The organism is Thermus sp. FJN-A (assembly GCF_054655095.1).
Genome location: NZ_BAAHSC010000212.1, coordinates 103,506 through 156,429 on the forward strand (window position 1 = coordinate 103,506; position 52,924 = coordinate 156,429).

General features: G+C 69.0%; 60 protein-coding genes and 1 tRNA gene (2 of these 61 only partly in view). 44 read left to right on the forward strand and 17 right to left on the reverse strand.

Annotated elements, in window-relative coordinates:
• Together ACYQ0J_RS10955 and ACYQ0J_RS10960 are read right to left on the reverse strand one after the other, a co-directional pair.
• Positions 1-249, reverse strand: partial view of an MFS transporter gene (locus ACYQ0J_RS10955; RefSeq protein ID WP_460172145.1) — the start only. Its footprint begins 957 nt before the window's first position; 249 of the gene's 1,206 nt are visible here — the first part of the coding sequence; it begins with the start codon at positions 247-249; the stop codon falls past the left edge of the window.
• 42 nt (positions 250-291) lie between these two features.
• The gene (locus ACYQ0J_RS10960; RefSeq protein ID WP_460172146.1) at positions 292-2,007 is read right to left on the reverse strand and encodes a hypothetical protein; all 1,716 of its coding nucleotides are present in this window, start codon (positions 2,005-2,007) and stop codon (positions 292-294) included.
• 25 nt (positions 2,008-2,032) lie between these two features.
• Here ACYQ0J_RS10960 and ACYQ0J_RS10965 point away from each other — a divergent pair, with 25 nt between their 5' ends.
• The 8 genes from ACYQ0J_RS10965 to ACYQ0J_RS11000 all read left to right on the forward strand — a co-directional run bounded on the left by ACYQ0J_RS10965 (position 2,033) and on the right by ACYQ0J_RS11000 (position 12,664).
• Positions 2,033-2,788: a PP2C family protein-serine/threonine phosphatase gene (locus ACYQ0J_RS10965; protein WP_460172147.1), complete on the forward strand. Its 756-nt coding sequence runs from the start codon at positions 2,033-2,035 to the stop codon at positions 2,786-2,788.
• Entirely contained in the window at positions 2,788-4,740 is a 1,953-nt protein-coding gene (locus tag ACYQ0J_RS10970; protein WP_460172148.1) for a protein kinase domain-containing protein, read from the forward strand. Before ACYQ0J_RS10965 ends, ACYQ0J_RS10970 begins: the two co-directional genes overlap by 1 nt.
• The gene (locus tag ACYQ0J_RS10975) at positions 4,737-5,381 is read left to right on the forward strand and encodes a response regulator transcription factor (protein ID WP_460172149.1); all 645 of its coding nucleotides are present in this window, start codon (positions 4,737-4,739) and stop codon (positions 5,379-5,381) included. The genes ACYQ0J_RS10970 and ACYQ0J_RS10975 overlap by 4 nt, the downstream gene beginning before the upstream one ends.
• Positions 5,356-6,666: a sensor histidine kinase gene (locus ACYQ0J_RS10980; RefSeq protein WP_460172150.1), complete on the forward strand. Its 1,311-nt coding sequence runs from the start codon at positions 5,356-5,358 to the stop codon at positions 6,664-6,666. Before ACYQ0J_RS10975 ends, ACYQ0J_RS10980 begins: the two co-directional genes overlap by 26 nt.
• A gap of 23 nt (positions 6,667-6,689) precedes the next feature.
• Positions 6,690-7,244 (forward strand): hypothetical protein, encoded by a 555-nt coding sequence (locus ACYQ0J_RS10985; RefSeq protein WP_460172151.1) that lies wholly within the window; start codon positions 6,690-6,692, stop codon positions 7,242-7,244.
• A gap of 5 nt (positions 7,245-7,249) precedes the next feature.
• Complete coding sequence (locus ACYQ0J_RS10990) at positions 7,250-7,687, forward strand: hypothetical protein (protein ID WP_460172152.1); 438 nt, start codon at positions 7,250-7,252, stop codon at positions 7,685-7,687.
• A gap of 130 nt (positions 7,688-7,817) precedes the next feature.
• A complete protein-coding gene (locus ACYQ0J_RS10995) occupies positions 7,818-10,052 on the forward strand; it encodes a hypothetical protein (RefSeq protein WP_460172153.1) in 2,235 nt (744 codons plus the stop codon).
• On the forward strand, positions 10,049-12,664 hold the full coding sequence (locus tag ACYQ0J_RS11000) for a UvrD-helicase domain-containing protein (RefSeq protein ID WP_460172154.1): 2,616 nt from the start codon (positions 10,049-10,051) through the stop codon (positions 12,662-12,664). Before ACYQ0J_RS10995 ends, ACYQ0J_RS11000 begins: the two co-directional genes overlap by 4 nt.
• 10 nt (positions 12,665-12,674) lie before the next feature.
• Here the strand turns inward: ACYQ0J_RS11000 and rpsI are convergent, their stop codons facing one another.
• Positions 12,675-13,061, reverse strand: coding sequence for a 30S ribosomal protein S9 (gene rpsI, locus ACYQ0J_RS11005; protein WP_460172155.1), 387 nt, complete (start codon positions 13,059-13,061; stop codon positions 12,675-12,677).
• On the reverse strand, positions 13,061-13,492 hold the full coding sequence (gene rplM, locus ACYQ0J_RS11010; RefSeq protein ID WP_460172156.1) for a 50S ribosomal protein L13: 432 nt from the start codon (positions 13,490-13,492) through the stop codon (positions 13,061-13,063). The genes rpsI and rplM overlap by 1 nt, the downstream gene beginning before the upstream one ends.
• Before the next feature lie 134 nt (positions 13,493-13,626).
• On the opposite strand from rplM, the gene ACYQ0J_RS11015 reads away from it, so the two are divergent.
• Entirely contained in the window at positions 13,627-15,273 is a 1,647-nt protein-coding gene (locus tag ACYQ0J_RS11015) for a CTP synthase (protein ID WP_460172157.1), read from the forward strand.
• On the opposite strand, the gene ACYQ0J_RS11020 is transcribed toward ACYQ0J_RS11015, so the two are convergent.
• From ACYQ0J_RS11020 to cycA, 5 genes are all read right to left on the reverse strand, one after another.
• On the reverse strand, positions 15,270-16,295 hold the full coding sequence (locus tag ACYQ0J_RS11020) for a DUF815 domain-containing protein (RefSeq protein ID WP_460172158.1): 1,026 nt from the start codon (positions 16,293-16,295) through the stop codon (positions 15,270-15,272). The two genes, ACYQ0J_RS11015 and ACYQ0J_RS11020, sit on opposite strands and share 4 nt — an antisense overlap.
• A 44-nt stretch (positions 16,296-16,339) precedes the next feature.
• Positions 16,340-16,415: transfer RNA gene (locus ACYQ0J_RS11025), tRNA-Lys, on the reverse strand.
• A 92-nt stretch (positions 16,416-16,507) separates the two neighbouring features.
• Positions 16,508-17,119 carry a thiamine diphosphokinase gene (locus ACYQ0J_RS11030; protein ID WP_460172159.1) on the reverse strand — a complete coding sequence of 204 codons (612 nt, stop codon included), beginning with the start codon at positions 17,117-17,119 and terminating at the stop codon, positions 16,508-16,510.
• Entirely contained in the window at positions 17,116-18,066 is a 951-nt protein-coding gene (locus tag ACYQ0J_RS11035) for an ABC transporter ATP-binding protein (RefSeq protein WP_460172160.1), read from the reverse strand. Before ACYQ0J_RS11035 ends, ACYQ0J_RS11030 begins: the two co-directional genes overlap by 4 nt.
• Positions 18,067-18,181: 115 nt before the next feature.
• Positions 18,182-18,628 carry a cytochrome C-552 gene (gene cycA / locus ACYQ0J_RS11040; protein ID WP_460172161.1) on the reverse strand — a complete coding sequence of 149 codons (447 nt, stop codon included), beginning with the start codon at positions 18,626-18,628 and terminating at the stop codon, positions 18,182-18,184.
• A gap of 246 nt (positions 18,629-18,874) precedes the next feature.
• Here cycA and ACYQ0J_RS11045 point away from each other — a divergent pair, with 246 nt between their 5' ends.
• From ACYQ0J_RS11045 to ACYQ0J_RS11155, 23 genes are all read left to right on the forward strand, one after another.
• The gene (locus ACYQ0J_RS11045) at positions 18,875-19,303 is read left to right on the forward strand and encodes a thioredoxin fold domain-containing protein (protein WP_460172162.1); all 429 of its coding nucleotides are present in this window, start codon (positions 18,875-18,877) and stop codon (positions 19,301-19,303) included.
• The gene (gene soxY / locus ACYQ0J_RS11050) at positions 19,296-19,748 is read left to right on the forward strand and encodes a thiosulfate oxidation carrier protein SoxY (RefSeq protein WP_460172163.1); all 453 of its coding nucleotides are present in this window, start codon (positions 19,296-19,298) and stop codon (positions 19,746-19,748) included. Before ACYQ0J_RS11045 ends, soxY begins: the two co-directional genes overlap by 8 nt.
• A gap of 16 nt (positions 19,749-19,764) precedes the next feature.
• Positions 19,765-20,091, forward strand: a complete 327-nt coding sequence (soxZ, locus tag ACYQ0J_RS11055) for a thiosulfate oxidation carrier complex protein SoxZ (RefSeq protein ID WP_460172164.1) — start codon at positions 19,765-19,767, stop codon at positions 20,089-20,091.
• A gap of 45 nt (positions 20,092-20,136) precedes the next feature.
• On the forward strand, positions 20,137-20,916 hold the full coding sequence (soxA, locus tag ACYQ0J_RS11060) for a sulfur oxidation c-type cytochrome SoxA (RefSeq protein WP_460172165.1): 780 nt from the start codon (positions 20,137-20,139) through the stop codon (positions 20,914-20,916).
• Positions 20,917-20,925: 9 nt separating this feature from the next.
• A complete protein-coding gene (gene soxX / locus ACYQ0J_RS11065; RefSeq protein ID WP_460172166.1) occupies positions 20,926-21,501 on the forward strand; it encodes a sulfur oxidation c-type cytochrome SoxX in 576 nt (191 codons plus the stop codon).
• Positions 21,498-23,219 carry a thiosulfohydrolase SoxB gene (gene soxB / locus ACYQ0J_RS11070; RefSeq protein ID WP_460172167.1) on the forward strand — a complete coding sequence of 574 codons (1,722 nt, stop codon included), beginning with the start codon at positions 21,498-21,500 and terminating at the stop codon, positions 23,217-23,219. The genes soxX (ACYQ0J_RS11065) and soxB overlap by 4 nt, the downstream gene beginning before the upstream one ends.
• Entirely contained in the window at positions 23,216-23,776 is a 561-nt protein-coding gene (gene soxX, locus ACYQ0J_RS11075) for a sulfur oxidation c-type cytochrome SoxX (protein ID WP_460172168.1), read from the forward strand. The genes soxB and soxX (ACYQ0J_RS11075) overlap by 4 nt, the downstream gene beginning before the upstream one ends.
• 3 nt (positions 23,777-23,779) lie before the next feature.
• Positions 23,780-24,586: a sulfur oxidation c-type cytochrome SoxA gene (gene soxA / locus ACYQ0J_RS11080; RefSeq protein WP_460172169.1), complete on the forward strand. Its 807-nt coding sequence runs from the start codon at positions 23,780-23,782 to the stop codon at positions 24,584-24,586.
• 2 nt (positions 24,587-24,588) lie between these two features.
• Positions 24,589-25,035 (forward strand): rhodanese-like domain-containing protein, encoded by a 447-nt coding sequence (locus ACYQ0J_RS11085; RefSeq protein ID WP_460172170.1) that lies wholly within the window; start codon positions 24,589-24,591, stop codon positions 25,033-25,035.
• Positions 25,032-25,883, forward strand: coding sequence for a translation initiation factor 2 (locus ACYQ0J_RS11090; protein WP_015717971.1), 852 nt, complete (start codon positions 25,032-25,034; stop codon positions 25,881-25,883). The genes ACYQ0J_RS11085 and ACYQ0J_RS11090 overlap by 4 nt, the downstream gene beginning before the upstream one ends.
• 27 nt (positions 25,884-25,910) lie before the next feature.
• Entirely contained in the window at positions 25,911-27,200 is a 1,290-nt protein-coding gene (locus ACYQ0J_RS11095) for an FCSD flavin-binding domain-containing protein (RefSeq protein ID WP_460172171.1), read from the forward strand.
• 69 nt (positions 27,201-27,269) lie between these two features.
• A complete protein-coding gene (gene soxC, locus ACYQ0J_RS11100; RefSeq protein ID WP_460172172.1) occupies positions 27,270-28,553 on the forward strand; it encodes a sulfite dehydrogenase in 1,284 nt (427 codons plus the stop codon).
• Entirely contained in the window at positions 28,546-29,094 is a 549-nt protein-coding gene (locus ACYQ0J_RS11105; protein ID WP_460172173.1) for a c-type cytochrome, read from the forward strand. The genes soxC and ACYQ0J_RS11105 overlap by 8 nt, the downstream gene beginning before the upstream one ends.
• A gap of 9 nt (positions 29,095-29,103) precedes the next feature.
• On the forward strand, positions 29,104-29,772 hold the full coding sequence (gene ccdA, locus ACYQ0J_RS11110; RefSeq protein WP_460172174.1) for a cytochrome c biogenesis protein CcdA: 669 nt from the start codon (positions 29,104-29,106) through the stop codon (positions 29,770-29,772).
• Between the two features lie 63 nt (positions 29,773-29,835).
• A complete protein-coding gene (locus tag ACYQ0J_RS11115; protein WP_460172175.1) occupies positions 29,836-30,405 on the forward strand; it encodes an ABC transporter ATP-binding protein in 570 nt (189 codons plus the stop codon).
• 41 nt (positions 30,406-30,446) lie between these two features.
• A complete protein-coding gene (locus tag ACYQ0J_RS11120) occupies positions 30,447-31,112 on the forward strand; it encodes a heme exporter protein CcmB (RefSeq protein WP_460172284.1) in 666 nt (221 codons plus the stop codon).
• Between the two features lie 65 nt (positions 31,113-31,177).
• Complete coding sequence (gene ccsA / locus ACYQ0J_RS11125; RefSeq protein WP_460172176.1) at positions 31,178-31,864, forward strand: cytochrome c biogenesis protein CcsA; 687 nt, start codon at positions 31,178-31,180, stop codon at positions 31,862-31,864.
• A 91-nt stretch (positions 31,865-31,955) separates the two neighbouring features.
• Complete coding sequence (gene ccmE, locus ACYQ0J_RS11130) at positions 31,956-32,384, forward strand: cytochrome c maturation protein CcmE (RefSeq protein ID WP_460172177.1); 429 nt, start codon at positions 31,956-31,958, stop codon at positions 32,382-32,384.
• Positions 32,381-34,312 carry a heme lyase CcmF/NrfE family subunit gene (locus tag ACYQ0J_RS11135; RefSeq protein ID WP_460172178.1) on the forward strand — a complete coding sequence of 644 codons (1,932 nt, stop codon included), beginning with the start codon at positions 32,381-32,383 and terminating at the stop codon, positions 34,310-34,312. Before ccmE ends, ACYQ0J_RS11135 begins: the two co-directional genes overlap by 4 nt.
• On the forward strand, positions 34,309-34,845 hold the full coding sequence (locus tag ACYQ0J_RS11140; protein ID WP_460172179.1) for a TlpA family protein disulfide reductase: 537 nt from the start codon (positions 34,309-34,311) through the stop codon (positions 34,843-34,845). The genes ACYQ0J_RS11135 and ACYQ0J_RS11140 overlap by 4 nt, the downstream gene beginning before the upstream one ends.
• Positions 34,842-35,261: a cytochrome c-type biogenesis protein gene (locus tag ACYQ0J_RS11145; protein WP_460172180.1), complete on the forward strand. Its 420-nt coding sequence runs from the start codon at positions 34,842-34,844 to the stop codon at positions 35,259-35,261. The genes ACYQ0J_RS11140 and ACYQ0J_RS11145 overlap by 4 nt, the downstream gene beginning before the upstream one ends.
• Positions 35,258-36,238: a c-type cytochrome gene (locus ACYQ0J_RS11150; RefSeq protein WP_460172181.1), complete on the forward strand. Its 981-nt coding sequence runs from the start codon at positions 35,258-35,260 to the stop codon at positions 36,236-36,238. Before ACYQ0J_RS11145 ends, ACYQ0J_RS11150 begins: the two co-directional genes overlap by 4 nt.
• Before the next feature lie 2 nt (positions 36,239-36,240).
• On the forward strand, positions 36,241-36,795 hold the full coding sequence (locus ACYQ0J_RS11155; protein ID WP_460172182.1) for a Rieske 2Fe-2S domain-containing protein: 555 nt from the start codon (positions 36,241-36,243) through the stop codon (positions 36,793-36,795).
• A 35-nt stretch (positions 36,796-36,830) separates the two neighbouring features.
• On the opposite strand, the gene tyrS is transcribed toward ACYQ0J_RS11155, so the two are convergent.
• The gene (gene tyrS, locus ACYQ0J_RS11160; RefSeq protein ID WP_460172183.1) at positions 36,831-38,129 is read right to left on the reverse strand and encodes a tyrosine--tRNA ligase; all 1,299 of its coding nucleotides are present in this window, start codon (positions 38,127-38,129) and stop codon (positions 36,831-36,833) included.
• Between the two features lie 22 nt (positions 38,130-38,151).
• Here tyrS and ACYQ0J_RS11165 point away from each other — a divergent pair, with 22 nt between their 5' ends.
• The 3 genes from ACYQ0J_RS11165 to ACYQ0J_RS11175 are packed head-to-tail and all read left to right on the forward strand — an operon-like array spanning position 38,152 to position 38,976.
• A complete protein-coding gene (locus ACYQ0J_RS11165) occupies positions 38,152-38,529 on the forward strand; it encodes a hypothetical protein (RefSeq protein WP_460172184.1) in 378 nt (125 codons plus the stop codon).
• 59 nt (positions 38,530-38,588) lie between these two features.
• On the forward strand, positions 38,589-38,882 hold the full coding sequence (rpsT, locus tag ACYQ0J_RS11170; RefSeq protein ID WP_460172185.1) for a 30S ribosomal protein S20: 294 nt from the start codon (positions 38,589-38,591) through the stop codon (positions 38,880-38,882).
• Positions 38,883-38,892: 10 nt separating this feature from the next.
• Positions 38,893-38,976, forward strand: a complete 84-nt coding sequence (locus ACYQ0J_RS11175; RefSeq protein ID WP_008632889.1) for a 30S ribosomal protein THX — start codon at positions 38,893-38,895, stop codon at positions 38,974-38,976.
• A gap of 32 nt (positions 38,977-39,008) precedes the next feature.
• On the opposite strand, the gene ACYQ0J_RS11180 is transcribed toward ACYQ0J_RS11175, so the two are convergent.
• Positions 39,009-39,752, reverse strand: coding sequence for a DUF4388 domain-containing protein (locus ACYQ0J_RS11180; RefSeq protein WP_460172285.1), 744 nt, complete (start codon positions 39,750-39,752; stop codon positions 39,009-39,011).
• Complete coding sequence (thrB, locus tag ACYQ0J_RS11185) at positions 39,737-40,615, reverse strand: homoserine kinase (protein WP_460172186.1); 879 nt, start codon at positions 40,613-40,615, stop codon at positions 39,737-39,739. Before thrB ends, ACYQ0J_RS11180 begins: the two co-directional genes overlap by 16 nt.
• 304 nt (positions 40,616-40,919) lie before the next feature.
• Here thrB and ACYQ0J_RS11190 point away from each other — a divergent pair, with 304 nt between their 5' ends.
• A complete protein-coding gene (locus ACYQ0J_RS11190) occupies positions 40,920-41,627 on the forward strand; it encodes an MBL fold metallo-hydrolase (RefSeq protein WP_460172187.1) in 708 nt (235 codons plus the stop codon).
• Positions 41,624-42,751 (forward strand): MFS transporter, encoded by a 1,128-nt coding sequence (locus ACYQ0J_RS11195; RefSeq protein WP_460172188.1) that lies wholly within the window; start codon positions 41,624-41,626, stop codon positions 42,749-42,751. Before ACYQ0J_RS11190 ends, ACYQ0J_RS11195 begins: the two co-directional genes overlap by 4 nt.
• Positions 42,752-42,847: 96 nt before the next feature.
• On the opposite strand, the gene ACYQ0J_RS11200 is transcribed toward ACYQ0J_RS11195, so the two are convergent.
• Complete coding sequence (locus ACYQ0J_RS11200; protein WP_460172189.1) at positions 42,848-44,296, reverse strand: NAD(P)H-hydrate dehydratase; 1,449 nt, start codon at positions 44,294-44,296, stop codon at positions 42,848-42,850.
• A 92-nt stretch (positions 44,297-44,388) separates the two neighbouring features.
• Here ACYQ0J_RS11200 and ACYQ0J_RS11205 point away from each other — a divergent pair, with 92 nt between their 5' ends.
• A complete protein-coding gene (locus tag ACYQ0J_RS11205; protein WP_460172190.1) occupies positions 44,389-45,162 on the forward strand; it encodes an SIR2 family NAD-dependent protein deacylase in 774 nt (257 codons plus the stop codon).
• Here ACYQ0J_RS11205 and der read toward each other — a convergent pair.
• Positions 45,112-46,407 carry a ribosome biogenesis GTPase Der gene (gene der, locus ACYQ0J_RS11210; protein WP_460172191.1) on the reverse strand — a complete coding sequence of 432 codons (1,296 nt, stop codon included), beginning with the start codon at positions 46,405-46,407 and terminating at the stop codon, positions 45,112-45,114. The two genes, ACYQ0J_RS11205 and der, sit on opposite strands and share 51 nt — an antisense overlap.
• Positions 46,408-46,486: 79 nt before the next feature.
• Between der and ACYQ0J_RS11215 the strand changes: the two genes are divergently transcribed.
• Positions 46,487-47,062: a 1-acyl-sn-glycerol-3-phosphate acyltransferase gene (locus ACYQ0J_RS11215; protein WP_460172192.1), complete on the forward strand. Its 576-nt coding sequence runs from the start codon at positions 46,487-46,489 to the stop codon at positions 47,060-47,062.
• 54 nt (positions 47,063-47,116) lie between these two features.
• Entirely contained in the window at positions 47,117-47,482 is a 366-nt protein-coding gene (locus ACYQ0J_RS11220) for a DUF4870 domain-containing protein (protein ID WP_460172193.1), read from the forward strand.
• Here the strand turns inward: ACYQ0J_RS11220 and ACYQ0J_RS11225 are convergent.
• Complete coding sequence (locus tag ACYQ0J_RS11225) at positions 47,460-47,843, reverse strand: 4'-phosphopantetheinyl transferase superfamily protein (RefSeq protein WP_460172194.1); 384 nt, start codon at positions 47,841-47,843, stop codon at positions 47,460-47,462. The two genes, ACYQ0J_RS11220 and ACYQ0J_RS11225, sit on opposite strands and share 23 nt — an antisense overlap.
• Before the next feature lie 53 nt (positions 47,844-47,896).
• On the opposite strand from ACYQ0J_RS11225, the gene rsmF reads away from it, so the two are divergent.
• From rsmF to ACYQ0J_RS11245, 4 genes are all read left to right on the forward strand, one after another.
• Positions 47,897-49,267, forward strand: a complete 1,371-nt coding sequence (gene rsmF / locus ACYQ0J_RS11230; RefSeq protein WP_460172195.1) for a 16S rRNA (cytosine(1407)-C(5))-methyltransferase RsmF — start codon at positions 47,897-47,899, stop codon at positions 49,265-49,267.
• Between the two features lie 98 nt (positions 49,268-49,365).
• Positions 49,366-49,914: a hypothetical protein gene (locus tag ACYQ0J_RS11235; RefSeq protein ID WP_460172196.1), complete on the forward strand. Its 549-nt coding sequence runs from the start codon at positions 49,366-49,368 to the stop codon at positions 49,912-49,914.
• A gap of 52 nt (positions 49,915-49,966) precedes the next feature.
• Positions 49,967-50,647, forward strand: a complete 681-nt coding sequence (locus ACYQ0J_RS11240) for a response regulator (protein ID WP_460172197.1) — start codon at positions 49,967-49,969, stop codon at positions 50,645-50,647.
• Positions 50,644-51,756: a sensor histidine kinase gene (locus ACYQ0J_RS11245; RefSeq protein ID WP_460172198.1), complete on the forward strand. Its 1,113-nt coding sequence runs from the start codon at positions 50,644-50,646 to the stop codon at positions 51,754-51,756. Before ACYQ0J_RS11240 ends, ACYQ0J_RS11245 begins: the two co-directional genes overlap by 4 nt.
• Here ACYQ0J_RS11245 and ACYQ0J_RS11250 read toward each other — a convergent pair.
• Together ACYQ0J_RS11250 and ACYQ0J_RS11255 are read right to left on the reverse strand one after the other, a co-directional pair.
• Entirely contained in the window at positions 51,753-52,802 is a 1,050-nt protein-coding gene (locus tag ACYQ0J_RS11250) for a 3-dehydroquinate synthase (RefSeq protein ID WP_460172199.1), read from the reverse strand. The genes ACYQ0J_RS11245 and ACYQ0J_RS11250 overlap by 4 nt on opposite strands.
• Positions 52,780-52,924, reverse strand: the end of a protein-coding gene (locus ACYQ0J_RS11255; RefSeq protein ID WP_460172200.1) for a shikimate kinase. It continues 410 nt past the right edge of the window; 145 of the gene's 555 nt are visible here — the last part of the coding sequence; its start codon lies off the right edge, out of view; its stop codon occupies positions 52,780-52,782. The genes ACYQ0J_RS11250 and ACYQ0J_RS11255 overlap by 23 nt, the downstream gene beginning before the upstream one ends.

Sequence of the window (52,924 nt, forward strand, 5' to 3'; positions counted from 1 at the left end):
GGCCCGGAGGAGGTCGGACCAGACGAGAAGCCGCTTGCGGTCCTGGGTGTCGGCCCAGGCGGAGAGGAGGGGGGAGAAGACCACGGTGCCGAGAAGCTGCACCCCGAGGGCCAGGGACACCCAGATGGCCTTTTCCGTGAGCAGGTAGATGAGGACCAAAAGGGCCACCCGGTGGACCTTGCTTCCCGCCTGGGAGACCAGGTAGGAGAGGATCAGCCGGGCAAAGGCCTTGTGCCGTAAAACCTTCATAGACCCCCCTTCCCGGGGATTATACCAAGGAAAAGGCTAGGGTCAAGGGGTTCCAACCACCATGTAGGCCAGCCGCTGGCCTTCCCGGGCCAGGACCACCGCTCCCTCGGGCAAGCGGTAGACCAGGAGATCCCTGAGCCTTCGGGGCACCTCTCCCGCCTGGCCCACGTACACGGCGTCCTCCCGCAGCCGCACGGAGAGGACGCTCTGGCCCGCCTTGAGGCTCTGGCCCTCCGGGCTTAGGGAAAGGAAGTGGACCTCGCCCCCCAGGGTTTCCCGGGTGGGGGGGCGGCGGCCCAGGTATTCCTTGAGGGCCTCGGCCAGGGTCTGGGCCTCCCCCTGAAGCCCCATGGCCTGGCCCACCTCCTTAAGGAGGGGCCAGGGGTCGGTGGGGCCTAAGCGCTTCAGGGCCAGCTCCAGGGCCTTCCGGGCGAAGTCCTGGAGGGCCTCCGGGGGGGCTTGGCGGTACTTCTCCGCCAGCTCCTTGCCAAAGGCCTGGGGGCTGAACTCCCCCTTGAGCCGGGAGGAGAGGGCCCGCAGGAGCCTCAGGTAGGCGTGGTCCTGGGTGGGGGCGAGGAGGAGGGCCAGCACCCGCCCCTCGGCGAGGAGCTCGTAGAGCCTGAGGCCGCTCCGGGCCTCCAGCCTGAGGTGAAGGAGGTCCCCCTCCCGCACCGCCCAGACCTCGAGGTCCTCCCAGGGGAGGACCAGGGTCTCCTCCAGGGGGTGGTCCTCCCCGGAGAGGCCCAGGTGCCAATGCCCTTCCACCTGGCTCAGGGTGAGGGTGAGGGGGCCCAGGACCACGCGGCCCGGGGCGAGGCGCAGGGTGAGGAGGCCCTCCTCCCCTTGGCCCGGCTCGGGGACCCGGGGCCAGGGGGTCTCCCCCTGAGGGAGGGGGAGGAGGTTGAGGAGGGCGAGAACCTTTTCCAGGGCCACGCGGAAGCGCCTCTTCTCCTCCTCCAGGAGGAGTTCCCGCCGCCTCTCCTCCTGGGCCTCCTTCTTCAGGCGCTCCTCCAGCCTAGCCACCTCCTGGGCGCTGGCCCCCAGGCGCCGGGCTTCCTCGAGGGCCCGGCGCAGGGCCAGGAGGTCCCGCCTGGGGGGCAGGCCGTAGGCCCCCTCCCACTCCAGGATCCGGTTCAGGAAGCGGCGGATGTAGGTGCGGGTCTCCTCCGGGGGCAGGGGGAGGTCTTGGGGGAGGTGGAGGGCGGTTTCCAGGAACTCTTGGAGCAGGGCCTCGGCCACCTTCACGTCCTCCAGGTCCAGGAGGCTATCCGAGAGGGAGGGGATGGGGTGGGTGGGGCTCAGGCGGGAGAGGTTGAAGTCCCGCTTAAACCCCTCCTTCTCCCGGTAGTCCAGGTAGTTCTGCAGGAAGGCGTGGATGAGCCGGAGTTCCTCCCGCCTGCCCGCCATCAGGTCCTTGGCCCGGGACTTAAGCTCTCGGAGGGCGTGGAGCCGCCAGATCTTGAGGGCGATGGCCCGAAGGGCGGAAGCCCCCTCGGTGGGGGTGGGCTCGGCGGGCTCGGCGGGTATCAGGACGGGCAGGTCCAGGGGGGCGGGCGCGGGCTCCGGCCGGCCCCGCAGGGCCCGGAAACGGGCGTCGGCCCGGCGGAAGCGCTTGGCCAAGGGACCGGGAAGGCGGGACTGGACCAGGAGGGCCCGAAGCTCCAGGAGGGCCTTTTTGCCCCCCTTGGGGGTGCGCCCCGCCAGAAGGTCCTCCACCCGGTACTCGTAGAGGTCCACCAGATGGGCCAGGTGCTCCACGCTCCCATCCTATACAATGAGGCCGATGCGCCTCGCCCCGCGCTTCAGCATCGCCGCCGTGTCCCACGTGGGCCGCCGCCAGAACAACGAGGACTTCCACCGCGTGCTCCGCCTGGAGGTGCCCCAGGGAAACCTCCTCCTCCTGGCGGTGGCCGACGGGATGGGGGGCATGGAGGCGGGGGAGTGGGCCAGCAAGGTGGCCATTGAGGCCCTTTCCGAGGCGGTCAAGGCCTACGCAGAGCACCTCAAGGGGAACCGGCCCGCGGTGGGCCTCCTCAGGGTCATGGAGAAGGCCTTCCAGCTGGCCCAGAGGCGGGTGGAGAGGGAGGCGGAGAAGCCGGGGAGGAGGGGGATGGGCACCACGCTCACCGCCTTCCTCTACGCGGACTGGCTCAAGGAAGGGGTGGTGGGGCACATCGGGGACTCCCGGGCCTACCAGCTGGTCCCCGGGGGCCTGAGGCGCCTCACCGAGGACCACTCCTGGGTGGCCGAGCGCCTCAGGGAAGGGGTGCTGACCCGCACCGAGGCCGAGCGCCACCCTTACCGCAACGTCCTCACCCGGGCCTTGGGCCTTCCCGAGGCCCGGTTTGACCTCAAGGAGGTCCGCCTCGCCCCGGGGGAGGGGGTGCTTTTGGTGACGGACGGGCTTTACGGGCTGGTGCCCGAAGAGGAGTGGGCCCTGGGCAAGGACCTGCAGGGGAGCCTCGAGGCCCTGGTGGCCGAAGCCCTGCGCCGGGGCGGGGACGACAACGTGACCGCCGTGGCCCTGAGGGTGGAGTGATGCACCTGCTTCTGGCCTTCCTGCTCGTGCTCCTGACCGCGGCCTTGGCCCTCAGGCTTTCCCCCCGGGCCGTCTTCCTGCTGTTAACCCTCCTTGCGGGGGCGGCTTGGGCCACGGGGGTGCGGGGGGAGGCGGTGCTCCCCTGGCTCCTTTTGGCCTTGGGGGTCCTGGCCGCCCCCCGGGTCTACCTGGGCCCCAGGCGCCCCAGGCGGCGGCGCCCCACGCAGGAGAGGCGGCCGGACCGCGGCAAGACCACGGAGGAGGCGGAGGCCCTTTCCCAACGCTACGAGATCCTGGACAAGGTGGGGGTGGGGGGGATGGCCACCGTTTACAAGGCCAAGGACCGGAAGACGGGCCGCCTGGTGGCCCTCAAGGTCCCCCAGGAGCGCTTCGTGGGCGACCCCCGGTTCGTGCGCCGCTTCCACCGGGAGGCCGAGGTGCTGGCCAAGCTGGACCACCCCAACATCGTCAAGGTCTACGACCACGGCCAGGTGGACGGGGTGCACTTCATCGCCATGGAGTTTCTGGAGGGGGAGGGCCTGGACAAGCTCATTGAGGAGAGGCGCCTCTCCTTAAAGCAGGCGGCGGCCATCCTGGCCCGGGTGGCGGACGCCCTCAGGCACATCCACGCCCAGGGCATCGTCCACCGGGACATCAAGCCGGGAAACGTCATGGTCCTCAAGGGGGCCCTGCGGGAGGACGGGGTGGACCCCAGGGGGGTCCGCCTCATGGACTTTGGCATCGCCGCGGGGAAGGTGCTCACCCGGCTCACCATCACCGGGGCCCGCATCGGCACCCCGGTCTACATGAGCCCGGAGCAGGCCAAGGGGCAGAAGCTGGACCACCGCTCGGACATCTACTCCTTGGGCATCGTCCTCTACGAGGCCCTCACCGGCCAGCCCCCCTTCACCGGGGGGTACGAGACGGTGATCCACCAGCAGATCTTCCAGGTGCCCACCCCGCCCAAGCAGCTGAAGCCGGAGATCCCCCAGGCCCTTTCGGACCTGGCGCTCAAGATGTTGGAGAAGGACCCCGCCAAGCGCCCCAGCCTGGAGGAGGTCATCCAGGGCCTCTCCGGCCCTTGGGAGGAGGAGAAGGGCCTGCCCCACCCCCACTACCTCCTCGTGGGGGTGGAGGCCAAGAAGGGCACCGTGCGCCTTTTGGACCTGGAGGGCACCGCCGCCAGGCTCCTCTCCGGCATCGGCTCCGCCCCGGGCCAGTTCCCGGCCCCGCCCCTGGCGGTGGCCGCAGACCCCGAAGGGGGCATCTGGGTCTCCGTCTTTGAGCACGGGGCCAAGCTCCTCCACCGCTTTTCCCCCGAGGGCGACCTCCTCCTCTCCTCGGGGCCTTACGGCATGAAGCCCGGGGAGTTCCTCTTCCCCCTGGCCTTGGCGGTGGCGGACGGTTCCCTCTTCGTCCTGGACGGGGAGACGGCCACGGTAAGCCGCCTGGACCTGAAGGGGCAGTACCAGGGGCGCTTCGGGGGACAGGGCCCGGGCCGGGGCACCTTCCAAGACCCCAAGGCCCTGGTGGCCTCCGGGGGGTTCCTCTTCGTCCTGGACTACGGCAACCGCCAGGTCCAGCGCCTCACCCTGGACGGGCAGTACCTGTCCCGCTACGCCTTTCGCCGTTCCAAGGAGAGCGAGGAGCTAAGGCTCTTGGGGGGGGTGGGGGTGGAGGGGGACAGGCTTTACCTCTACGACGTGGAGGCGGCCAAGGTGCGGGTGGTGGACCTCTCGGGGCAGCTCCTCGCCTCCTACCCCCTGCCCCTCCTGGAGGGGGAGGACCGGATGAGCCTGGTGGAGCTTCTCCCCTTTGGCGGCGTGCTCTATGCGGCCAGGCGGGGGAGCGGCCGGGTGCACCGCATCCCCCTGAAGGGGGAAGAGGCCCTGGCGCCCCTGGAGGTCTACGCCCCGGTGCGCGCCCTGGCCCTTTGGCGGAATCCGGCATGAGGGTGCTCTTGGTGGAGGACGACCGGGGGGTGCGGGAGGCCTTGGCCCTGGGCCTCGCCCTGGAAGGGCACGAGGTGCGGGCCACGGAGAGCCCCAAGGAGGCCCTGGAGCTTCTGCCCTGGGCGGAGGTGGTGGTCATGGACATCCTCCTGCCCGAGGGGGATGGGTTTTCCCTCCTGAAGGAGGTTCGCGCCCGCTCGGACGTGCCGGTGCTCATGCTCACCGCCTTGGACGCGGTGGAGTGGCGGGTGAAGGGGCTCAAGGAGGGGGCGGACGATTACCTGGTGAAGCCCTACAGCCTGCAGGAGCTCGTGGCCCGCCTCGAGGCCCTGCACCGCCGGGCCCACCGCCGGGAGGAGGTGCTGGCCTACAAGGACCTTCGCCTCTACCCCAAGCGCATGGAGGCCTACCGGGGGGAGAGGCGGCTTGAGCTTTCCCCCAAGGCCTTCCTGCTCCTCAAGGCCTTTTTGGAGGCCCCGGAGGAGGTGCTCTCCAAGGAGGCCCTGATGCTCCGGGTCTGGGGAGAGGTGGTGGAGCCCGCTACCCTGGAGGTCCACCTCTCCCTCCTGCGCAAGGCCCTGGGGGAGCCCAGCCCCATCCAGACGGTGCGCGGCTATGGCTACCGCCTTTTCCTCCCTTAAGGGGAGGCTTTTCCTCCTCCTCTTCCTGGCCCTCCTCTGCCTGGCCCTGCCCCTGGCCTTCCTCTCCGCCCGGGAAGCGGAAAAGGCCGCCAGCGAGGACCTGCGCCGGGCCCTCGTGGCCCGGCTCTACCTCCTCCGGGAGGAGGGGCCTGGGGAACCCCTGGAGGAGGCCCTCCTCCTGGAGCTCTTCCGCCTGGCCCAGGTCTTCGGGGGCGGGACGGGGTTCGTGGTGGGGAGGGAGGGGGTGGCCTTCACCGAGGTGCCCCCGCCCCCCCTGCCCCCGGACCTGGAGGCGGCCCTGGCCCAGGGCCGGGTCTACCAGGGGGTGTGGCGGGGGGTGCTCTTCGTGGCCCTGCCCACGGAGGGCGGGGGGTTTGGCCTGGCGGTCCCCTTGGAGGGGGCTTCTGGCCTGGGGCGGAGGCTTTTCCTCCTCTACGCCACCTGGGGTGGGGGGGTGCTCCTTTTGGTCTTCCTCCTGGCCGCCTCCGGCCTCGCCTGGGCCCTCAGGCCCCTGGGGCGCCTGGCCTCCCTGCTCGCCGCCCGGCCCCCCGAGGACCTAAGCCCCCTGCCCGACCCGGGGCTGGAGGAGCTCCGTCCCCTGGTGGAGGCCCTGAACCGCCGCCTGGCCCAGGTGGGGCAGCTCCTCGGGGAACTGGCGGAGAAGGGGGAGGCGGCCCGCCGCTTTGCCCGCCACGCCTCCCACGAGCTCCGCACCCCCCTCACCGCCCTCAAGGGGTACCTGGAGGTGCTCCGGCGCGCCCCCGAGCCCAGGGCCTTGGAGGGGGCCTGGCGGGAGGCGGAGCGCATGGAGACCCTGCTTTCCGGGCTCCTCCGGCTTTCCCGCCTCGAGGCCACCCCCCTTCGCCCCCAGGCCCTGGACCTCCGGGCCTTCCTGGCGGAACGGGGGGTGGCGGTGGAGGGGGAAGGGGTGGTCTGGGCGGACCCCGAGCTCTTGGCCCTGGCGGTGGAGAACGTCTTGGAGAACGCGCACCGCCACGGGAGGCCCCCGGTGCGGGCCGAGGTGCGCCGGGAGGGGGAGGGGGTCTGGCTTTGGCTCTGGGACTCCGGCCCGGGCTTCCCGGAAGGGCTTCTTCCCCGGGTGATGGAGCCCTTCGTCCACGGGGGGAAGGGCACGGGGCTGGGCCTGGCCCTGGTGGCGGCGGTGGCCCGGGCCCACGGGGGCAAGGCGGTGGCGGAGAACCGGGAGGGGGCCGGGGTGGGGCTCTTCCTGCCTTTAGCTTCCCTTAAGGTTCCCCCCGGTGCGCCCTTTGGGGAAGGGGGCTAGGCTTGCTCCTCGGAGGTGATGGCATGAGAAAGGTGCTCACCGGCATCCTGCTCCTCCTGGCGGGCCTCTCCTTGGCCCAAGGCACCGACTACCGGCAGGCGGCCACGGCCGCGGCGGCCCTCGCCCGGCTCCAGGCGGTGGCCCAGGGGGCCACGGGCGAGGAGAAGCTCCTGGCCTGGGCGAAGGAGCTGAAGGCGCGGGCGGAGAAGGACTACGAGGCCAAGGCCTACTTCAAGGCGGCCCGGGAGGCCCAGGCCGCCCTCCACCTCTTCCAGGCGGCCCAGGGCCAGCCCCAGGTCCAGGCCCAGGCCGCACCCCGGATGCGGATGGGCCTGCACCCTGGGTGGGGGCACAGGGCCTGGGGACCCCACCCCAAGGCCTCCCGGGTGAACCTAGCCGAGCGGGTCCAGGGGGCGGTGGACCGCGCGGAGAAGGAGCTCGCCTACTACCGGGCCCAGGACGCCTTGGTGAAGGACTTGGTGGCCGAGGCCAAGAACCGCCTGGCTAAGGAGCCGGTCCGGGCCTTCCTCCTGGCGCGGGCGGCCCTGGCCCTCGTCTCCGCGGAGCGAGGCTTCTAGGCGGCATGCGGCGGCTTTTCGGCCTCCTCCCCCTGGTGGCCCTCCTGGCCCTGGGGGAGGGGCCGACGCTTGGGGAGGCCTTCCCGCCGGGGAGGCCCCCTGCGGAGGTGCTCCTGCGCTGCCAGGAGGTGGTGCGCACCCTGGAGGTCCAGGCCCTTTACCGGGGAGAGGAGGGGCTTCTGGTCCTCCTGGGGCGGGAGCGGCCCCTGCTCCTCTTGGTCCTGGAGGGCGGCCGGCCCATGCCCCACATGGGCCCCCTTCGGGGCCACCCTTTGGAGAAGCGCCCCCTGCCCTTTTTGCGGGAGTTCTCCCTGGCCCGGCGGGTGGTGGTCCTCCCCGGGGAGTACCGGTGCTTCGTCCTCCACCGGGGGCGGGTGGTGGGGGTCTTGCGCTTGGACAGAGGCCTAAAGCCCTTGCCCCTGCCGGGGGTGGCCCCGCCTTAGGGAAGGCTTCCCCTGGGGCCAGGTCTAGGCGCCCGCCCTTCCTTAGCGGACACCCCGGAGACGGGGGGATGTCCTTTTGGGGCCCCCGCTCTGGCGCAAGCCAGAGCGGGGTACTTAAAATGGGCCCCGTATGAAGCCCGGCCTCTATCCCGTCCTGGGCCCCCCCGCTTCGGGGAAAACCCGGCTGGCCTTGGACTGGGCCCTGGAGGTGCTCTCCCGGAGGGGGCGGGTCTACTTCGTGGGCCTTCCCCACCAGCGGGCCTACGTCTACCGCCTTTTGGGGGAGCGGGGGAGCTTTTTGGGCCTGGAGTTCCTCTCCTTCCAGGCCCTCTACTACCGGGTCCTGGCCGAGGCGGGCCGCCTCGCGCCCCTCCTGCCGGGGGCGGGGCGGGTGGCCCTGGTGGGGGAGGCCCTGAGGGAGCTCCAAGGGGAGGTGGCCCCGGGGGAGGCCCGGCTCTTTGCCCGGGCCATCGCGGAGCTGAAGCGCTTTGGCCTCTCCCCTTTCGCCCTGCCCAAGGAGGGGGAGGCGGGCAGGCTTCGCCGGGTCTACCTCCGCTTCGAGCGCCTGAAGCGGGGGCACCTGGACTACGACGATTTCCGCTGGCTGGCCCAAAAAACCCCTCTTCGCCTCTTCCCCCGGCCCGACCTGGTGGTGGTGGACGGCTACCGGGAGCTTGGCCCCTTGGACTTAAGGTTTCTCGGGCGGCTCGCCCGGGAGGTGCCCGTGCTCCTCACGGCGGAGCGCCTGCCCCAAGGCCTCGAGCCCTGGCGGGAGCTCTCGGGGAGGCCCGTGAGGAAGGAGGTCTGGGCCCTGGCCAACCCGGTGGAGGAGGTCCGCCACCTCCTCCGGGCCCTGAAGCGCGCCCTGGCCCCCAAGGACCTGGGAGGGGAGGGCCTGGCCCCGGAGGAGGTGCTGGTGGTGGCCCCGGAGGAGCGCATCGGGGGGCTTCTCGCCCTGAAGGAGGAGTACGGCCTGCCCCTGGAGGACGGCCGGGAGCGGGCCCTGGCCGAAACCGAGGACGGGGAAAGGGTCCTGGCCCTCCTGAACCCCTTCCCCACGGGGCGGGACCTCTTGGCCTTGGGGTTTGCCGCCTTGGGCCGACGGGCCTTGCGGCTCGGCCTGGGGGGGGAGGAGGCCTTGCGGGTTCTGGCCGAGCGGGAAGGCCTTTCGGGGGAGTGGGAGGCCTTCCAGGCCCTGCGCACCCCGGGGCCCGACCTCCTGGCCTGGGCGGAGGGCGCCTTGGAGGCCCTGGGGGTTTCCGCCAAGGAGCCCTTTCTCTCCCGGCTCCGCCTGGCCCTCCGGGTGGACCGGGAAAACCCCCTCGCCTGGTGGCGAGGCCTCCTTCTGGAGGAGCGCCTGCCCCCCGGGGTGGGGCGGGGCCTCCCCGTCCTTCCCCCCCTCAGGGCCACGGGGGTGCGGGCCAAAAGGGCCTACGTGCTGGACTGGGTGGCGGGGCGCTACACCCTGGGGGAGGGGGAGGACTATTTCCTCCTGGAGGAGCTCCGGGAGAGGGGGCTCCTTTTGGGGCTTCCCAAGCGGCTAAGGGGCCAAGACCCCCTCTTCTGGGAAGAGCTGGCCACCCGGGGCGAGGAGGTCTTCCTCCTCTACCCGGAGGCCGGGGCCTCGGGGCTTTACCTTCCCCTGGAGGGGGGGAAGCGGCCCGACCCCTTGCCGCCTGCGAGCCGCCTCGAGGCCTTGCCCCACACCCCCTTCCGGCCCCCTTGGCCCTCGGGCGGGGGGCACCTGCCCTCCGTGGAGGCCTTGAGGCGCCTCCTGGAGTGCCCCTTCCGGGTCTACCTGGAGCGCTTTTTTCCCCGGGAGGCGGAGGAGGACGGCGCCCTGGGCTGGGCCCTCCTCGCCCGGGAGGGGGAAAGGCTCCGGGACCACCCCGAGGTGGGGCCCTGGCTGGAGCGGCACCGGGCCCACCTGGAGGGGATGGCGTGGGGCGTCCTCTGGCCCGGGAAGCGCTACCGCCTGCGCCTGGACGGGGTGCGGCGGGAGGGGAAGGCCCTCCACCTCTACCGCCTCCTTCCCCCGGGGGCTGGGCCCGAGTGGGACGCCTTGCTTCCCCGTCAGGGGAACATCTTGAGGAGGCGCTGGACGGAGTGGCTCGCCCTTCAGGCCCTCCTCACCCGGGAGGACGTGGAGGCCGTCCACCTCTGGGCCTGGCCTTGGCTCGGTGAGCCCGTCCCTTACCGCAAGCGCCCCTTCCGCCCCGGGGACCGGCTTTCCCTTTGGGAGGCCATAGAGCCCAAGCTGGAGGAGGCCCTGTCCCTTTGGCGGGAGGGCCCCTTCCTGGCGAGGCCTGGGGGCCACTGCCACACCTGCCGCCACGCGGACATCTGCCGAAAGGAGGAGGCGTGAGGCTTTACGTGGCCTCGGCGGGCACGGGGAAGACCCACGCCCTGGTGGAAGAGCTCCTTTCCCTGGTGCGAAAGGGCATTCCCCTGCGGCGCATCGCCGCCGTCACCTTCACCCGCAAGGCGGCGGAGGAGCTGAGGGCCCGGGCCAAGGAGGGGATAGAGGGCCTTTTGGCTGAGGCTCCGGAGGCCCCCTGGGCGGAGGAGGCCCGGCGGGAGGTGCACGGGGCGGTCTTCACCACCATCCACGGCCTCCTGGCGGAGGCGCTTCGCCACGTGGCCCCCATGCTCTCCCTGGACCCGGACTTCGCCCTGTTGGACGAGTTCGTGGCCGAGGCCCTTTTCCTGGAGGAGGCGAGGAGCCTCCTTTACCTCCGGGGCCTCGAGGGGTCCCCGGCGGAGGAGGCCGCCCTCCTCACCCTCTACCGGAAGCGCACCCTGGCCGGGGGGTTCCACCCCCTGCCCGGGGCGGAGGGGGTGGTGGGGCTTTTCCGGGAGGCCCTGGAGGGGTACCGCAGGCGCACCCGGGAGGCCCTGGGGCCCGGGGACCTGGAGGCCTGGGCCCTCAGGCTCCTGGACCACCCCAAGGCCCTGGATCGCGTGGTGCGCCGCTTCCCCCACGTGCTCGTGGACGAGTACCAGGACGTGAACCCCCTGCAGGGCCGCTTCTTCCGCGCCTTGGAGGAGGCGGGGGCGGAGGTGGTGGCCGTGGGGGACCCCAAGCAGTCCATCTACCTATTCCGCAACGCCCGGGTGGAGGTCTTCCGCGAGGCCTTGGCCGGGGCCCAGGAGGTCCGCCTCCTGAACCGCACCTTCCGCCACGCCAAGGGGGTGGCCCGTTTCCTCAACCGCTTCGTGGCCCTCTTCCCCGAGGGGGAGCGGGTGCCCGTGGCGCCGGTGCGGGAGGCGGAAGGCCGGGTGGAGGTGCACTGGGTGGTGGGGGAGGGGGAGCTGGAGGCGAAGCGCAAGGAGGAGGCCGCCCTCCTGGTAAGGCGCCTCCGGGAGCTTCGGGAGGAGGGCTATGCCTTCAGGGAGATGGCGGTCCTGGTGCGAAGCCGAGCTAGCTTCGCCCCCCTGGAGGCCGCCCTCCGCGCCCAGGGGGTGCCCTATGGCCTGAGGCGGGGGCGGAGCTTCTTCACCCGGCCCGAGGTGCGGGACCTCTACCACGCCCTGCGCCTCGCCCTCTGGGACGGCCCCCCTACCCCCGAGGAGCGCCTCTCCCTCCTGGCCTTTCTCCGGGGGCCCTTTGTGGGGCTGGACCTGGGGGAGGTGGAGGAGGCCCTGCGCCAGGAGGACCCCTTGCCCCACCTGCCCGAGGAGGTGCAGGAAAGGCTCCTTCACCTCCGCACCCTGGCGCAAGCGCCCCCCCTGGAGGCCCTGAAGGCCTTGGCCAAGGAGGAGGGTGTCTTGCGGAGGCTTTCCCCCAGGGCCCGGGCCAACCTGGACACCCTGCTCCTCTTGGCGGCCTCCGAGCGCTTCCCCGACCTCGAGGCCCTCCTGGAGTGGATGCGCCTCAGGGCCCAGGACCCCGAGGCGGGCGAGCTCCCCGAGGGGGGGGAGGGGGTGAACCTCCTCACGGTCCACGCGGCTAAAGGGCTGGAGTGGCCCGTGGTGGCGGTCTTTGACCTGGCCCGGGATGACCCGCCCTTCCGGGACCCCTTGGCGGTGGGCCCGGAGGGCCAGGTGGCCCTGCGGGGGACGGAGGCCTTCGCCAAGGTGCGCGGGGCCTGGGCCAAGGCCGAGGAGGAGGAGAGCCTGCGCCTCCTCTACGTGGCCCTTTCCCGGGCCAGGGACGTGCTTTTGGTCACGGGGAGCGCCTCGGGCCGTCCGGGACCCTGGGCCAGGGCCTTCCAGCGCCTCGGCCTGGGGCCCGATGCCCAAGACCCCTGGGTGCGCCGGCACTCCGTGGCTCAAGGGCCTTCCCCCGGCCACCCCCCTCCCCCACCTCCCCCCCAACCCCTCGCCCCCTACGCCTCCTTGACCCTTTCCCCTCGTCCCTTCCCCCGGGTCCACTCCCCTAGCGCCCACCGCAAGGCGGAGCCCCTGCCCCTGGCCCAGGCCCTGGAGGAGGAGCGGGCCCCCGAGTTCGCCCGGGCCCTGGGCACCTTGGTCCACTACGCCATCGCCCGCCACCTGGACCCCGAGGACCCGGCGGCCATGGCGGGCCTCCTCCTCCAGGAGGTGGCCTTCCCCTTCGCCGAGGGGGAGAAGGCCAGGCTCCTGGAGGAGGTCCGGGAGCTCCTCCGCCGCTACCGGGCCCTCCTGGGGGCGGGGCTTGCCCCTTTGGGGGAGCGGGAGGAGGACTACCCCGAGCTCCCCCTGGTCCTGCCCCGGGCGGGGACGGTCTGGTACGGGGTGCTGGACCGGGTTTACCGGGTGGGGGGAAGGTGGTACCTGGAGGACTACAAGACGGACCTCGAGGTCCACCCCGAGGCCTACCGCCTCCAGCTCGCCCTTTACTGGGAGGCCCTGCGCCAGGCCTGGGGGGTGGAGGCGGAGGCCCGGCTCGTCTACCTGCGCCACCCAAGGGTCCACGTCTTTCCCCCGGACGAGCTCTTGGCCGCCCTCCGGGCCCTGGAAAGGGAAGCCTCCGGGGAGGGGTCCCCGGAGGCCTGAGGGGGAGGCCTTAGCGCTTGGAGTACTGGGGCGCGCGGCGGGCCTTGTGCTTGCCGTACTTCTTGCGCTCCACCACCCGGGCGTCCCGGGTGAGGAAGCCCAGGGGCTTGAGCCGGGCGCGGTAGTCGGGGTTGTAGCGGAGGAGCGCCCGGGCCACCCCCAGCTTGATGGCGTCCACCTGGCCGCTCTTGCCCCCGCCCCGCACGGTGATGTAGGCGTCAAAGCGCCCCAGGGCGTCCACCACGCGCAAGGGCTCCAGGGCCGCCACCGCCCGCACGATGCCCTGGAAGTAGTCCTGGAAGTCCTGACCGTTCACGGTGACCTTGCCGCTTCCGGGCCGGAGGAAGACCCGGGCCACCGCCTCCTTACGCCTCCCGGTACCGTAGTACTGCTCCATCACTTGACCTCCAGCTTCACCGGCTTCTGGGCCTGGTGGGGGTGGGTGGGGCCCGCGTAGACCTTGAGGCGCTTGAAGAGCCTCCGGCCTAAAGGCCCCTTGGGGAGCATGCCCTTCACCGCATGCTCCAGCACCCGCTCGGGGTGGGTGGCCAGCATCTTCTCCGCCGTTATCTCCTTGAGGCCCCCCTGGTAGCCGCTGTAGCGGGTGTAGACCTTCTGCTTGAGCTTCTTGCCCGTGAGGCGGATCTTGTCGGCGTTCACCACCACCACGAAGTCCCCCATGGCCACGTTGGGCGTCCAGTCGGGGCGGTGCTTGCCCCGGAGGAGGGTGGCGATCTGGGTGGCGAGCCGCCCGAGGGTCTTGCCCTCGGCGTCAATGAGAACCCAGCGGGGTTCGGGATCCTTGGGTACGTACGTCTTGGGAAGCATGGCTTGGGCCCTCCTTGCGGCGTGAACGGGCACGCCCTGTTCTTGCCGGGGGATCGGGGGACCCCGCAAGAACGCCAAAGAGAACTCTACCATAACCCCAGCCCCTTTCGCCAGATATGGTAGGCTGAAGTCCCGTGAACGGGGTTTCCGAGAGCACAGCGAGGCCGAGAAAGTACGTGTTCGTGACCGGGGGCGTGGTGTCCAGCCTGGGCAAGGGCATCCTCACCTCCTCCCTGGGGGCCCTCTTCCGGGCCCGGGGCTACCGGGTCACGGCCATCAAGATAGACCCCTACGTGAACGTGGACGCGGGTACCATGCGCCCCTACGAGCACGGGGAGGTCTTCGTGACGGGGGACGGGGCGGAGACCGATTTGGACATCGGCCACTACGAGCGCTTCCTGGACCTGGACCTCTCCCGGGGCAACAACCTCACCACCGGCCAGGTCTACCTCTCCGTGATCCAGAAGGAGCGCCGGGGCGAGTACCTTTCCCAGACGGTCCAGGTCATCCCCCACATCACCGACGAGATCAAGGAGCGGATCCGCAAGGTGGCGGAGGAGCAGCGGGCGGAGGTGGTGGTGGTGGAGGTGGGGGGCACGGTGGGGGACATCGAGAGCCTCCCCTTTTTGGAGGCCATCCGCCAGTTCCGCTTTGACGAGGGGGAGGGGAACACCTTCTACATCCACCTGACCCTGGTCCCCTACCTGGAGACCAGCGAGGAGTTCAAGACCAAGCCCACCCAGCACTCCGTGGCCACCCTGCGGGGGGTGGGCATCCAGCCCGATGCCATCGTGCTCCGCTCGGTGAAGCCCGTGCCCGAGGAGGTGCGGAAGAAGGTGGCCCTCTTCACCAACGTGCGCCCCGGGCACGTGTTCAGCAGCCCCAACGTGGAGCACCTTTACGAGGTGCCCCTGCTCCTGGAGGAGCAGGGCCTGGGCCGGGTGGTGGAGCGGGCCTTGGCCCTCGAGGCCGTCTTCCCCAACCTGGCCTTCTGGCAGGAGGCGGTCAGGGTCCTGAAGCACCCCGAGCGCCGGGTGAGGATCGCCATCGCGGGCAAGTACGTGAGGATGCCGGACGCCTACCTCTCCCTCCTCGAGGCCCTCAAGCACGCGGGGATCAAGAACCGGGCCCTGGTGGAGGTGAAGTGGGTGGACGCGGAGGGCCTGGAGGAGGCGGACCTGGACGAGGCCTTCCGGGACGTCTCCGGCATCCTGGTCCCGGGGGGGTTCGGGGTCCGGGGCATTGAGGGCAAGGTGCGGGCGGCCCAGTACGCCCGGGAGCGGAAGATCCCCTACCTCGGCATCTGCCTGGGCCTGCAGATCGCGGTCATTGAGTTCGCCCGCCACGTGGCGGGGTTCAAGGGGGCGAACTCCACGGAGTTTGACCCCTACACCCCCCACCCCGTGATTGACCTCATGCCCGAGCAGCTGGAGGTGGAGGGCCTCGGGGGCACCATGCGTCTCGGGGACTGGCCCATGCGCATCCGGGAAGGCACCCTCCTCCACCGCCTCTACGGCAAAGAGGAAGTCCTGGAGCGGCACCGCCACCGCTACGAGGTGAACCCCCTCTACGTGGACGGGCTGGAGCGGGCGGGCCTCGTCATCTCCGCCACCACCCCCGGGATGCGGGGCCGGGGGGCGGGGCTGGTGGAGGCCATCGAGCTGAAGGACCACCCCTTTTTCCTGGGCCTCCAAAGCCACCCCGAGTTCAAGAGCCGGCCCATGCGCCCTTCCCCGCCCTTCGTGGGCTTCGTGGAGGCGGCCTTGAAGTACGGGGGCTAGCCCAGGGTCTGGGCGAACTGCCGGGCCACCCGCCCGGAGAAGCCTTTCTGCAGGGCGAAGCGCAGGGCCTCCGCCTCCTCCGCTCCGGTGAGGGGGCGGCCCAGGTGGTGGGCCACCGCCCGGAGAAAGAGGGCCTTGTCAAAGGGCGGGAAGGTGAGCACGAGCCCAAAGCGCTCCGCCAGGGCCAGGGTGTCCTGGAGAGCGTCCCAGGCCCCTGGGTCGGCCCCGGGCAGGGGATTTTCCCCCAGCCCCCGCACCAGGTGGCGGCGGTTGGAGGTGGCCAGGAGAAGGACGTTTTCCGGGGGGCCCTCCAGGCTTCCCTCCAGCAGGGCCTTCAGGTGGTGGAAGGCCTCGCCCTCCGGGTCCAGGGAGAGGTCGTCCAAGAAGAGGAAGAAGCGGTGGGGAAGGAGGGCGAGCTTCTCCAGCAAGCGCTCCAGGTGGGGGAGGGCCTGGGGCTCCACCTCTACCATGCGGGATTCGGGGAGGTGGAGGAGGCTTTTGGCCGCGGTGCTCTTCCCCGTGCCCCGGGCCCCGTAGAGGAGGGTGTGGAGGGCGGGCTTTCCGGAAAGGAAGCGCTCGGCGTTCTCCCTCAGGGCCCTGAGCTGGGCCTCGTACCCCAGGAGCTCCCCTTCCCGGGGCAGGCGGGGGTGGGGAAGGGGGCGCACCTCCCCCCCGAAGCGGAAGGCCCGGTAGAGGGCGAAGGGCCAGGGCCCGTGGGCCTTCAGGACCTCCACCAGGGCCAGGGGGTCGCGGGCGAGGAGGGCCTTCAGGGCCCCTTCCTCGGCGGGGTGGGGTGGGCGTTCCCCCAGCTCTTTAAGGGGAAACTCCCCCCGCCGCCGCTCCAACTCCAGGTAGAGGGCCTCGAGGTCCAGGCGCACCAGGTCCAGGAGGCCGGGGGTGGGCCGGAGGGCCCGCCAGGCCCAGGGCGCCTTGAGGAGGCTCTGCGCCAAGGCGTAGCCCCAGGGCTCCCCCCGGGGCAGGTCCCAGGCCAGGAGGTCCAGGGGGCTCTGGGGAAGCTCCATGGGCTTCATCTTAAGGAGAAACCCCCGGGTTCCCCCGGGGTCCCTGGTGGGCCGCACAGGACTCGAACCTGTAACCCACCGATTAAGAGTCGGTTGCTCTACCGGTTGAGCTAGCGGCCCAAACGCCAAAGGCTAGTGTAGCTTCCCCCTTTCCCCCTGTCAAGGAGTTTCCCGGCCCTTCCCGCCGCCCCTCTTGGGGTCAGGGAGGGGCCTCAGAAGAGGTAGAGCACCGCCCGGCCTTCCGCTACCCGCACCCGGATGGGCCCGAGGGCTTGGTTTTCCAGGGTGCGGGTGGTGGCCTCGAGGGGCGTGGGGGGGAGGTTCCAGCGGGCTCCTTCCACCCCTAAGGTGGCCTTGGGGCAGGGGAGGAGGCTGAAGGGGGTGCCCGCCGCCAAGGGAAAGGGGTGGCTTCCCGGAAGCAGGGGGAAGGCGTGGGTGAGCCCGTCCGTGAGCTCCACCCGCACCCCCTCCGCCACCAGGCGGAAGGCCAGCTCCAGGTGGGCCAGGGTGTGGTCCAGCCGCCCGCCCAAGGCACCCAGGAGGAGCACCTCTTCCGCTCCCAGTTCCAGGGCCTTCCGGATGAGGGCCTCCCCGTCCGTGAGGTCCTTCTCCCGGGGAAGGACCTCCTTGGGGGCGGGAAGGGCCTCCTGGAGCCAGGGGGGGCTTGAGTCAAAGTCCCCAAGCCAAAGCTCCGGGGAAAGCCCCAGGGCCAGGGCGTGGCGGCCCCCGGAGTCCGCCGCCAGGAGGCGGTAGCCCCGAAGCCTTTCCTTGAGGGCCTCCGTGACCAGGAGGGGCCCACCCAGGAGGAGGGCGAAGCGCCTCATCCCTCCAAGGGTACCGCCTGGGCCAGGTCCAGGTGGAGGCCTATGGGGGTGCCCTCCCCGGGGCCCTCCTGGGCCTCGAGGTAAAGCCGCACCCCCCTCACCCGCACCCAAAGCCCCACCCGGGGCCCGTAGAAGAGCCGCTCCTCCACCACCCCTTCCAGGGGGCCCTCGAGGGCCAGGGCCTTTGGGGGGAGGAGGTGGGCCCTCGGGGGAAGCCCTAAGGCCTCGCTCTCCGCGGGGGAGAGGAGGTTCTTGTGCCCCAGGAAGCGGGCGGCCCAGGCGTCCTTGGGGCGGGCGTAGACCTCCTCGGGCCTTCCCACCTGCACAAGCCTCCCTTCCCGGAGGAGGGCCACCCGGTGGGCCAGGAGGAAGGCCTCCCCCTGGTCGTGGGTCACGAGGAGGGTGGTGACCCCCTCTTCCCGTAGCGTCCGGCGCAGGAAGAAGAGGAGTTCCTCCCTCAGGCGGAGGTCCAGGGCCCCCAAGGGCTCGTCCAGGAGGAGGAGCCGGGGCCTGTTGGCCAGGGCCCGGGCCAGGGCCACCCGCTGTTGCTCCCCGCCCGAAAGCTCCTGGGGGCGCTTGGCCGCATGGGGCCCAAGCTCCATCCGCTCCAGAAGCTCCCGCACCCGCCCCTCCCGCGCCCCCTTGGGCCACCGGGCTTCCACCAGGGCGAAGGCGATGTTCTCCGCCACCGTGAGGTGGGGGAAGAGGGCGTAGTCCTGGAAGAGGAAGCCCACCTTCCGCCCTTCGGGAGGCAAGGGGGTGAGGTCCTGCCCCTCAAAGCGCACGAACCCCCTATCCGGGCTAAGGAGCCCGGCGATGAGCTTTAGAAGCGTGCTCTTGCCACTTCCCGATGGCCCCAGGAGGGCGAGGACCTCGCCTTTTTGCAGGGAGAGCTCCAGGGATAGCCAGAAGCCAGGGAAGGTCTTCTCTAAGGAAAGCTCCAGCACCCTCCCATTAAACCGGAAGGGCCTGGGGTACTCCCCAGGCCCCTCGTTTTTGTTCTTCCCCGCTAGGGCCCTTTACCGGGGCCCCCATGCGGGCCCAAGCCGGCATGGGGTGGTGTTACTTCAGGCCGAGCTTCTTCCGCTCCTCCAGCACCTGCTGGGGGGTGAGCTTCTTGTCGCGCAGGGCCTTCACCTCGGCCGCGGTAAAGGGCTTCCAGTCCTTCACCTTCTTGTCGTCCCCCCAGGCGGTGACGATGTGGTTCAGGACCGCGGCGACCTCCTCGTCCTTAAGGCCGTTGAAGGCGGGCATGGCCCCGTTGTACTTCATGCCCTTGACCTCAATGGGCCCCTGCAGGCCCCAGAGCATGACCTGGATCAGGTACGCCCGCCCGCCCTGCTTGGCCAGGATCTCCGCCACGTGGCCCGCCAAGGGAGGGAAGGCCCCGGGGATGCCTTGGCCGTTTTGCTGGTGGCACCCCGCGCACTGGGCATAGATCTTGGCGCCGTCCGCCTGGGCCAGGGCCAGGCCGCCGAGAAGGAGGAAAGCCATAAGGGTCCGCTTCATCTTTACCCTCCGGGGTATTAGGGTAATTTGTCCCGGGGTGCCCGTCAAGGGGCGGAAGCTTAAGGAACCCTTTAGCTGAGGTTAGGAGGGGTACGCCCGTGGGGGCACGGGGGCTTCTAGATACATAAGCGCTCAGGGGTATTTGGTGAAGAGGAGGGCGGGAGACTGGGTTCCTGGGGGCTTGATTTTCCTCTGACAGGTTGCTAAGGTACAAATGTCCTTGGGTGTACCCAGGCGGTGTAAACCATGTACATGTACCGGGTACTGTGGACACTCCTCCTCCTGGGCGCGGCCCTCGCCGCTCCGGACTTTGCTCGCTGGTACCCTTACGCCCAAGCCCAGGACCTGGCCAGGGAAAGCGGGCGGGTGCTCATGGTCTACTTCCACAGCCCCTACTGCCCTTACTGCGACCAGATGAACACCTTCGTCCTCTCCGACCCCGGCGTGAGCCGCCTCTTGGAGGAGCGTTTCGTGGTGGCCTCCGTGGGCACCGAGTCCCCGGAGGGGCAGGAGCTCGCCCGGCGCTTCCGGGTGCCGGGCACCCCGACCTTTGTCTTCCTCGTCCACCGCAAGGGGGCGTGGGAAGAGGTGGGCCGGTTTTTTGGCAGCCGGCCCCGGGCGGAGTTCCTCAAGGAGCTTCGCCAGATGTGCGCCAAGGGAGGTGTGTGTGAATAGGCGAGCGTTTTTGAGGACCACCGGAGCGGCCCTTTCCGCCCTGGCCCTGGCCGGCATCCCGGTGAGGGCGCAGGGTCTGGAGGGCGAGGATCTGGCCCACTTAGAGAAGGCCCTTAAGGAGACCTTGGGCAAGGGCTTCCAGGACCTCACCCCCTCTAACCTGGTCAAGCTCACCATGCCCGCCATCGCCGAGAGCGGGGCCAACGTGCCCGCGGAGGTGGAGGTGAACCTGCCCCCAGGCCAGGTGAAGGCCGTCCACCTCTTCGCCGACAAGAACCCCACGCCCCGCCTGGTCTCCTTCATGCCCATGAAGGCCCTGCCTTACTACGCCACCCGGGTGCGCCTGGCGGAAACCTCCGCCGTCCGGGCCGTGGTGGAAACGGCTGACGGCAAGCTCCTCTTGGCTTCGGCCAGCACCCGCGTCACCGTGGGTGGCTGCGGTTAAGGAAAGGAGGTAAGAGATGCCCATCCGCACCATCGTTCGCCTGACTCCTCCCAAGCCCAAGGCCGGTGAGGAGTTCAAGCTGCAAGCGGTAGCCCAGCACCCCAACGAGCCAGGAACCCGCAGGGACGCGCAGGGGAACCTCATCCCCGCCAACTACATCAACCTGGTGGAGGTCTACTTCGAGGGGGAGAAGGTGGCCGAGGCCCGCCCCGGCCCCTCCACCAGCGCCAACCCCCTTTACGGCTTCAAGTTCAAGGCGGAAAAGCCTGGCACCTTCACCGTGAAGCTCAAGGACACCAGCGGGGACACCGGCGAGGGCACGGTCAAGCTGGAACTGGCCTGAGGATGGCGCCCGGGGAGAACCCGGGCGCCTTATGGAGGTGGGGCTATGCGCAAGGCGGTGGGTTTGTTCCTGGCCACACTTCTCGTGGGGGTAGCCTTGGCCCAAGGGCAGGTGGACCCCCGGGAGGAGGCCAAGCGCCAGAAGCAACTCCTCTTGGAGACCGCGGGCATCTTGCCCACGGAGCTCGTGGTGGAGCAGGGCAAGGAGCTCTTTAACCGCAAGGGGCCGAGCGGCAAGACCATGGCCGAGTGCGACTTCGGCCTGGGCAAGGGGGTGCTGGAGGGGGCGGCCGCCCGGCTTCCCCGTTACTTCCCGGACACGGGGAAGGTGGAGGACCTGGACAGCCGCATCCTCACCTGCATGACGCGGGTCCAAGGCTACCAGCCCAATCAGATCAAGCGCTCGGAGGTGGTGGCGGTGGCCTTCTACATCGCCAGCCACTCCACCGGTAAGCCCATCCAGGTCCGCCTGCTCTTTCCCCAGGAGCGGGAGCTTTACGCCCTGGGTGAGAAGCTCTTTTACGCCCGTAGCGGGGCCCGGGACATAGGGTGCGCCACCTGCCACGTGACCTACGTGGGCAGGCGGGCGGGGGTCCTGCCCTACGCCGATGTCCTGGGCAAGGACAAGTCCTGGACCCACTGGCCCGCCTACCGCTACTCCAACGACCAGATCTGGACCATGCAGGACCGGATCCGCGCCTGCTATGGCAACATCGGCCACCCGCAGCCGGACCTGTACTCCCTTCCCATCCTGGCCCTGGAGCTCTTCCTGGCCTACAGCAACAACGGGGCGGTGGTGGAGGAGTGGCCCGCCTTCGTGCGCTGAGGAGGAAGCATGAAAAAGGCACTCCTTGCCCTCGCGATCCTTTCGCTCTTGGCCTTGGCCCTGGCCCAGCGCTTCTTCCAAGACCAGGAGCTTGAGCGGATCAAATCCGGTGGTAAGGCTTACGCCGAGGCCTTCATCGGCCAGCGCCCGGACCAGGCCCTTTGCTCCATCCACAGAAACCGCCTGCCCGCTGACCTCTTGCCCAAGTTCCTGGAGGAGCAGCGGGCCCTCATCAAGTACCCGCAAAGCGGCAAGCTCATGGGGGACTGGAGGAAGGGCGGGGCCATCTTCAACAACCTCCAGAAGGCCAACTGCTTCTCCTGCCACTTCGGCTCCCCGGTGCACCTGGGCGGGGACGTGGGCCCCAGCCTGGAGAAGTACGGCCTGAACCGGGGGCAGTCCGAGGCCATCCAGCGCTACACCTACGAGGTCATCTACAACGCTTGGGCCTATTTCCCGTGCACGGTCATGTACCGCTTCGGGGCCCAGGGGCTCCTCACGCCGGAGGAGATCGCCGACGTGGTGGCCTACCTCCTGGACCCGGAGAGCGACTTCAACACCAAGCCCGCCGTGGGGTCTAAATGAACCGAAGGGAAGCCCTTTTCCTCCTTTCCGCCTTGGCTGGCCTGGGGCCTAAGGCCCTGGCCCAGGTGTTGGCCAACCCCGCCCGCCTCTACGACCTCCCCCCCTACGGGGACGCCACCCTCCTCTATTTCTCCGACCTGCACGGGCAAGCCTTCCCCCACTACTTCATGGAGCCCCCGAACCTCATCGCCCCCAAGCCCCTGATGGGCCGTCCGGGCTACCTCACGGGAGAGGCCGTCCTGCGCTACTACGGGGTGGAGCGGGGCACGCCCCTCGCCTACCTCCTCTCCTACGTGGACTTCGTGGAGCTGGCCCAGGTCTTCGGCCCCATCGGGGGCCTCTCCGCCCTCACGGCTCTTATCCGCCAGCAGAAGGCCCAGGTGGAGGCGGAGGGCGGCCGGGTCCTGGTCCTGGACGGGGGCGACACCTGGACCAACTCCGGCCTCTCCCTCCTCACGGATGGGGAGGCCATCGTGGAGTGGCAGAACCTCACCGGGGTGGACCACATGGTCACCCACTGGGAGTGGACCCTGGGGCGGGAAAGGGTGGAAGAACTCCTGAAGAAATTCCGGGGGGAGCACCTTTCTTACAACGTGGTGGACGAGCTCTTCGGCGATCCCCTCTTTCCCGCCTACCGCATCCACCCGCTGGGGAAGGGGGCCGTGGCCGTGGTGGGGGCCACCTACCCCTACGTGCGGGTCTCCCACCCCGAGGCCTTCACGGAGGGCCTCTCCTTCGCCTTGGACGAGAGAAGGCTCCAGGAGGCGGTGGACCAGGCGCGGGGGGAAGGGGCGGACGCCGTGGTCCTCCTCTCCCACAACGGGCTCCAGCTGGACGCCGCTTTGGCGGAACGGGTTCGGGGGATTGACCTCATCCTCTCCGGCCACACCCACGACCTCACCCCCAGGCCCTGGCGGGTGGGGAAGACCTGGATCGTGGCGGGAAGCGCCGCGGGCAAGGCCCTCATGCGGGTGGACCTGAAGCTCTGGAAGGGGGGGATCGCCAACCTCCGGGTGCGGGTCCTGCCCGTCTTGGCCCAGCACCTCCCCAAGGCCGAGGACGTGGAGGCGTGGCTGGAGGGGCGGGTAGGGCCGCACCGAGAGCACCTCTTCGCCCCCTTGGCGGTGTCCGAAAGCCTCCTCTACAAGCGGGATACCCTCTACTCCACCTGGGACCAGCTGGTGGGGGAGGCGGTGAGGGCCCTCTACCCGGAGGTGGAGGTGGTCTTCAGCCCGGCGGTGCGCTGGGGGACCACCATCTTGCCGGGCCAGGCCATCACCCGGGACCACCTTTACGCCTACACCGGCTTTACCTACCCGGAGCTTTACCTCTTTTACCTGCGGGGGGAGCAGGTGAAAGGGGTCTTGGAGGACATCGCCAGTAACGTCTTCACCCCCGATCCCTTCTACCAGCAAGGCGGGGACGTGAGCCGGGTCTTCGGCCTCCGCTACGTCCTGGACCCCGACGCCCCCGCAGGGCAGCGCATCCGGGAGGTGGAGGTGGGGGGAAAGCCCCTGGACCCGAACCGCCGCTACCTGGCGGCCTCCTACGGGGGGAGGCTCCAACGGGTGGGGGAGGCCAAGGCGGGGTACGAGCCTAGGCCCATCTACGCCGTGCTGGAGGAGTACCTGAAGGGGGTGGGGCGGGTCAAGGTCGCCCCTAGCCCCAACGTGCGCGTGCTGGGAAGGACCTACCGGGTTCCGGAGGTGAAAGGATGAAGAGAATGGCGGTTTTGGTCGTTGGCCTTGTGCTCCTGGGGCTCGGGCTTTCCCAGGTAAGTCCCTTTAGGGCCCGCCTCGAGGCCGCCCTGCACGCCGGGGGCCACGAGTTCGCCCAGGTGATGCTGGCCCAGGACCGGGGCCAGGCCCTTTGCAGCCAGTACCGGGACAAGATCCCTGCTGACCTCTTGCCCAAGTTCCTGGAGGAGCAGAAGGCCCTTATCCGGTACCCGCAGAGCGGCAAGCTCATGGGGGACTGGAAGAACGGGGAGAAGGTCTTCACCGACCCCAAGCGGGGCAACTGCTACGCCTGCCACGCGGGGGTGCCGGATGAGGTGGCCCATGGCACCATGGGTCCACCCCTCACCGGCTACGGCCAGCGGGGGACCTCGGAGCCCGTGGTCCGGTACACCTACGAGAAGATCTACAACGCCTGGGCCTTCGTGCCCTGCTCCCTCATGTACCGGGGCGGGGTTCACGGCCTCTTCACCCCCGAGGAAACCGCCGACCTGGTGGCCTTCCTCCTGGACCCCAACTCCCCCATCAACCGGAGGTGAGCCGTGAGCGTGCGAAAGAAGCGCCTGATCCTGCTGGCCGGGGTGGCCTTTGGGGTACTGGCGGGGCTTGCGGCGTACACGCAGCAGAGCAAGCCCTTGGACCCCTTTGAGGAGGCCATGCGCCAGCGCCAGATGTACCTGGAAACCTTTGGGGTCTTGCCCGGCGAGCTCTTCGCCGAGGAGGGGAAGGAGCTCTTCTTCCGCAAGGGGCCCTCGGGGAAGACCCTGGAGGAGTGCGACTTCGGCAAGGGAAAGGGGGTGCTGGAGGGGGTTTACGCCATCTTGCCCAAGTACTTCCCGGACAGCAGGCGGGTGGAGGACCTGGAGAGCCGGGTCTACACCTGCATGCAGAAGGTCCAGGGTTACAAGCCGGGGGAGATCAAGCGGGATGAGGTGAAGGCCATCACCACCTACATCGCCACCTTCTCCTCCAAAGCGAAGATCCAGGTGGTGCCCAAGCACCCCCAGGAGCTCGCCCTGTACAACCTGGGCCGGGAGCTCTGGTACACCCGGGCGGGGGCCAGGGACATGAGCTGCGCCGTCTGCCACGACCAGTACGCGGGCCAAAGGGTGCGGCTCTCCCCGGTGCGGAGCCCCAGGCAGGGCCTCGGCAACGAGTGGCCCGCCTACCGCTTTGAGGAGGACAAGCTCTATACCATGGAGGACCGCATCAACTTCTGCTACGAGTCCATCGCCATCCCCAAGCCCGAGTTCTACTCGGACGTGCACATCGCCCTGACCCTTTACATGCTGGCCGAGGCCACGAAGGCGGGGCACTCCTTTGAGGAGTTGCCCTTCTTCACCCGCTAGCCATGCGCCGCCGCCACCTCCTTGCCCTTCTTCCCCTCCTTCCCCTGGCCCGGGCCCAGGGGGGAGGGGGGGCGGGGGGGGACTGGGTGAAGGCCTTTGGGGAGTTCCTCAAGCGCGTGCCCCCCGCCAGCTATCTGGTGTATCCCACCGAGGCCAAGGACCTCCTCCTCTTTGATCCCTTTATCCTGGACGTGCGCACGGAGGAGGAGCGGAAGAGGGGCTACATTCCTGGTTCGGTGCACATCTACGTTGGGCAGGTACCCGATCGCCTGGCGGAGCTTCCCAAGGACAAGGAAACCTTGATTCTGGTCTATTGCAACTCGGGCAGCATTTCCATGGTGGTGACCGCTTACCTGCAAGCGCTTGGCTACAAGAATGCCAAGAACATCGCTCACGGCTTTAAGGGCTGGCTGGACGCCGGCCTGGAAGTGGAAGGAGGTTCGCAATGAGGAAGCTTTTGGCTTTGGTGGCCCTTTTGGGGTTGGGTTTGGCGCAGTCTTTGGTGGTGGAGGTTAAAGGCTCCCTGGAAGAGGTGGAGGCCAAGACCCTCTCCGCCCTGAAGTCCGTGGGCCTCGAGGCAGACCGGGTGCTGAACCTGGGGGAGCAGGTGCGGCAGGTGACGGGCCCGGGTTTCCCCGAGTACCGCCTGGTGGTGCTGAAGCCGGATAAGGGAAGCATCGAGGCGGTTTCCAAAAATCCCATGGCCGCCATCGTCCTACCTCCCACGGTCTTCATCACCGGCCAGGGGAACAGCTTCACGGTGGGCACTTTTGACGGGCGCCTCCTCTTCTCCATGCTCCAGGTGTACGGGGGTGAGGTGGAACGGTTGGTGTGGCGCCTCGAGGCGGCCCTGGGACGGCTTGGCATCGTGAAGCGCCTGCCCCCCGCCATGATGCCCGATCCCGCTAGCGGCATGATGCCTGCCCTCATGTACCGGGTGCCCTCCGCCAAGGTGGAGGATGTGGTGCTCATGGTGGAAACGGAGCTCACTTCCAACGGGCTTAACCTTTTGCCCAACGTGAAGGTGGGCCCGGTGACCGTGATCATGCCCTGCAAGAGCGAATGGGCTCGGATCATGTTCCTCACCCAGCCTGCGGGAGGTTTCGCCGCTCCTTGCCGCTTCTTTGCCATGCAGATGGGTAATGACGTCCTGGTGGGTGCCATCGAGCCCATGCTCATGACCATCATGCCCGGTGTGATGGGCACGCCGGCGGTGGCCATGCTCCAGGAGGCCCGCCGGGTCATGAGCCAGATCCTGGAAGCTACGGGCGGGACTCCTTACCGCCCTGGCCGATAAGAGGCTGGCCAAGAAGAAGGAGGGAGTATGAGCAAGGTCAGTCGGCGTCAGGTCCTCAAGACGGGGGCGGCTTTGGCCGCTGCCGGGGCGATCTCGAGCCCAGCCTTCGCCCAGGAGTTCTACAGCCGCCCGGCCACCCTTCTTCCCCGCACCCGCAAGCCGCGGGTGGTGGTGATCGGGGGCGGCTGGGGTGGCACCACGGTGGCCCGGAAGCTGGTCCAGTCCGGGGTGGATGTGGAGGTGGTGCTCGTCGAGCAGAAGCCCATCTTCATGTCCTGCCCCATGTCCAACCTCTTCCTGGCCGGGGTCAAGCCCCTGGAGTGGTTGGTCTTTGACTACACCAACGTGGTTAAGGACGGGGTGATCTTTGTCCAGGAGAGGGTTTTGGACATCAATCGGGACCGCCGCCTGGTGCGGACCACCGGGGGATACCTGGCTTATGACTTCTTGGTCCTGGCCCCGGGCATCGACTACATGTACGAGGCCATCCCCGGCTACGCCGAGGCGAAGCACCTCATGCCCGTGGGCTTCAAGCCCTTCGAGCACATCGCCCTCAGGAGGCTTCTGGACCAGTTTGACGAAACCGGTGGGGAACTGGTCATGTACATCCCCAACCCTCCCTACCGTTGTCCCCCGGGGCCCTACGAGCGGGCGGCCATGCTGGCTTGGCGGCTCAAGACCAAGGGGGTTAAGGGGAAGCTTATCGTTTTGGATGCCAACCCCCAACCTATCTCCAAGGCCCCGGGCTTCCTGGCCGCCTACAACGAGCTTTACAAGGACTACCTGGAGTACGTTCCCAACACCCGGATCACCGGCCTGGACTACGGGAAGAAGGTGGTGAAGACGGAGCTCGGGGACGTGCCCTTCACCTTGGCCAACATCATTCCTCCCATGAAGGCGGGGGAGCTGGTGCGCACCGCAGGCCTGGGGGAGCGCTGGGCCAACGTGAAGATCCCCTACTTCCTCTCGGAGAAGGACGACCGCGTCTACCTGGTGGGGGACATCACCGGGAACACCCCTTACCCCAAGAGCGGCATGGTGGCCTACGTTTCCGGCACCATCGTGGCCCGGCACCTGGCAGAACGGCTTAAAGGTAAGCCCCTGGCGGAGATTCCCCCGGAGCTTCCCCACAACATCTGCTACTCCTTCGTGGACAAGGAGGAGGCCATCTGGGTGGCGGCCAACTACTCCTGGGACGAGGCGGCCAAGCAGATCAAGTCCCAGGGCTCCGTGGACAACCAGCGTTCGGCGGCCAACGGCACCGCTGCCATCGGCTGGGCCACGGGCATTTGGAACGACATGTTCGGCCCGGCCTAAGGGCTTTATCCCCCGCCCCCTTGGGGGCGGGGGTTTCCCTTGCGGGAAGGTGATACGCTAGGAGGGTATATGGACCGAAGGAAGTTCTTCCGGCTCCTGGGCGCCGGGGGCCTCCTAAGCCTCCTCAGGGCCAAGGGGCAAAGCGCCCCCTGGGACGAGGAGGCCTTCGCCCCCATGAGGACTTTGGGGGCTCCCCTTTCCGAGTACGGGGAGCGGAGCCCCTTTGAGGCCGGGGTGGTGCGCTACATCTCCCCCAACCTGCGCACCCGCCACTCCGGGGCGGACTTCGCCCCCTTGGAGAAGCTGGAGGGGGTCATCACCCCCAACGGCCTCCACTTCGAGCGGCACCACGGGGGGGTCCCCCAGGTGGACCCGGCCAAGTACCGCCTGGTGATCCACGGCATGGTGGAGCGCCCCCTGGCCTTCACCCTGGAGGACTTGAAGCGCTTCCCCTCCGTGACCCGCACCTACTTCATTGAGTGCGCCGGAAACGGTCAGAACGGCTACCGCAACCCCCCGGACCCCGCCCTCACCGCCACCCGGAGCCGCGGCCTGGCCTCCAACGCCAGCTGGACCGGGGTGCCCCTCGCCCTCCTTCTGAAGGAGGCCGGGGTGAAGCCTGGGGCCAAGTGGCTCATCCCCGAGGGGATGGACGCCGCCGCCTACACCCGCTCCCTGCCTTTGGAGAAGGCCATGGAGGACGTGCTGGTGGCCTACGCGCAAAACGGGGAGGCGCTTCGCCCCGAGCAGGGCTACCCCGTGCGCCTGGTGGTGCCGGGCTGGGAGGGGAGCATCCAGGTGAAGTGGCTCAGGCGCATCCTGGTCACCGACCTGCCCGCCATGGCCAAGGACGAGACCAGCGAGTACACCGACGTGATGGCGGACGGCCGGGTTCTGGCCTTCACCTGGGTCATGGACCCCGAGTCCATCATCACCTACCCCTCCGGGCTCCAGCAGATCAAGCCGGGCTTCCACGAGATCCGGGGCCTGGCCTGGAGCGGGTACGGGCGGGTCACCCGGGTGGAGATTTCCTTTGACGAGGGCAAGACCTGGCGGCAGGCGAGCCTCGAGCCCCCGGTGGAGCGCTACGCCTTCGTGCGCTTCAAGATGCCCTGGTACTGGGACGGCAAGGAGGTGGTCCTCTGGAGCCGGGCCTGGGACGAGAAGGGCAACACCCAGCCCACCCGGGAGGAGTTCTTCCAGAAGTGGGGGAGGAACAACCGCTACCACTACAACGCCATCCAGGCCTGGCGCATCCTCCCCGATGGCCGGGTGGTGAACGGGGACCAGCCCCTGGGGCAGCAGGCCTTTGGCCCCGCGGGGGGTTGCGGCGGGGAGGTGTTTGATGTCTAGGCGCATCCTCGTGGTCCTGGCCCTTTTGGGCCTGGCGGTGGGGGCCCGGTACCAGCTCGGAACCCCCATCACGGAAGAGCTGGCGGCCCGGTACGACATCCGGCCCGTGGTCCTCCCTGACGGGCGGGGGCTTCCCCCTGGGGAGGGCAAGGTGGCCGAGGGGGAGCGCATCTACGCGGAGAAGTGCGCCTCCTGCCACGGGGCCCGGGGCGAGGGGTACCCCTTCAACCGCCTGGTGGCCGAGCCCTTCCCCATAACCCCCGACACGGAGCCCGCGGAGTTCGCCATCGGCAACTACTGGCAATACGCCACCACCCTCTTTGACTACATCCGCCGGGCCATGCCCTTCGGGGCCCCGGGAACGCTCACGGACGAGGAGGTCTACCATCTGGTGGCCTTCCTGCTTTACATGAACGGCATCATAGACGCGGACGAGCCCATCAACGAGAAGACCTTGCCCCAGGTGAAGATGCCCGCTCGGGAGCTCCTCCACCTGGACCCCGAGACCCAGCGCCGCTTCCCCTGGCTCACCCTGCCCTAGGATGGAGGCATGAGCCTTTCCCTGACGGCGGCCTTTTTGGCGGGGGTGCTTTCCTTCCTCTCCCCCTGCGTCTTGCCCCTCGTCCCCACCTACCTCTTCTACCTGGGGGGGGAGCGGGGGCGCCCCCTCTTCAACGCCCTCTTCTTCGTCCTGGGCTTTGGGGTGATCTTCTTCCTCCTGGGCCTCCCCTTTACCCTTCTCGGGGGGCTTCTCTTTGAGCACCGGCAGGCCCTGGCCCGGGTGGGGGGAGGGGTCCTGATCCTCTTCGGGCTTTACATGCTGGGCCTGAGGCCCCGCTGGGGGGTCTCCCTCCGCTACGAGGGGGAGACGGGGCGCCCCTTGGGGGCCTTCCTCCTGGGGGCCACCCTGGGCCTGGGCTGGACCCCCTGCATCGGCCCCATCCTGGGGGCCATCCTCACCCTCACCGCCGTGGGGGGCGGGGTGGGGTTTCTCCTGGCCTACATCCTGGGCCTGGCGGTGCCCTTCCTCCTGGTGGCCCTTTTCGCCGAGCGGCTCAAGGGGTGGATCCGGAGGGCGGGGCGGCTCTCCCACTACGTGGAGGTCCTGGCGGGGGCGGTCCTCCTCCTGGTGGGGTTCCTGCTCCTCACGGGCACGTACACCTCCTTGAACACCTTCTTCCTGCGGATCACCCCGGAATGGCTGCAGAAATACCTCTAGCGAGGCGGTGGTCCCGCCCCCGGGACCCAAGTCCCGGGGGGATACCCCTAAACTAGGCTTAGCATGTTGCTGCGCCTGCAGTCCATCTCCAAGCGGTTTGGCAGGGACTGGGTCCTAAAGGACCTCTCCTTCACCCTGGAGCGGGGGGAGGTGGTGGCCCTCCTGGGGCCGAACGGTTCCGGCAAGACCACCCTTCTCCGCCTCATGGCGGGGCTTCTGAGACCCACCCGGGGCCGGGTGGAGCGGTTGGGCAGGGCGCTTTTCCTCTCCAACCCCCCCGCCTTTCACCGCCACCTCACCGCCCGGGAGCACCTCCTCTTTGACCTCGCCTTTCACGGCCGGCAGGGGGACTGGCGGGAGGCCCTGGCCCGCTTCGCCCTGCCGGAGGGTCTGCCCGTCTCCGCCTTCTCCAGCGGCATGAAGAAGCGTTTGGCCCTGGCCCGCCTTCACCTCCTTTCCCCCGACCTTTGGCTTTTGGACGAGCCGGAAACCGCCTTGGACGGGGAGGGGAGGCGGCTTCTCCTGGAGGCCCTGGCGGAGGCCCGAAAGGGGGCGGGGGTGGTGCTGGCCACCCACGACCGGGCCCTGGCCGAACGGGTGGCTGACCGCACCCTCGAGCTGGGGGCGGCATGAGGGCGCAAGCGGTAGGGGGGGTAGGGGAGGGGGTGGGGACGGTGCGGCGGGTGTGGCTTTTGGCCCTTCGGGACCTGCGCCTGGAGGTCCGCGACCGCGCCGGGCTCCTCTCCGTGCTGGCCTTTTTCCTGGTGATGCTCTTCATCATGGCCCTGGCCCTGGGGTCGGAGGAGGCCCCCTTGCGCCGGGCGGCCCCTGGGGTCTTGTGGGTGGCCCTGGCCTTTGGGAGCACGCTCCTTTCCACCCGGGCCTTCGCCTTGGAGGTGGAGGACGGCACCCTGGACGACCTCCTCCTCACCCCAGGGGGAAAGGAGTGGATCTACTTCGGCAAGCTCCTCTTCCAGATGCTCCTCCTCCTGCCTCTAGGCCTCCTCGCCCTCCTGGTGGCGGGGGGCCTCTTCTACCTGCCCCTGGAGCGGGTCCTGCCCCTTTTCCTCACCCTGGCCCTGGGGGTATTGGGCTACGCCAGCGTGGCCACCTTTTACGCCGGGCTTTTGAGCCGCCTGCGGGGGCGGGAGGTGCTTTTGCCCTTGCTTCTCTTCTCCCTGGTGGTGCCGGTGGTCCTGGCCTCGGTGCGGGCCACGGCGGGGCTCGTGGAGGGGCTTCCCCTGGAGGAGGTGCAAAGCTGGTGGCAACTTCTCCTGGTCTTTGACCTGGTCTACCTCACCGCCAGCGCCCTTCTTTTCCCCGTGGTCCTGGAGGGCTAAAGGGCAAGGAGGCCACAGACTTTTCACCCGGCCCGCGGCTATGCTTAGTGCGTGGAGGCAAGAAGATGTTGAAGGCAGCCAACGCTGACCGTCCCGATGCCCTCACCTGGGCCTTTTTGGCCCTGGGGCTTTTGCTCCTCCCGGTGGGGTTGTACCTGGCCCTGGCGGCTCCCCCGGACGTGAACCAGGGGTACCTGGCCCGCATCATGTACCTGCACGTGCCCGGGGCCTGGCTCGGTTACCTGGCCTTCTTGGTCACCTTCGTCTACTCCCTCCTCTACCTCTTCCGCCAGGACCCGCGGTACGACCGGGTGGCCTCGGCCAGCGCGGAGATCGGCCTGGTCTTCATGGGGCTTGCCCTGGTGACGGGGATGCTCTGGGCCAGGCCCACCTGGGGCGTCTACTGGACCTGGGAGCCCAGGCTCACCACCACCGCCATCCTCTTCGCCGTGTACGTGGGCTACTTCCTCCTCCGGGGGGCCATTGAGGACCCGGAGCTCCGCCGCAAGGCGGCGGCGGCGGTGGGGATCTTGGGCTTCCTCAACGTGCCCATCAGCTACATGTCGGTGAAGTGGTGGCGCAGCCTGCACCAGACCCAGTCCATTGACCTCACCACGGGGAAGATCCACATGGACCCCGCCATGCTCCAGGCCCTCCTCTTCAACCTCTTCGTCTTCACCCTCCTCTACCTGGGTTTCCTGCGTTTCCGGGGCCTGGTGGCCGCCCTGGAGGCCAGAAAGGAGGAAGCGTGAGCGAGGTCTTCGTCACCTGGGTCTACGCCCTCACCTACCTCACGGTCTTCGGCTACCTGGCCTACCTCTTCTGGCGCTACCGGAGGGCGAGATGAGGGGGAAGTACCTGATCGGCCTCGTGGTGATCCTGGGTGCCTTGGCCTACCTCATCTTTGGCGGGTTGGGGCAGAACCTGGTCTACTTCCTCACCCCCTCGGAGTACCTCCAGGACCAGGCCCGCTACCAGAACCGCCCCGTGCGCCTCGGGGGGCTGGTGAAGGAGGGGACCGTGCAGTACGACAAGGACCGCCTGGAACTCCGCTTCGTCCTCACAGACGGGGTGGCCGAGGTGCCCGTCTTCCACAAGGGCACGCCCCCAGGGATGTTCAAGGAGGGGCAGGGGGTGGTGGTGGAGGGCCGCTTCCAGGAGGGGCTCTTCCAGGGCCACAACCTCTTGGTGAAGCACTCGGAGACCTACCAGGCTCCCAAGGCCGGCTGGACCCCGGAAGAGGTGCGCAAGCTGATTGAGGAGGCCAAGTGAATCCTGCCTTGCTCGGCAACCTGGGCGTGAGCCTGGCCCTGGCCTTTAGCCTCTTGGGCCTGGCCATGGCCCTCCTGGCCTACTTCCAGGGGGATGGGCGCTTCCTAAGGGGGGCTAAGGCCTTGGTCTTTCCGGCCCTCCTTGCGGCCTTGGCCGCCTTCCTCGCCCTGGAGTGGGCCCTCCTCACCCACGACTTCCGCCTGGCCTACGTGGCCCGGAACCACTCCACCCAGGACCCCCTTTGGGTGACCCTGGTGACCCCCTGGGCGGCCCTGGAGGGGAGCATCCTCCTTTGGGGGCTTTTGCAGACCCTCTACACCGCCTTGGCCAGCCGGAGGCCCCTGGACCCCTGGCGGGCTTCCTTGGTGCTGGCGGTCCTCTTCGGCGTCCAGGTCTTCTTCTTCGGGGTCATGGCCACCATCGCAAGCCCCTTCCAAACCCTGCCCACCCCCCCGGCGGACGGCACCGGCCCCAACCCGCTTTTGCAGAACCACTGGATGATGGCTGTCCACCCCGTGCTCATGTACCTGGGCTTCGTGGGCCTGAGCGTGCCCTTCGCCTATGCGGTGGCGGCCATGGCCACGCGGCGCTACCAGACCTGGGTGGAGGAAACCCGTTGGTGGACCCTGGTGGCCTGGGGCTTCCTCACCGCGGGGAAGGTGGCGGGCATGTGGTGGAGCTACGAGGTCCTGGGCTGGGGCGGGTACTGGGCCTGGGACCCGGTGGAGAACGCCAGCTTCATCCCTTGGCTTCTGGCCACCGCCTTCCTGCACACCGCCATCGTGCAGCAGACCCGGGGGGCCTTTAAGGCCTGGAACTTCGCCTTCGTGACCCTGGCCTTCGCCGCCACGGTCCTGGGCACGTTCCTCACCCGAAGCGGCATCATCCAGTCGGTGCACGCCTTCGCTGAGGGGCCCGTGGGGCCTGCCTTCTTGGGGTTCTTCCTCCTGGTCACCGCCTTGGGTTTTGGCCTCCTCTCCCGGGTGTCCCGGGAGGTGCGGGACACCGCCCTCTTTAGGCCCCTGTCCCGGGAGGGGGCGCTTCTCCTCGGGGCCTTTTTCTTCGCGGGCTGGGCCTTGGTGGTGGTCCTCGGCACCTTCTACCCCCTCCTGGCCGAGGCCTTCACCGGGGCCAAGGTGAGCGTGGGGGCCCCCTTCTTCAACCAGCTTTCCGCCCCCATCGGCGCGGGGATTCTCCTCCTCATGGGCGTGGGGCCCCTCCTCCCTTGGCGCAGGCCCAGGGGGGAGGTCCTCCGCAACCTTTACCTGCTCCTGGCGGTGCTGGCCTTGGGGACGCTTTTGGGCCTGGGGCGGGGCTACACCCTGGGGGCTTCCTTGGCGGTGGGGCTCTTCCTTTACAACGGGGCGGCCATCCTGCTGTTGGTGCGGGAAGGGGTCTTGGGCCGGGTGCGGGCGGGGCTTTCCCCTTGGGGGTTTTTGGAAAACCGCAGGCGGGTGGGGAGCCTGGTGGTCCACTTCGCCGTGGCCCTCATGGGGCTCGCCATCGCCTTCAGCCAGACCTACCGCCTGGAGAGCGAGAAAACCCTCCACCGGGGAGAGGCTTGGGAGGTGGGGGGCGTGCGGATGACCTTCCAGGGGGTTCGGGCCCTGGACGAGGGGCGGCGCTTCGCCGTGGAGGCCCGTTTGCAAACCGACCGCTTCGGGGAGGTCAGGCCCCGGCTCCACTTCTACCCGCAGATGAACACCCCCCTCCCCGCCCCCAAGGTGGTCTACACCCCGGGGAACGACTACTACTTCCTCCTCATGGACTTTGACCGGGAGAAGGGGGAGTGGGCCTCCCTTCGCCTCATCGTCACCCCCCTGGTCTTCTGGATGTGGGTGGCGGGGGGGCTCATGGCCCTGGGGACCCTCTACACCCTCTGGCCTGCGGGGCGGGCCGAGGAAGCTAGGGGGGTGAGCCCGGCGTGAGGGGTTGGCTCTGGGTGCTCCTGGTCTTGGCCTTGGGGGGGCTTTTCTTCTGGGGCATGCAGCGGAACCCCAAGGAGCTTCCTTCCGTGCTGGCCAAGGAGAGGAGGCCCGCCCCCGACTTCACCCTTCCCCTCCTCCCCCCTTACCGGGGGGAGTGGGGGGAGACCTTCCGCCTGGCGGACCACCTGGGGAAGGTGCCCATCCTCCTCAACTTCTGGGCCAGCTGGTGCTACCCCGCCTGCTACGAGGAGGCCCCGGTCCTCGAGGCCTTTTGGCGCCGCTACCGGGGGCGGGTGCTCTTCCTGGGGGTGAACACCCAGGACAAGGAGCCCGACGCCCTCAGGTTCATCGCCCAGTTCGACCTCACCTTCCCCCAGGTCTATGACCCCAGGGGCCGGGTGGGGGTGGACTACGGCATGTACGGGGTGCCGGAGACCTACTTCATAGACCGGGAGGGCCGGGTCCTGGCCCGGCATGCGGGGGCCATAGACCAGGCCACCCTGGAAAAATACCTCACGGAGGTGCTTCGGTGAGAGGGCTTTTCCTGCTCCTGCTCCTCGCGTTTCCCGTCCTGGCCCAGGAGGGACCCCCTCCTGACCTCTCCCCCCAGGTCTTCCAGATCGCCCGGACCCTCCGCTGCCCCGTCTGCCAGGGGGAGTCGGCGGCGGAGAGCAACTCGGGGGTGGCGGTGGAGATGCGCCGCCTCATCGCCGAGATGCTGGAGGAGGGCAAGACGGCGGAGGAGATCCGGGCCTTCTTCGTGGCCCGCTACGGGGAGTGGATCCTCTACGAGCCGCCAAGGCGGGGGGTCACCCTCTGGGTCTGGGTCCTCCCCCTGGTGGGCCTCCTCCTCCTCGGCCTCGGCCTCTTCGCCTACTTCCGGCCCAAGCCGCTTCCCAAGGAACTCCTGGAGGAGGCGGAGCGCCGCCTGAAGGAGCCCCCCCGATGACGGCCACCCTCCTCTTTCTCACCCTCTTTCTCCTGGGCCTCTTCTTGGCCTTGAGGCCCCTCTTGGGCCCCAAGGAGCCCTTCCCCGAGCCGCCCAGGAGGGAGGAGCTTTTGCGGGAGCTGGAGGTGTTGCGGGCGGAGGCCGCGGCCCTGGAGGGGGAGGAGAAGAAGCTGGCCCTGGCCCGGATGGTGGAGCTGGAGCGGGCCTTGGAGGGGTACCGCCCCCCCGCCCCCCGGGCCTTCAACCCCTGGCCCGCGGCCTTGGCCCTGGGGGTGGTGGTCCTCCTGGGGGTGGGCCTTTGGCGCTACACCCTGCCCCGCCTGCCCGGGGAGACCACGGTCACCGCCCGGGAGGAGGCCCGGGAACTCAAGGCCCTGGCGGACAAGGCCAAGCGGACGGGGGAGGTGGAGGACCTTTTGGCCTGGGGGAGGCGGGCCTACGCCCTGGAGGTCTACGACCAGGCGGCGGAGGCCTACCTGGAGGTGCTCAAGAAGGACCCGAGGAACGTGGAGGCGGTCCGGCGGGTGGGGATCCTCCTCTTCATGGGGGGGCGCCTCGAGGAGGCCCGGCTTTTCCTGGAGATCGCCCAGCACGCCGACCCCAAGGCGGCGGAGGGGTGGCTTTTCCTGGGCAACCTCTACTTCCAGGAGGGGCGGATGGAGGAGGCCATCGCCGCCTGGCGGCGGTACCTGGAGGCCGGGGGGGAGGCCAGGGAGCGGGTGGAGGCCCTCATCGCCATGGCCCAGGCCCGGGCCCAGGGGGGCAAGGACGGAAGGAGCGTCTACCAGGCCCGCTGCGCCGCCTGCCACGGCCTTCAGGGGGAAGGGGGCGTGGGCCCGAGGCTTAAGGGGAACCCCGTCCTGAGGGCCCCCGAGGCGGTGCGGGAGATCGTCCTTAAGGGCCGGGGGCAGATGCCCGCCATCCCCCTCTCAGAGGAGGAGCTACAAGCCCTCTTGGACTACCTGGGTACCCTGTAGCCATGAAGCGGCGCGACCTCGTCTTCTACCTCCCCGTGGCGGTGGCGGGGGGGTTTTTCGCCTGGTTTGGGGTGCGCACCTACAACCTCCGCTTCCGCCCCCGCCCGGAGGCGGGGGAGCCCACCTGGAAGGAGGGCCCGAGGGTGGCCCTGGCCCGGCTTGGGGAGCTAGGGGTGTGGCAGGCCAAGCCCTTCCTCTACCCCCTCCCCTTGGGGGAGCTCAAGGCCTTTCTCCTCCGTCTCCCCGAGCCCGCCCCCGGGGGGCTATCCGTGGGGGAGGAGCACTACGCCGCCTTTAGCCGCATCTGCACCCACCAGGGGTGCACGGTGAACCTCGTCCCCGACCCCGAGGCCGCCTCCCTCCTCTACAACTTCCGCTACGAGAGGCCCTTCTTGGGTTGCCCCTGCCACTTCGGGGCCTTTGACCCCCTGCTTGGGGGGAAGGCCGTCTACGGGCCACCCCGCTTCCCCTTGCCCCGCCTGCGCCTCGAGGCGGAAGGCGAAACCCTCTACGCCACCGGGCACGAGGTGCCCTTAAGGCCCATGGAGGGGGGCTAAGTACCCCGCCGAGGCGGAAGCCCCCAAGGGGGCGCTCAGTCCCCGAGCCGCACCCGCACGAACCGGTCCCGCCCCCGCTGCAGGATGCGGGGGCGGGAGAGGTCCACCTCGAGGCCGGGGTCGGTGATGAGTTCCCCGTCCAGGCGGAGGCCCCGGTTCTGGATGAGCCTCCTCGCCTCCGCGTTGGAGGGGGTGAGGCCCGCCAGGGTGAAGAGCCTGGCCACCCAGATCCGGCCCCCCTTGAGCTCGGAGGGGGGTATCTCCACCTCGGGGAGGTCCTCGGGGATACCCCCTTTGGCCACCTCGTCGTAGCGGGCCTCGGCCCTTCGCACCTCCTCGGGGCCCGCCTCCTTGTCCCGGCCCAGGGCCTCCCAGGCGTAGCCCAGGCTCTGGTAAAAGGCCCGGTCCAGGCGGGGGGGAATCCTGGGCCTGGCGTAGGCGGCGGTGAGGAGGCGGGCGAGGACCCGGTGGGCGGGGACGGGGCCCGCCTGGAGGAGCCTTTCCACCTCCTCTTCCGTGAAATCCGTCAGGAGGCGGAAGTAGCTGGGCAGGAGGGGATCGGGAACCCGCATCAGCTTCTTGAACATCACCTCCGGGGGCTCGGCCACCCCGATGTAGTTGTCCAGGCTCTTACTCATCTTCTCCCGCCCGTCCAGGCCCACGAGGAGGGGCATGAGGAAGGCCACCTGAGGGGGCTGCCCGTAGGCCTTCTGCACCTCCCGGCCCACCAGGAGGTTGAAGCGCTGGTCCGTGCCCCCCATCTCCACGTCCGCCCGGATGGCCACGGAGTCATAGGCCTGGGCAAAGGGGTAGAGGAACTCGTGCAAGGAGATGGGGATGCCCGCCTCGTAGCGCTTCTTGAAGTCCTCCCTTTCCAGCATCTGGGCCACGGTCATGAGGGAGGTGAGCCGGACCACCTCCTTGAAGGAGAGCGCCTCCAGCCACTCGGAGTTGTAGCGGAGCTCAAAGAGATGGGGCTCCTGCCTGAGGATCTTCCCCGCCTGCTCCACGTAGGTCTTGGCGTTCTCCCGGGTCTCCTCCAGGGTGAGAGGGGGTCGCGTCTTGCTCCGGCCCGAGGGGTCCCCGATCATCCCGGTGAAGTCGCCGATGATGAGGACCACCTTGTGGCCGAGCTCCTGAAACTGGCGCATCTTCCTGAGGACCACCGCGTGGCCCAAGTGGAGGTCGGGCCGGGTGGGGTCTGCCCCGAGCTTGACGGTGAGGGGCCGCCCCTCCTTGAGCTTTAGGAGGAGCTCTTCCTCGGGGACGATCTCCTCGGCCCCCCGTTTGAGGAGGGCCAGGGCTTCTTCCGGGGTAAGCCCGTGGTCCGCCATGAGCCCAAGTATACTGAAGGCAATGCGGAGCCTGCTTTTCCTGGCCCTCCTGGCCCTCGGCCTCTACTGGTACGCGGAGCGCTACGGCCTGGCGGTGGGCTACCCGCCCTTTTTGCCCGTCTTCTACTGGAACTACACCGGGGAGGCCCGGTACCCCTTGCGGGTGACAGGGCTTTACGACCAGGTGAAGGTCAAGGTGGCGGGCGGCCTCCAGGAAGGGCGCCTCCAGGTGGCCCTGCTACGGGAAGGCCGCCCCGTGGGGGAACGGGTCTTCGCGGGAAGCTTCCAAGAGGAGCTCCGCTTTCCCGTCCAGGCCGGGGAGTACATCCTCCGCTTCCAGCTTCAGGGGGCCAAGGGGCGGGTGCGCTACGACTGGGTGACCACCCGATTTGCCCCTTAGGCTAAGGGTGTGCTACACTTAGGCCTGGCTTGCCCGGAAGGGGCACGAAGGGGAGAGAAATGGCGCAGAAGAAGCCCAAGAGGAACCTTTCCGCTCTTAAGCGGCACCGGCAGTCCTTGAAGCGCCGGCTTCGCAACAAGGCCAAGAAGTCGGCCATCAAGACCCTGAGCAAAAAGGCGGTGCTCCTGGCCCAGGAAGGCAAGGCCGAGGAGGCCCTGAAGATCATGCGCAAGGCCGAGAGCCTGATTGACAAGGCGGCCAAGGGCTCCACCCTGCACAAGAACGCCGCCGCCCGCAGGAAGTCTCGGCTGGCGCGCAAGGTCCAGAAGTTCCTCTCCGCCGCGAGCGCTTAAGGGGGTGGGTATGGGCAAGGGCGACCGTCGCACCCGCAGGGGCAAGATCTGGCGGGGCACTTACGGCAAGTACCGTCCCCGCAAGAAGAAGTAACCCCCTGGGAGGGGGCCTGAAGCAGGAGGCGCCTAGGCGCTCTCCTCTTTTTCCAACTCCCAGGTGAGGTCCCTTAGGAGCCAGCCCCGCCCCGTGGGGGCGACCTCCCCCGAGGCCAGGGCCTGGACCAGGTAGCGGCGCACCAGGCCCACGGGTACCCCTGCGGCGATCACCTCCCCCAGGTTGCGGGTGCCGTCCAGCAGGGCCTGAAGCGTTCCGAACTCCTCCTGGGTCTTGCCCTTCCTCCCTTGATGCCGGATGCGCAGGGCGTACCAGGCGTAGCGGCGCAAGGGGTAAAGGTCCCCCTCCCGGACCCCCATGTAGGCCCTTTCCATGGCGATGAGAAGGGGTACCCCCCAGGCCTTGGCCGCGGCCCGGACGCTCTTGCCCCCTTGGAAGACCTCGTGGAGGGGTTTGGGACGGATGGCCTCCAGAACCCGGCTCGGGGAGTCCACCAGGGTGCGGAACCGGTCCCACTCGTCGTTGACCCGGGCCCACTCCCCCAGGAGGGCGGAGAAGGGCATGAGGGCCCGGGCGGCTTCCGGGGGTTTCGCGGATAGGAAGCGGAAGGTGCCCTCCGCCGGATGCAGGGGGAAGGTGAAGAGGGCTTCCAGCCCCTCCCAGTCCAGGATGGCCGCCCCCACCACCTCCCCGGCGGCGAAGCGCAAGGAGAGGGGAAGGGGGCCCGCCTTCAGCTCCAAGACCCCCGAGCGCCGGCTGGCGTGGATGAGCTCCAGGAGCTCCGTCAAGGGGATGGTGTTCAGGTTTCCTTCCAGAAGTATCCCCCCCCTAAGCCCAAGACTAGCGTACGCCCTTGGCCCCGGTAGGGTTCCAGGGCCCGCGCCACCCCTTCCTCCTCCCCGGCCCGCACCAGGGCCGCCAGGGTGGGCCCCGCCCCGCCCACGAAGGCGGCCAGGGCTCCCGCCTCCAGGGCGTTTTCTATGGCCTCCAGCACCCCGGGCATGAGGTGGGCCCGGTGGGGCTGGTGCAGGCGGTCCCGGCAGGCCTCCTTCAGGGCCTCGAGCCTCCCCGAAGCGAGCGCCGCAGGCCAGAGGGCGCTCCGGGCCAGGTTGTAGACGGCGTCCTCGAGGGGCACCTGCCGGGGCAGGGCCTCGCGGGCGAGGGGCGTGGGCACCTCGTAGGAGGGCACGGCCAGGACGAAGCGGAGGCCCGGAGGAGGGGGCAAGGGGATGGCCAGGGGAGGCTCGCTCAGGGCGGCCACGAAGCCCCCGTAGACCGCGGGGGCCACGTTGTCCGGGTGCCCCTCCAGGCTGGCGGCCACCCGGAAGACCCCTTCCCGCCCAAGCCTTCCCCCGGAGAGCCGGTCCGCCAGGGCCACCCCGGCCACCAGGGCGGCGGAGGAGCTCCCCATCCCCCGGGCCAGGGGGATGGGGTTGAAGGCCCGCACCCTTAGGGGGACGGGTTTCAGCCCCAGGGCCCGCATCCCGGCGCGGTACCCCTCGTGGACCAGGTTGTCCGTTCCCTCCACCTGGCCTTCCCCCTGGTAGCAGAAGGCGTCCTCTTTGGCGGGGTGGGCCTCCACCTCGAGGTAGAGGTCCAGGGCCACGCCCAAGGCGTCAAAGCCTGAGCCCAGGTTGGCCAGGGTGGCGGGGACATAGAGGCGGGGAAGGGGTTCCATAACCCTATCCTGTCCCAGCATACCAGGCTCTTCCCTGGGGTCTTGACAGGAAGAAGAGGCCCTATCTTAGGGGTGGAGGTGGGACTTCACAGGTCCTTCAATCTGCGGGTATGGCGGGACTCAGCCTCAAGCTCCACCGCGAACGGGTGGCGCACCTCCTGGGGGTGAGGCGATATTGCCTCCTAGAATGAGGAGGGTGCGGAATGTCGGTTATAGGGTGGCGCACGAGGGATGTTTTGCAGAGTAAAGGCGGGGAGGAGGTACGTCAATGATCCTCCGGCAATACCTGCACGAAGAGCCTGTGGTGGCGATCTCTTACCTTTTGGGTTGTGCGGGTAAGGGGCTTGGGGTGGTGGTGGACCCGGTGGCGGAGCCCAGGTTTTACCTGGAGGAGGCCCGGCGCTTAGGCTTGAGGATTGCCTACGTGGTGGACACCCACGTTCACGCTGACCACCTTTCCACCGGGAGGGCCCTGGCGGAGGAAAGCAACGCCCCCTATGTGCTTTGGGGGGGCACCCCTGCGGGCTATGGGTTTCTAGGGGTGGAGGATGGGGATGTTTTGGAGGTGGGCAACGTACGCCTTACGGTCTGGCACACCCCGGGCCACACCCCCGAGCACCTCACCCTTCTCGTGACCGATCGCACGAGAGGGGACGAACCCTGGATGATCCTCACCGGCCATTTCCTGATGGTGGGGGACATGGGGCGGACCGAGCTGGAAACGGAGGCCGAGGAGGGAGCAAGGGCACTTTACGGGAGTGCCAAGCGACTTTTGGCCCTCCCGGACTACGTGGAGGTGTACCCCGGGGCTTATAGCGGTAGTGTATGCGGCCGCGGTCTTTCCGGGAAGCCCGTCTCCACCCTCGGCTTTGAACGCCGCCATAATCAGGCCTTTGCCCTGGCGGCCTCCCTGGACGAGGCCGCCTTTGTGGCCCATATGCTCAAGGACATCCCACCTCCCCCACCCAACCACAAGGCTGTCCGAGCCGCCAACCTGGGGCTTGGGGGATGAAGCTCTTCTGGCTTCTTGCCCTCGTCAACCTCCTGGTGGGGGGAATGGTGGGCCTTGAAAGGACCGTGGTGCCCCTTTTGGCCAAGGAGGCCTTCGGGGTGGAAAAGGGCGCGGCCCTAGGCGGCTTTATCCTCTCCTTCGGCCTTGCCAAGGCCCTGTTCAACCTTCTCGCTGGTACCTTGGCCGACCGGTTTGGACGGAAGGGGGTGTTGGTGCTGGGCTGGGCATTAGGGGTGCCCGTCCCCTTGCTCCTCATTTGGGCTCCCTCCTGGGGGTGGGTTATCGCCGCCAACGTTCTCCTGGGGGTGAACCAGGCCCTTGCCTGGAGCATGACCGTGAACATGATGGTGGACCTGGTGCCTCCCCACCGCCGCGGGGTGGCCGCCGGGGTCAATGAGTTTGCCGGCTACCTGGGGGTGAGCCTCCTCGCCTTTCTTACCGGGGTGGTGGCCGAGGCCCAGGGCCTCCGCCCCGCTCCCTTTTACCTGGGCCTTGGGGTCGCCCTTTTGGCCCTTGCCCTTTCCCTGGGGGTGCGGGAGACCCACCGACCCCTTACCCCTTTAAGGCTCCGCTGGGTCCCGGGAATAGGCGTGGCGAGCCTGCTGGGCCTTTTGACCAACCTCAAGGATGGGCTGGTCTGGCTCGCCCTCCCCATCCTCCTGGCTTACCGGGGCTTTGGCCCGGCGGAGATTGGCCTGGTGGCCGGGCTTTATCCCCTGGTCTGGGCCGGGGGGCAGCTCGTCTTCGGGCCCCTTTCCGACCGCAGGGGCCGTGCTCCCCTGATCGTGGGGGGAATGGCTCTCCAGGGGCTTGGCCTCCTCCTTCTGGCCTTGCCCTTGGGGCTGGGGGGGGTACTTCTTGCTGCTTTCCTTCTGGGCCTTGGCACCAGCATGGCCTACCCTACCCTGATCGCCTGGGTGGCCGACCGGGCTCCCCTCGAGGAACGGGCAACCGCCTTGGGTCTCTACCGGTTCTTCCGGGACGGGGGCTATGTTCTCGGGGCCCTGCTGGCCGGGGTAGGCTTGGAGGGGCTTTCCGGGGTGATCGGGGGTGTGGGCATCGGGATGGCCTTGCTTTCGGTCTGGGCCACTTGGAGCAAGGCCCTTAAAGCAGGGGTTGCCTAGACCTTAAAACTGCGGCTTTCCTGAGGTTGAAGGCCTGGGGGCGCCTAGGACCCCGTCCTGGCCAGAACCGGGGGCCGCCCTTTGCGTGAGCCTTCCCTAACAGAGGGAGAAGACCGGGGGCACCCTTCCTTCTTGGAGGAGCCGCTGCGCCCGGGGCAGGGCCTCCGCCACCTCGTGGGCGAGGAGCCCCACCCCCTTCTCCTCCGCCAGGAGGTCCCCCGCCAGGCCGTGGAGAAAGACCCCAAGCCTCGCCGCGTCAAAGGGGGAAAGCCCCGCGGCCAAAAGGGCGGCGATGGCCCCCGAAAGCACGTCCCCTGTCCCCCCTGTGGCCAGGGCGGGGTTTCCCGTGGGGTTCACGGAAAGCCTCTCCCCTTCCGCCACCACCGTGGGGTTGCCCTTAAGGACCACCACCAGCCCCGTGGCCTCCGCTAAAGCCCTGGCAGCGGCCACGGGATCCTGGGCCACCTCCTCCGGGGCCTTGTCCAAGAGCCTCCCCGCCTCCCCCGCGTGGGGCGTGAGGACGGCCTTCACCCCGGCCCGGCGGTAGAGGGCCACCACCTCCGGCTGCAGGGCATCGGCGTCCAGGACCGTGGGGAGGCCCGCCTTCAGGGCCTCCACCGCCCAAGCCCGCCCCCAGGCCCCACCCCCCATCCCCACCGCCAGGGCCTCCACCTTCATGGGAGGAAGGGTGGGGGCGCCCACGGGGTGGAAGACGGCCTCTAAGGGCTCCAAGGGGGTGCCCTCGGGGACCACCAGGTGCACGAGCCCCGCCCCCATGCGGTAGGCCCCGAGGGCGGCGAGGAGGGGCGCCCCGGCGTAGCGGAGGCCCTCCCCCTTATACCCGCCGAGGACCCCCACCCGGCCCACGCTCCCCTTGTGGGCGGTGAGGGGGCGCTTGGGGAGGAGGGGTCTCAGGGCCTCGAGGGTGGCCACCTCGGGCAGGTCCTCCCTTTCCAGGAGGGCCTTGGGCAGGCCGATCTCCGCCAGGTAAAGCCTTCCGCAAGCCTCCCGCAGGAGGAGGTGGGGGGTCTTGAGGGCGGCGAAGGCCACGGTGGCCGTGGCCCGCACGTGGGGGCTAAAGGGAAGGCCCGAGGGGAGGTCCAGGGAGAGGATGGGAAGCCCCGAGGCATTCATCCGGTCCACAAGCCCCGCGTAAAAGCCCGCCAGGGGTCCCTTGAGCCCGGTGCCGAAAAGGGCATCCACCAGGACCTCCCCCTCCTGCCAGGCCGCCTCCTCCAGGGGGTGGATTTCCGCCCCGTGGGCGAGGAGGGCCTGAAGGGCAAGGAGGGCATCCCCCCCTTGGCCCGTGGCGGCGTAGACCCGCACCCGCACCCCTTGCAAAAGGAGGTGCCGCGCCAAGACCAGGCCGTCCCCTCCGTTGTTGCCCTTGCCCGCCAGGACGAGGGCGGGGGCCTTGCCGAAGAGCTCCAGGTAGACCCTCGCCGCCTTCATCCCCGCCCACTCCATGAGGAGGAGGCTGGGGTAGCCCATTTCCACCGCCCTCACGTCGGCTTCTCGCATGGCCTCCGCGGTGAAGAGCCTCATCCTCCCGAGGATACCCCAGGCCCCAGCCCGCGTGGGGTAAGGGACGGCCCTCGGTCCAGAAGGGGGGTCTTGAGGGGGTGTATCATGCGGGCGTGGAGAGGCTCCAGGAGCTAAAAGAGGCTGAGAGGCGCCTGGGGGAGGCAAGAAGGGTGGCGGTCCTCACGGGGGCAGGCATTTCCAAACCCTCCGGCATCCCCACCTTTCGGGACGCGGGCGGCCTCTGGAAGGACTTCAACCCCCTGGACTACGCCACCCCCGAGGCCTACGCCAGGGACCCGGAGCGGGTCTGGGCCTGGTACGCCTGGCGCATCCAAAAGGTGCGGGAAGCGGAGCCGAACCCGGCCCACCATGCCCTGGTGCGCCTGGAGGAGGCGGTGCTTTTGAGGGGTGGGTCCTTCCTCCTCGTCACCCAGAACGTGGACGGCCTCCACGCCCGGGCCGGAAGCCGAAACCTGGTGGAACTCCACGGCAACATCCTGAGGGCCCGGTGTGAGGCGTGCGGCAAGCGCTTTCCCCTTCCCGAGGCCTTCGCCCCGCCCCCCTTCTGCCCCTCCTGCGGCCACCGGGCCCGGCCCGATGTGGTCTGGTTTGGGGAGCTTCTGCCCGAGGGGGCTTGGGAGCAAGCGGAAAGGGCGTTTGCCGAGGCGGACGTGGCCTTGGTCATCGGTACCAGCGCCGAGGTGGAGCCCGCGGCCTCCCTGGGGCGGATCGCCTATGCCTCGGGGGCCTACCTGGTGGAGGTGAACCCGGAGCCCACCCCCCTCACCCCTCTCGCCCACCTCTCCCTGAGGACAGGGGCGGTGGAGGGGATGGCGCTACTCCTCCCGCCTCCCCCGGAAGACCAGGCGGAAGGGAACCTCCCTTAGGCCCAGGTCCTCCCCGATGCGGTTTCTCAAGTAGTTCTCAAAGGCCCGGGTGACGAACTCCGGGTGGTTCACGAAGAAGACGAAGGTGGGCGGGGCCACCTCAGCTTGCGTGGCGTAGAAGATTTTCAGGGGCTTCCCCTTGAAGTTGGGCAGCTGGACCTTGGCCGTCCACACGGAAAGCCAGCGGTTGAGCTCCGAGGTGGGGACGCGGGTGTGGCTCTGCTCGTAAAGGCGGACTGCTTCGCTGAAGATCTTGTCCAGGTTCTGCCGGGTGATGGCGGAGGTGTAGACCCGGGGCAGGTGGTCCAGGTGGGCGAGCTTTTCCCGAAGGAGGCGCCGCACCTTCTGCGCCTCCTCCTTGCCCACCAGGTCCCACTTGGTGATGACCAAAAGCACCGGCTTCCCCTTCTCCTGGGCGTGGTTTGCCAGCTTCAGCTCGCGGTCCCCCACCTGGAAGGGGTCCACCACCAGGAGCACCACGTCCGCTTCCTCTATGGCCCTCAGGCTTCGCCGGATGGCCAGGTCCTCCACCAGGGTTTCGGGGCGCTTGCGGATCCCGGCGGTATCCACCAGGACGAAGTCTTGGCCCCGGAAGGAGAAGGCCACGTCGATGGCGTCCCGGGTGGTGCCGGGCTCCTCGGAAACGATCACCCGCTCCTCCCCCAGGATGGCGTTTAGGAGGCTGGACTTGCCCGCGTTGGGCCGTCCCACGATGGCGAGCCGGATGGCCGCCACCTCGGGCCCGGATTCAATGTGCCTCACGGGAAGCTTCTCCCAGATGGCCTCCAGAAGCGCATCCAGACCCCTTGCGTGCTCGCTGGAGGTGGGGATGGGGTCGCCGAAGCCGAGGCTGTAGAGGGGGCCCAGGTAGAGCTCATGCCTGGGGTCATCCACCTTGGTGGCCACCAGGACCACGGGCTTGCCCTTCCGCCGGAGGTACTCGGCCACCTCGTAGTCGGCCTGGGTGAGCTCGGCCCGACCGTCCACGGCGAAGAGGACCACCTCGGCGTCTGCCAGGGCCCGGTCCACCTTTTCCTGGATCTTCTTTTCCCAACGGTCCCCGGACCAGAGCCCTCCGGTGTCCACCAGGAGGAAGCGGCCCCGGTCCGTTTCCACCACCCCCTCCTTGAGGTCGCGGGTGACCCCGGGCACGTCGGCCACCACCGCGCTCCGCTTTCCCAGGAGGCGGTTGAAGAGGCTGGACTTACCCACGTTGGGCCTGCCCACGATGACGACCTTATGCATGCTCACCCCACAAAAGAGGGGTGGGATACGCCCCACCCCACCTTTTCCCAGTTTACCACAGGGGGTATACTGGCCCGGTATGCGGAAGCTTGCGGGCCTGGTCCTTAGGGCCTTGGGCTGGCGGTACCACATGCCGCCTCCCCCGAGCCGAAAGTACGTGCTGATTGGAGCGCCCCACACCTCCAACTGGGACTTCTTCGTGGGTATCCTGGCGCTTTGGGCCCTGGGAATCAGGGCCAGGTGGCTGGGCAAGAAGGAGCTCTTCCGCCCGCCCTTGGGCCCGCTTCTCCGCCTTCTCGGGGGTATTCCCGTGGACCGCTCCCGGCGGGAGGGCCTGGTGGACCAGGTGGCGGAGGTCCTCCGGCAGGAGGAGGAGATCGCCATCCTCATCACCCCGGAGGGCACCCGGAGCCAGGCTCCCTTCTGGCGCACGGGCTTCTACTACATGGCCCTGAAGGCCGGGGTTCCCATCGCCTTGGGCTACGCCGACTTCCCCCGCAAGGAGGTGGGCATCGGGGGCTACCTTTGGCCCACGGGGGACCTCGAGGGGGACTTCGCCAAAATCCGGGCCTTCTACCAGGACAAGGTGGGCCTGAAGCCAAAGCGGCAGGGCCCCATCCGCATCCGGGAAGAAGCGGAGAAGGAGAAGAATTGACCTGAGGACCGCCCCTTTCGTTTTTTGCGGGGCCTTCCCTGCTAAACTTGGTTCATGGCACAACCCACGCCGGTATCCGATGTGGAGCGCACCTGGGCGGCGGTGGCCCACCTGGCCCCCTTGGTGGGGTATTTCCTCCTGGTGGGGCAAATCCTCCTGCCCCTGGCCATCCTCCTTTGGGGCCCCAAGAGCCCCTTCGTCCAGACCCACGCCAAAGAGTCCTTGAACGGGCAGATTAGCTACACCCTCTACGGCTTGGGCCTCGTCCTTCTGGCCATCACCCTGGTGGGCCTGGTCGTGGCCGTGCCCTTGGGGCTCGCCCTGGTAGCCCTGGCTCTCTGGAACATGGTCATGGGGGCCTTGGCCGCGGGCAGGGGGAGCTTTTACGCCTACGCCTTCACCCTGCGCCTGGTGCCCTAGCCCTGAGCTCCAGCACCACCACTGCCAAGGCATGGCTCCGCTCATGGCTTAGGGAGAGGTGGGCGAAAAGCCCTTCCTCCCCCATGCGGGCCCCTATTCGGGGGGCGAAGCGAAGGGCGGGCCGCCTGCCCTCCATTTCCACCCAGACCTCCTTCCAGGAAAGGCTTTCCGGCCAGCACTTTTGGAAGGCTTCCTTGGCGGCCAAGCGGGCGGCCAGGCTCGGAGCGGGGTCCCGGTGGCGAAGGGCGTAGGCCAGCTCCTCCTGGGTGAAAAGCCGCTTCAGGGCCTTTTCCCCGTGGCGCAAAAGAAGCCCCCGCACCCGGGCGATCTCCACCAGGTCGGTACCCAGGGCCACGATCATGGGCCCATGGTAATCCCTTGTGGCCCCGGGGCTGCCCGTGCTAGGGTACTCGGGTGTTGCCCAAGGCCTTCCTCTCCCGCATGGCCGAGCTTCTCGGCGAGGAGTTTCCCGCCTTCCTCCGAGCCCTCACGGAGGGGAAGCGCACCTACGGCCTGCGGGTGAACACCTTGAAGCTCTCCCCCGAGGCCTTTAGGGAGATTTCCCCTTGGCCCCTCGCGCCCATTCCCTGGTGCGCGGAGGGGTTTTACTACCCGGAGGAGGCCCGGCCCGGCCCTCACCCCTTTTTCTACGCCGGGCTCTACTACATCCAGGAGCCCAGCGCCCAGGCGGTGGGGGTCCTCCTGGACCCGAAGCCGGGGGAGCGGGTCTTGGACCTGGCGGCGGCCCCGGGGGGCAAGACCACCCACCTGGCCGCCCGCATGGGGGGGAAGGGGCTTCTCATGGCCAACGAGGTGGACGGCAAACGGGTGCGGGGCCTCCTGGAGAACGTGGAGCGCTGGGGGGTAGGGCTCGCCGTGCTCCAGGCCGCCCCCAAGGCCCTGGCCGAGGCCTTTGGCCCCTACTTTCACCGGGTGCTCCTGGACGCCCCTTGCTCCGGGGAGGGCATGTTTCGCAAGGACCCCGAGGCCATCCGCCACTGGGGCCCCGGGGCTCCCAGGCGGGCCAGCGAGGTGCAAAGGCTCCTCCTCGCCCAGGCCGCCCGCCTGGTGGGGCCGGAGGGGGTTCTGGTCTACGCCACCTGCACCTTCGCTCCCGAGGAGAACGAGGGGGTGGTGGCCCGGTTTTTGCGGGAGCACCCGGAGTTCCACCTGGAGGAGGCCCGCTTTCACCCCCTCTTCGCCCCCGGGGTGCCCGAGTGGGGGGACGGGAACCCGGAGCTCCTTAAGACCGCCAGGCTCTGGCCCCACCGGTTGGAGGGTGAGGGTCACTTCCTCGCCCGCTTCCGCAAGGAGGGGGGCTCCTGGGGGACCCCTCCCAAGGAGAGGGTACCCCCCCTTTCCCCGGAGGCGAGGCGGGCCCTTGGCGCCTTTTTGGAGGGGGCGGGGCTTGCCCTGGAAGGCCCCATCTGGGACAGGGCGGGCCACCTCTACCTCCTCCCGGAAGACCTCCCCTCCCTGGCGGGCCTGAAGGCCCCGGCCCCCGGGCTCTACCTGGGCAAGGTGCAGAAGGGCCGCTTCCTCCCGGCCAAGGCCCTGGCCCTGGCCTTCGGGGCCACCCTCCCTTGGCCCCAAGGGCTTCCTCGCCTGGCCCTCACACCAGAGGACCCCAGGGCCCTCGCCTTCGCCACGGGAGAGGGGGTCCCGTGGGCGGGGGAGGACCTGGCCTTGGCCCTGGTGGTCCTGAAGACGGGGGTGGGGGACTTCCCTTTGGACTTCGGCAAGGCCAAGGGAGGGGTGCTTAGGCCGGTGGGGGTTACGCTCTAGGGCGTTCACGGAGGATTCACAAAAAGCCCCTGTTTTCTTCACGGCTTCCTTCCTACCCTAGGGCTGACCCTGGTAGGGGTCGGAAAGGAGGAAGGAAGATGAAACGGCAAGCGTGGATGGTTCTCGTGGGGGTGGCGGCGCTGGGAATGGCCTTGGCCTACGGGCCCCGGTTCGGGGCGGGGTTGGGCGCGGGCACGCCCCAGGCCGGGGTTGCGGCAGGCTTGGCTGGCACCTTGCACGACGAGGTGGCCGCGCTTCTGGGCGTGACCCCCGAGGAGCTCATCGCCCTCCACCAGCAGGGGAAGACCCTGGCCCAGATCGCCCAGGAGCTGGGGGTGGATTTAGGGAAGCTGGAAGCTCAGCTCGTGGAGGTGCGCAACGCCGCCATTGACGAGGCGGTGAAGGCGGGAAGCCTCACCCAGGCCCAGGCGGCGCTCATGAAGACCCGCACCCAGGCCGTGGTCCGGGCGATGCTGCAGCGGGAGGTGGGCCCTGCGGCGGGGTTCGTCTACGGTCCGGCCTACGGGGCCCAGGCTTGGGGAAAGCGCACCGGCCAGCCGGTAGCTCCCGCGCCCGGCTACCCCACCTGCCCGTACTTCCCGCAGGGCGGGGCTTTCGGGCCCTTTGGCCCGGCGTGGAACAGGTGAGGGCTTTCTGACGGCCCTGCCCCGGGAGGGGCGGGGCCGCTAAGCTTTAGGTATGCCGGGAGAGCTGGTGCTGGTGGTAGAGGACGAGCCCCAGATCGCGGACACCTTGGAGCGCTACCTGCGGGCCTACGGCTTTCGCACGGAGCGGGCCGGTGATGGGGAGCGGGCTTTGGAGTTGTGGCGGGTTCTGAGGCCCGACCTCGTCCTTCTGGACCTGATGCTGCCCAAGCTGGATGGCCTCGAGGTCCTGAAGCGCCTGCGCCAGGGGGACCGTACCCCGGTCATCGTCCTCACCGCTAGGGCGGAGGAGGCGGACCGGCTCTTGGGCCTGGAGCTAGGCGCCGATGACTACGTGGTGAAGCCCTTTAGCCCCCGGGAGGTGGTAGCCCGGGTGCGTGCGGTCCTTCGCCGGGCCCAGGGCCTGGTGCGCCCTCCTAGCCACCTGCGGGTGGGGCCCTTGGAGGTGGACATGGAGGCCTTCAGGGCCCGGTGCCGGGACCAGGAGCTTTCCTTGACCCCCACCCAGGTCCGCCTCCTGTACCTCCTCATGGCCCGGGCGGGCAAGGCGGTTTCGCGCCAGGAACTCCTGGATGGCTTGGGGACGGAGGCGGACGAGCGCACCGTGGACGCCCACGTCAAGAACCTGCGGGCCCGCCTGGGCCCTTGCGCCCTCCTCCTGGAGACGGTACGGGGTTACGGCTATCGTCTACGGGAGGAACAGGAGGAGGGATGAAACTTCTTCCCCGCCTGGCCTTGGCCATGGCGCTGGTGGCGGTGTCGGTGGCGGGCTTGTCCGGATTTTTGGCTTACAGGGTGGCGGCGGAGCACGTGGGGCAGGCCTTGGCCTTTAGCGAGGGCCTGGGCAACCCCGGGGCGCCCCGGGTGGGTTTGCGCCAGCAGCGTCTTTTGCAGAACCTCCGTTCCTCCCTTTGGATCGCGGTGGGGGGGGCGCTCTTGCTGGGCCTCGGGGTGGGTACCCTTCTCGCCCTGGGGCTTGTGCGCCCGGTGCAGCAACTGGCGGAGGCGGCGGAGGCTTACCGCCAGGGGGACAGGCGCCGCCGGGCCCAGGTGGTGGGCCAGGACGAGGTGGCCGAGGTGGCCAGGAGCTTCAACCTTCTCCTGGATACGCTAGAGCGCAAGGAGGCCGAGGAGAAGCGGCTTTTCGCCGACATCGCTCACGACCTGCGTACCCCCCTCACCGTCCTTCAGGCGGACCTCGAGGCCATGGAGGACGGGCTTATGCCCTGTAACCCGGAGAACCTGCGGAGGCTTCAGGAGGAGGTGCGCTTTTTGGCCCGGCTGGTGGAGGATATCCGGCTCCTCACCCAGGCGGAGGAAGGCGCGCTGCGGTTATCCCCGAGGGTCCTGGATCTCAGGGCCTTGTCCCAAAGGATACTGGACCGCTTCCGCATCCGGGCGGAGGCTAAGGGGGTGCACCTTTCCCTGGAGGGAGGGGTTCTCTGGGCCCGGGCGGATGCGGAGGCCTTTTCCCGCATCCTGCAGAACCTCTTGGACAACGCGGTGCGCCATACCCCGCCGGGGGGCAGGGTGGAGGTGGCCCTGGAGGAGGAGGACCGCTGGGCCCGGGTGGAGGTGCGGGATACGGGGCCCGGCCTTCGCCCCGGGGAGGAGGAGATGGTTTTCCAGCGCTTTTACAGAGGGGACCCCGCCCGTACCCGGGGTGGAAGCGGCCTGGGGTTGGCCATCGCCAGGGCCCTGGCCGAAGCCATGGGAGGGAGGCTTGGGGCGGCAAACCGGGAGGGAGGGGGGGCGGTTTTCGCCCTCCGGCTTCCCAAGGCCCCGGAGGGCCAGGTGCCCCCTTCAGCTACGCCCTGGGATTAGGTCCTCAAGAGCCCGAGCCCCTTGAGCTCCTCCTGCCAGGCGGCGAAGGCCTCCCGCAGGAGCCCCTCGGGCAAGGGGCGCACCTTGAGCCTCCCCGGGGCCAGGGGGACCACCCAGTGGAGGTCCTCCGAGACCTTCTTCTTGTCCCGGAGGAGGTAGGGGAGGAGGTCTTCCCAGGCGAGGGGCGGCAGGGGGGGCGGAGCGAGCCAGCGGAGGAGGCGGTGCGCGGAGGGCGTGAGGTCCTCGCCCCCAAGGGCCTTTCCCAGAAGGGCGGCGTAGAGGAGGCCGTAGGCCACCGCCATCCCGTGGGGGAGGGCGTGGTGGGTTTTGGCCTCCAGGGCGTGCCCCAGGGTGTGGCCGAGGTTCAAGAGGCGCCTTTTCCCCTTCTCCAGGGGGTCTTCCTCGGTGATCCGCACCTTCACCGCCACCGCCTGGGCCAAGAAGGCCTCGAGGCGGGGGCTTTCCGGCGTGAGGCCCTCCACCTCCAGAAGGGCCTCGTCCCCGGCGATGAGCCCGTGCTTGAAGGCCTCCACCAGGCCCTCCTTGAAGGTGGGGAGGGGAAGGGTCTTTAGGGCCAGGAGGTCCGCGTAGACCCCTTGGGGGAAGTGGAAGGCCCCCACCAGGTTCTTCCCCTCGGGGAGGTTGATCCCGGTCTTTCCCCCCACGCTCGCGTCCACCACGGCCAAGGTGGTGGTGGGGAAGGCGAGGTAGGGGATGCCCCTCAGGTAGGTGGCGGCCACGAACCCGCCCAGGTCCGTGAGGGTGCCGCCCCCCACCACGAGGAGGGTGGCGTTCCGGGGGAGGCCCCTTTGCGCCAGCCAGGAGAGCACCTGGCCGTAGACGGGGAGGGTCTTGGCCCCCTCCCCCCCTTCCAGCCTGAGGAGGTGGGGCACCCCCAGGGCCTCGGCCACCCTCTGGGCGAAGCCCGCCACCTTCCCGTCGTAGAGGAGGGCCTTGGGGCCTTCTGGGGCCGCCACCTCGTGGATCACCCCCTCCCCGATCAGGATGGGGTAGGGGACCGGTTTACGAACGTCTAGCCTCCGCATGGCGCCAAAGCTTCTCCACGATCTCCGCCACCACTTCCTCCACCTTCCTGCCGTCCGTGGACACGTGGATGTGGGCCTCCTGGTAGACGGGCCTCCGGGCCTCCAGGAGGGTGCGGATGCGC

Coding starts and splice junctions, on each gene's coding strand:
- soxC (WP_460172172.1), top strand. CDS start 27,270: ATGGACCGAAGGAAGTTCTTCCGGCTCCTGGGCGCCGGGGGCCTCCTA.
- ACYQ0J_RS11020 (WP_460172158.1), bottom strand. CDS start 16,295: ATGGAGCTTCCCCAGAGCCCCCTGGACCTCCTGGCCTGGGACCTGCCC.
- soxB (WP_460172167.1), top strand. CDS start 21,498: ATGAACCGAAGGGAAGCCCTTTTCCTCCTTTCCGCCTTGGCTGGCCTG.
- ACYQ0J_RS11235 (WP_460172196.1), top strand. CDS start 49,366: ATGAAACGGCAAGCGTGGATGGTTCTCGTGGGGGTGGCGGCGCTGGGA.
- soxA (WP_460172165.1), top strand. CDS start 20,137: ATGCGCAAGGCGGTGGGTTTGTTCCTGGCCACACTTCTCGTGGGGGTA.
- ACYQ0J_RS11175 (WP_008632889.1), top strand. CDS start 38,893: ATGGGCAAGGGCGACCGTCGCACCCGCAGGGGCAAGATCTGGCGGGGC.
- ACYQ0J_RS11200 (WP_460172189.1), bottom strand. CDS start 44,296: ATGAGGCTCTTCACCGCGGAGGCCATGCGAGAAGCCGACGTGAGGGCG.
- ACYQ0J_RS11030 (WP_460172159.1), bottom strand. CDS start 17,119: ATGAGGCGCTTCGCCCTCCTCCTGGGTGGGCCCCTCCTGGTCACGGAG.
- ACYQ0J_RS11250 (WP_460172199.1), bottom strand. CDS start 52,802: ATGCGGAGGCTAGACGTTCGTAAACCGGTCCCCTACCCCATCCTGATC.
- ACYQ0J_RS10975 (WP_460172149.1), top strand. CDS start 4,737: ATGAGGGTGCTCTTGGTGGAGGACGACCGGGGGGTGCGGGAGGCCTTG.
- soxZ (WP_460172164.1), top strand. CDS start 19,765: ATGCCCATCCGCACCATCGTTCGCCTGACTCCTCCCAAGCCCAAGGCC.
- ACYQ0J_RS10980 (WP_460172150.1), top strand. CDS start 5,356: ATGGCTACCGCCTTTTCCTCCCTTAAGGGGAGGCTTTTCCTCCTCCTC.
- ACYQ0J_RS11220 (WP_460172193.1), top strand. CDS start 47,117: ATGGCACAACCCACGCCGGTATCCGATGTGGAGCGCACCTGGGCGGCG.
- ACYQ0J_RS11090 (WP_015717971.1), top strand. CDS start 25,032: ATGAGGAAGCTTTTGGCTTTGGTGGCCCTTTTGGGGTTGGGTTTGGCG.
- rpsI (WP_460172155.1), bottom strand. CDS start 13,061: ATGGAGCAGTACTACGGTACCGGGAGGCGTAAGGAGGCGGTGGCCCGG.
- ACYQ0J_RS10970 (WP_460172148.1), top strand. CDS start 2,788: ATGCACCTGCTTCTGGCCTTCCTGCTCGTGCTCCTGACCGCGGCCTTG.
- cycA (WP_460172161.1), bottom strand. CDS start 18,628: ATGAAGCGGACCCTTATGGCTTTCCTCCTTCTCGGCGGCCTGGCCCTG.
- ACYQ0J_RS10995 (WP_460172153.1), top strand. CDS start 7,818: ATGAAGCCCGGCCTCTATCCCGTCCTGGGCCCCCCCGCTTCGGGGAAA.
- ACYQ0J_RS11095 (WP_460172171.1), top strand. CDS start 25,911: ATGAGCAAGGTCAGTCGGCGTCAGGTCCTCAAGACGGGGGCGGCTTTG.
- soxX (WP_460172168.1), top strand. CDS start 23,216: ATGAAGAGAATGGCGGTTTTGGTCGTTGGCCTTGTGCTCCTGGGGCTC.
- ACYQ0J_RS11150 (WP_460172181.1), top strand. CDS start 35,258: ATGACGGCCACCCTCCTCTTTCTCACCCTCTTTCTCCTGGGCCTCTTC.
- rpsT (WP_460172185.1), top strand. CDS start 38,589: ATGGCGCAGAAGAAGCCCAAGAGGAACCTTTCCGCTCTTAAGCGGCAC.
- ACYQ0J_RS10985 (WP_460172151.1), top strand. CDS start 6,690: ATGAGAAAGGTGCTCACCGGCATCCTGCTCCTCCTGGCGGGCCTCTCC.
- rplM (WP_460172156.1), bottom strand. CDS start 13,492: ATGCTTCCCAAGACGTACGTACCCAAGGATCCCGAACCCCGCTGGGTT.
- ACYQ0J_RS11085 (WP_460172170.1), top strand. CDS start 24,589: ATGCGCCGCCGCCACCTCCTTGCCCTTCTTCCCCTCCTTCCCCTGGCC.
- ACYQ0J_RS11245 (WP_460172198.1), top strand. CDS start 50,644: ATGAAACTTCTTCCCCGCCTGGCCTTGGCCATGGCGCTGGTGGCGGTG.
- ACYQ0J_RS10990 (WP_460172152.1), top strand. CDS start 7,250: ATGCGGCGGCTTTTCGGCCTCCTCCCCCTGGTGGCCCTCCTGGCCCTG.
- ACYQ0J_RS11155 (WP_460172182.1), top strand. CDS start 36,241: ATGAAGCGGCGCGACCTCGTCTTCTACCTCCCCGTGGCGGTGGCGGGG.
- ACYQ0J_RS11105 (WP_460172173.1), top strand. CDS start 28,546: ATGTCTAGGCGCATCCTCGTGGTCCTGGCCCTTTTGGGCCTGGCGGTG.
- ACYQ0J_RS10965 (WP_460172147.1), top strand. CDS start 2,033: ATGCGCCTCGCCCCGCGCTTCAGCATCGCCGCCGTGTCCCACGTGGGC.
- der (WP_460172191.1), bottom strand. CDS start 46,407: ATGCATAAGGTCGTCATCGTGGGCAGGCCCAACGTGGGTAAGTCCAGC.
- ACYQ0J_RS11195 (WP_460172188.1), top strand. CDS start 41,624: ATGAAGCTCTTCTGGCTTCTTGCCCTCGTCAACCTCCTGGTGGGGGGA.
- ACYQ0J_RS11115 (WP_460172175.1), top strand. CDS start 29,836: ATGTTGCTGCGCCTGCAGTCCATCTCCAAGCGGTTTGGCAGGGACTGG.
- ACYQ0J_RS11215 (WP_460172192.1), top strand. CDS start 46,487: ATGCGGAAGCTTGCGGGCCTGGTCCTTAGGGCCTTGGGCTGGCGGTAC.
- ccsA (WP_460172176.1), top strand. CDS start 31,178: ATGTTGAAGGCAGCCAACGCTGACCGTCCCGATGCCCTCACCTGGGCC.
- thrB (WP_460172186.1), bottom strand. CDS start 40,615: ATGGAACCCCTTCCCCGCCTCTATGTCCCCGCCACCCTGGCCAACCTG.
- ACYQ0J_RS11240 (WP_460172197.1), top strand. CDS start 49,967: ATGCCGGGAGAGCTGGTGCTGGTGGTAGAGGACGAGCCCCAGATCGCG.
- ACYQ0J_RS11225 (WP_460172194.1), bottom strand. CDS start 47,843: ATGATCGTGGCCCTGGGTACCGACCTGGTGGAGATCGCCCGGGTGCGG.
- ccdA (WP_460172174.1), top strand. CDS start 29,104: ATGAGCCTTTCCCTGACGGCGGCCTTTTTGGCGGGGGTGCTTTCCTTC.
- ccmE (WP_460172177.1), top strand. CDS start 31,956: ATGAGGGGGAAGTACCTGATCGGCCTCGTGGTGATCCTGGGTGCCTTG.
- ACYQ0J_RS11165 (WP_460172184.1), top strand. CDS start 38,152: ATGCGGAGCCTGCTTTTCCTGGCCCTCCTGGCCCTCGGCCTCTACTGG.
- tyrS (WP_460172183.1), bottom strand. CDS start 38,129: ATGGCGGACCACGGGCTTACCCCGGAAGAAGCCCTGGCCCTCCTCAAA.
- ACYQ0J_RS11045 (WP_460172162.1), top strand. CDS start 18,875: ATGTACATGTACCGGGTACTGTGGACACTCCTCCTCCTGGGCGCGGCC.
- soxX (WP_460172166.1), top strand. CDS start 20,926: ATGAAAAAGGCACTCCTTGCCCTCGCGATCCTTTCGCTCTTGGCCTTG.